We start from the raw sequence: 54,543 nt of genomic DNA on the forward strand, positions 1-54,543 counted from the left end.
CTGGTAAAACAGCACGAACCCAAGTCGACCACCCAGAATCACCCCAAGAATGATCCAGGTGATCAGATCCTCAAGCTGCTGGGGTTTCATCGGCGGCGTGTTATACGCCCAAAGCGCGGGGCGTTTCAGCGCCGCTGACCCCATCCTCCACGCGATCAGGATGCCTGCGATATAAGCCAGCGCGTACCAACGCAGGGCGAACTCCATCCCGAAGAGTGAGATCGAGAACAGTTCGGGCGACAGATCGGGGAAATTCAGAACAGCCTGCATGTGCGTCTCATTGCCCGTGCTTTGCAGGGCAAGTCAACCTTGAGCCTGACGCAAAGTTTACCCATATAGAGAACAACCGCGATTTCGGAGAAAAACCATGCAGACCCGCAACAAGATCCTCGATGATGTATCCCAACTGATGACCAACGCCATGGGCGTGGCAAAGGGCGCGCGGGAAGAGGCCGAGAATGCGATGAAGTCGATGATCGACCGCTGGCTGGCCGACCGCGATTTCGTCACCCGCGAAGAATTCGATGCCGTCCGCGCCATGGCGCAAAAGGCGCGCGAAGAAAACGCAGCCTTGGAACAGCGTATCGCCGCGCTGGAGGCAAAGCTGGACAAGTAACGTCTTAGCGCAGATTCGAAGATCAAGAGAATGCCGCGCAATCTGACGCCAGATTGTGCGGTGTTGTGCATTTTGCTGCCCTGCAGAAGTAAATCAAGACAAAGCTGTACTCGGCGCCAATATTTTGATCTCCGTTGCTGTTCGTCCACAACTTATTGCTGTTATCCCCAATAAATAGGGTTGCCAGATGGATGCGCGCGGCGCACCATATTTAGTACAGGCACATGGGGGAAGCCCGGCTTGTAGAGCAGGCAACTAGCGCTGGGGCGCTGCCAGCCCCGAATTGCTAGAGATAAGTGAGGTGGCATTATGGCCCTATCCGAGCAGTTTCTCGAAGAAGACCTTCATCCGATTGATATTGTTGAACACCTGGCCGAACATCACGACTGGGATTTTGATCGCATCGGCGATGATCAGATCGCCATGGCTGTCGAAGGACAGTGGCGCACCTATTCCATCACTCTGGCCTGGTCGAACTATGACGAAACCCTGCGCATGGTGTGCTCGTTCGAAATGGACCCGCCATCCGAGCGGGAAAGCGAGCTGTATGAGCTGCTGAACAAGATGAACGATCAGTGCTGGGCCGGGGCGTTTACCTATTGGGCAAACCAGAAACTGATGGTCTATCGCTATGGTCTGGTTCTGGCGGGTGGTCAGACGGCCAGCCCGGAACAGATCGACACGATGATCACCGCTGCGGTTCTGAGCGCAGAACGCTATTACCCGGCGATCCAACTGGTCACTTGGGGGAATCGCGATCCCGAAGATGCGATGCAAGTCGCCATTGCAGAGGCTTACGGCCGCGCGTAAAGCTTTGCCCCAAGCCAGATAATGGGGAGGGGCAATCATGGACATGTCGCGCATCGCTGAACAGGGGCTTGTGCTTCTGGGATGCGGAAAGATGGGATCGGCCATGCTGGCTGGCTGGCTAGAGCATGGCTTACCAGCGTCGTCAGTCTGGGTCGTGGATCCGTACCCCTCGGACTGGTTGAAAGCACAAGGCGTCAATATCAACACACCGTTGCCCGAAGCCCCAGCCGTGGTGCTTGTGGCCGTCAAACCGCAGATGATGGGCGAAGCATTGCCCGCGATCAAAGCGCTGGGCGGGGGCGGCAGCCTGTTCGTCTCGGTCGCTGCGGGGACGTCGATTTCCACATTTGAATCTGTGTTGGGCGCGGGCACGCCGATCGTACGAGCGATGCCGAATACGCCTGCAGCAATCCGGCAGGGCATCACGGCGCTGATCGGCAACGTACAGGCCTCCGAGGCCGACGTGACCCTGGCCGAAAACCTGCTATCCGCGATTGGTGAGACTGTCCGGCTGGCGGATGAGACGCAGATGGACGCAGTGACTGGTCTTAGCGGATCGGGTCCGGCCTATGTGTTCCACCTGATCGAAACGCTGGCCGCTGCGGGGCAGGCGCAGGGCTTGCCGCATGACCTAGCTATGAAGCTGGCCAAATCTACTGTTGCAGGGGCAGGCGCGCTAGCGATGACCGCCGACGAAGACCCCGCGCAGCTGCGAGTCAATGTGACCTCGCCCAATGGCACCACGCAGGCAGCGCTCGAGGTGCTGATGCACGAAGAACAGGGCTTCCCAGACCTGCTGCACCGCGCCGTCAAAGCCGCGACCGACCGATCCAAGGAGCTGTCCCGTGAGTGAGATTTCCTTCGACGATTTTCTCAAGGTCGACATCCGCGTGGGTGAAGTGATCCGCGCCGAGCCGTACCCCGAGGCCCGCAAGCCGGCGATCAAGATGTGGATCGACTTCGGCGATGAGATCGGCGAGCGAAAGACGTCGGCCCAGATCACCGCGCATTACGATCCGGCTACGCTGGTGGGCAAGCAAGTTATGGCCGTGGTGAATTTCCCGCCGCGCCAGATCGGCAAGTTCATGTCCGAGGTGCTGGTTTTGGGTCTGCCCGACGAAAATGGCGAGATCGTTCTGATCGGACCGGATGGAGAGGTTCCGACCGGCGGGAGGATGCACTGATGAAATTATTGATTACACGCCCCATGACCGACGCTGTAATGGAGCGCGCACGAACGGAGTTCGATGCGGAGATTCGCAAAGAAACGTCGCCACTGACACCGGATGAGATGCGGCGGGCTTTGACGGAATTCGACGTGGTAATGCCAACGCTTGGCGATCTTTTTTCGGCGCAGGTATTCGCGGATGTGTCCGATCCGCGCTGCAAACTGCTGGCCAATTTCGGCGTCGGCTACAACCATATTGACGTGGACGCGGCCAGCGCGTCAGGCATTGCGGTCACCAATACGCCGGGTGCCGTTACGGATGCCACAGCCGATATCGCCATGACTTTGTTGCTGACAACCGCGCGCCGTGTCGGGGAAGGAGAACGCATCGTCAGGGCTGGGGGCTGGCATGGCTGGCATCCCGCGCAAATGCTGGGCCACCACGTCACCGGCAAGCGGGTGGGTATCGTTGGCATGGGCCGGATCGGACAGGCCATTGCCCGGCGCTGTCACTTTGGGTTTTCCATGCAGGTTGCCTATCAGTCGCGTAGTGCGAAGGAATTGGAGTTCCCGGCAGAGTTCGTACCCGATCTATCCACTTTGGCCGCGTCGGTCGATTTTCTGGTGCTGGCCGTCCCCGGTGGAGCGGAAACTCAACATCTGATCAATGCGCCGGTACTTGAGGCGATGAACCCCAATGCCTTACTGATCAATATCGCGCGCGGAGAAGTCGTGGACGAGGCTGCCCTGATCGCAGCCCTTCAGTCCGGGCAGATCGCAGGGGCGGGGCTGGATGTATACGAATTCGAACCCAAGGTTCCTCAGGCGCTGATCGACATGGAGAACGTGACCCTGTGCCCGCATCTGGGTACCGCCACTGACGAGGTACGCACCGATATGGGTTACCTGGCGCTGGACAATGTTGCGGCCTTTATCGCAGGCCGGGCGCTGCTGACGCCGGTTTAACCGCCCATCGCCTCGCGCCAGTGTCGGCGGCAGAGCGAGACATAGGTTTCGTTCCCGCCGATCTGAACCTGTGCTCCTTCGGTGATCGTATTCCCGTGCGCGTCCTGACGGACGACCATTGTGGCCTTGCGCCCACATTCGCATATCGTTCGAACTTCGCGCATCTCATCCGCCAGGGCCAAGAGGGCTGCAGAGCCGGGAAACAGCTGTCCCTGAAAATCTACCCGTAACCCATAGGCAAGAACCGGTACGTTCAGATCATCCACGGCACTTGCCAGCTGCCAGACCTGATCGCGGGTCAGAAACTGTGCCTCGTCTACGAATACGCAGGCCACCTTACCCTGCGCCAGACGGTTCTCGATCATGTCGAACACGTTATCTTCTGCCCCGAACGTGTCGGCATCTGCAGATATGCCAATGCGCGAGGCGATCTTTCCCACGCCAGCGCGACCGTCAAGCTGTGCGGTCATAAGATAGGTGTCCATGCCGCGTTCACGATAGTTGTGCGAGGCCTGCAACAACACAGTCGATTTACCCGCGTTCATGGTTGAATAGTTGAAGTACAGTTTTGCCATGTGCCCGGGTCTAAAACGCCTGATCCGCATGGGCAAGTAACCAAATTCTATGAAATAAGCGACGTCGCCGTTGTCGTTGCAAGGGTCGAGCGAAAGCTCATTGGGGATGGATACCCCCACGTCAACAACAGCGACGCCGTCGGCCATCATGCGGCCAAAACAGAGCAAGACCAGAAAACCGCCTTGCAAACACTCATTACCGGCTGGAAACGCCGCCACTCACTCACAAAATCCCTGCATATCTGAGGGATAGTCAATTTATGGCATTTCAATTATGACTCGAGTATGGGAAATTTCCTTACCCTTTCCCCCATAGTCGCAGATGTCGTGGGAAAGCCAGGCAGTAAAGGTTGAAACATGGCAGATATCGGGGCTTATCTGAAAAAACATACCGAGGCGTTGGTAAAAGACGTCGGCATTGAATCGGCCTGTGAGATTACAGGCAAGTCCAAGGCAACATTGGGTCGGTACTACTCGGACAACGCGGAACATGCGGACCGTTTTATGCCAGTCGATGCGGTTGCTCGGCTCGAGGCGGTCTCGAACTTTCCGCATGTGACCTCGGCCCTGGCGGATCTTAAGAATATCACGCTGTCCTATGATGGCCGTAATACGGATACCCCCAGGACCGGAGGTGTGAATTCGGATGTCATTGCCCTAAGCCAACGGTTTGCAATGCTGATGACCGAATATCAGGCTGCTATTGAAGACGGCATCATCACCGTCAACGAGGCCAAGCGTCTGTTGAAGGAGACCAGTTTGTTGCAACAGGTCCTGATCGAGATGAAGCTGCATCTGGAAGAAGAAAGCGTGAGTTGATCGCCGGTTTTTCGTTAATTGAAATCGAAAAGCCGTTTAAGGTCGCCACCAAACGCGCCAGCCAATTCCTTTGCAGACTGATCGAATTCCGATTTCAGAAGGGGATCAGCACCCGCTTTCAAAAACGCTTCGATAACGCTCAGGTTTCGTTTCTTAACCGCGACGTGAAGGGGCGTTTCCGACATGTCGCCGACTGCGTTTACGTCAGCGCCAGCGGCAATCAACGTCAGGGCAGCGTAGGTGTCGTCGCGCCAAAGAACGGCGTGCAACGCGGTATCACCGTTTGACGCGCGGCTGTTCAAAGAAACCGGAGCTTCGCCGAGAGATTCCGGGAAAAGAACGTCCGAACAAGATGCCAGGATATCTTCCAGAGTCGCACGTGCTTTAGGTTTGGTTGCCATTTTGTGAACTCAGAATGATTGGTGTCGCTGACACAGCTAATGCGTGCAAAGGCAAGTTGACTTCAATCCATCACGCGAAAGGGTTCTGGAGCAAGTGAATTCTTGAGCTACGCGATGGATCGAGTTGACTATCCGTGCCGCCGCACGATTACCGAACCCACGGAATACCCCGCCCCGAATGAACAGATCAGACCGACTTCTCCATCCGCGAAATCATCAGAGTATTTCGAGAATGCGATGATCGACCCCGCTGAGGACGTGTTGGCGTAGTCCTGCAAGATATTGGGTTGTTCGCCGGGTTCGGGCTCGCGGCCTAGAACTTTTTTGCCTATGAAATCGTTCATCGTCTTGTTCGCCTGATGTAGCCACAGGCGTTTCAGGTCAGAGCTGTTTAGCCCTTCGGAGTCCATATGGTCGGCAATGTGTTTGCTGACCATCGGAAGCACTTCCTTGAAGACTTTACGGCCGTTCTGCATGAATTGCATGTCGCGGCGATCAACTACGCCATCGGGGCGCGAACGGCGCAGGTAGCCGTTGTTGTTGCGAATGTTGTTTGAAAACTCGGTCGCGCAACGGGTGGAGAGGATTTCGAAATAGGGACCGTTTGCGTCTTCTACACGCTCGATCAGGGTGGCGGTCGCTACGTCTCCGAAAATGAAATGGCAATCGCGGTCGCGCCACTCCAGATGGCCCGAACAAATCTCGGGATTGACCACCAGCGCGGATTTCACTGACCCAGACCTGATCATGTCAGCGGCCGCCTGAATACCGAAGGTGGCCGAGGAACAGGCGACATTCATGTCAAAGCCAAAGCCTTTGATCCCCAGCGCCTGCTGGATTTCGATCGCAATCGCCGGATAGGCCCGTTCGTGGTTCGAGGCGGCGCAGATCACCAGATCCACATCTTCGGGTGCGCGCCCGGCCTGGGCCAGCGCCTTTTTGCAAGCATCCACGGCCATCTCGGTCATGATGCCGGGTTCATCATCACTGCGCTGGCGCAGCAAGGGGTGCATCACGTCGGGGTCCAGCACGCCGGTCTTGTCCATCACATACCGGTTCTCGATGCCTGACGCTTTGAGAATGAACTCTTCCGATGAATGCTGCAGAGGTTCCACTTCACCCGAAGCAATCGCGTCGGCATTTTCTGCATTCACCTTGTCGGCGTATGCATTAAAGGCGGCAACAAGTTCCGCGTTGGTGATGACGTTGTCTGGCGTGAACACACCGGTGCCGGTGATTGCTGGCGTATACATTGTTGCCCCTGCGTTTTTCGGATTTGCCCAAAATGCAGTCAACGCAAGGTTAGTTCAAGAGAGATTGACCCAAGGGAATATCAAAGTTGCGGCGTCAATGCGCTTCAAATCTTGAATAGTTCATTTTTTGAAGTATATGACGCCCCGTGAACGGCAACGGATTCGGCACATGACATTCGACGACAGCGCACTGGTAAAGCGACTAAGCCCAGAAATGCAGGCCATGATGGGGGTCTATGCCCTCTATTGGAAGCTGGAAGAGAGCTTTGATTTGATGGAGGTAGAACTGACCCACCAAGAGTGTCACATGGTGATAAAACTGGACCAACCCAAACGTATGGGCGTTTTGGCGGCGGATATGCTGACGGTGCCATCCACAATCACGTCTACTGCTGATGCTTTGGAAACGGCAGGATACCTGACGCGAGAGCGCGATCCGGACGATCGTCGAGCTTGGCTGTTGGTGTTGTCCGACAAGGGGGTGGCGATGCGCCAGACTTTGGTGGCCGAGGCCGGGGCGCTGTTTCAGCGCGCATCCGGTTTGACGCCTGATGAAACGGCCGAATTCGCCCGGCTTGCCCGGAAAATCCGTGAAAACATTCTGAAAACGGGAATACCCGAGGGGTTGAAGAAATGAAATTGATCTCTGTTCTGGGCCTCGCCCTGACCATGCTGGCCACCACGGCCATGGCAGAAAGTGCTGCCAAGCCGGTCAAGCTGATGGTTGTGCAAGAAACCGCGCCCGGGTTTTCGCGGCAGTTCTTTGGCCGGGTCGCAGCGCGACAGACGGTTGATCTGGCTTTTCAGGTGGCGGGGCAAATCGTTGATATGCCGGTGACCGAAGGTTTCGTGATTCCCAAAGGCGAATTGATTGCGGAACTGGATCGTGAACCATTCCAGCGTCGCTACGACCGGGCTGTGCTGCAGAAAGATCAGGCGGACCGGACGCTGGCGCGCTTGTCCCGTCTGCGGGGAACTGCAGCAAGTCAAGTTGCGGTGGATGATGCCGAGACAGCGGCTCAGCTGGCGGATATTGCGGTGCGCGATGCGCTTTATGATCTAGAGCAGGCCACGCTAACAGCCCCCTTTGATGCTCTGGTTTCAAGCCGGGCAGTGGAATCCTTTACGACCGTCTCGGCGGGGACACCGATTGTGCGTATCCATGACATGTCCGAGCTGCGCATCGAAGTCGACGTGCCCGAGATTTTGTTCCAGCGGTCGGGCCAGCAGGATGACATCACCATCACGGCGAAATTCCCCGTCAGCGACGAAGTATTCCCTCTGCAAATTCGGGAATTCGACGCCGAGTCGTCGAGCGTCGGTCAGACTTTCCGCATTCAATTCGGCCTGACACCGCCAGAAGGTCTGCAGATTCTTCCGGGGTCATCGGTAACGGTGAATGTGCAGGTACAGGACCAACGTACAGGTATCGTTGTTCCGGCCACAGCGATTGTTGCGGATGCTGAAGGTGTTTTGGGTGTCTTTGTCTTTTCGCCCGTCGGCGCAGATGAAGGCAGTGTCAAATGGGTCCCCGTGACCATTGAACCCACGGCATCGGGTGACGTAAGCGTCCTGTCCGGGCTGGAGGATGGCGATGAAATCGTGGTTGCCGGAGGCGGAGCGCTGATCGACGGGCAAGCCGTACGCCGCTTTGCCGGCTTTGCGAACTAAGGGGCGGACGCATGAATATCGCACGCGCATCCATAGACCGGCCAATCTATACGTGGTTGATCATCCTGATCGCCTTGTTCGGCGGAATCTGGGGTTTTCTGTCGCTTGGGCGACTGGAGGACCCGGCCTTTACCATCAAGAATGCTGTCATCGCCACGCAGTATCCCGGTGCAACAGCCGAGCAGGTGGCTCTGGAGGTATCGGAGCCGCTGGAATCCGCCATTCAGCAGATGGGAGAGGTCAAAACCATCACCTCGCTCAACCAGCCGGGGTTTTCGCTGATCGAGGTTGAGATCAAGTCGACCTATGACGGTACCGAGCTGCCCGAAGTCTGGACCAAGCTGCGCGCCAAGGTACGGGACGCAGCCCGGGCGTTGCCGTCCGGGGTCGGCCAGCCATTGGTTAACGATGGATTCGGCGACGTGTTCGGCCTGTTCTATGCAGTCACTGCGAATGGCTTTTCGGACGCTGAAAAACACGAACTATCCACGTTTCTGCGGCGCGAATTGCTGACGGTCGAAGGGGTGGCCGATGTAGAAGTCATGGGCCTGCCGCAAGAGGCGATTTTCGTTGAACCGGACTTGGCAATCTCGGTCAATCAGAACGTGCCGCTGCAGGCAATCAACGATGCGATTGCCAATGCGGATTCAGTGAACGCATCAGGCTCTTTGCGGTCTGCAGATGACCGAACAACGGTCCTGACCGCCGAAGGCTCCGACACTGTTTCGGCCATTGCGGGTCTGTCCGTTGGGTCGCAGGGGCAGGTGATCAACCTGTTTGACATGTCAAATGTGTACCGCGGCCGCCAGACCGACCCGGATGTCATCATCCGCTTTAACGGGGAAGAAGCCTTTACGCTGGGCATCGCGGGGCTGTCGACCGAGAACATTGTCGAGGTTGGCAAGCGCGCAGACGAGAAATTCGCCGAACTTGACGGGCAAATCCCCTACGGTGTCGAAATCCTGCCGATCTATCAGCAGCACGTGGTCGTCGAGCAAGCCTCGAACGATTTTCTGTTGAACCTTGCGATGTCGGTGGCAATCGTCGTTCTTGTCCTGGCCTTGTTCATGGGTTGGCGGGCCGCGATTGTCGTCGGCTCGACGCTGTTGCTGACAGTTGTCGGGACGTTGCTGTTCATGGCGCTGTTTTCCATCGAGATGGAACGGATTTCCCTAGGGGCCCTGATTATTGCGATGGGTATGCTGGTCGACAACGCCATCGTGGTCGCCGAAGGAATGCAAATCGCAATGTTGCGGGGCAAAAACTCGCGCGATGCAGCAGACGAGGCCGCATCCAAAACCCAAATTCCGCTTTTGGGGGCGACCATCATCGGCATCATGGCTTTCGCCGGGATAGGCTTAAGCCCGGACGCGACCGGAGAGTTCATGTTCTCGCTGTTTGCCGTCATCGGAATATCACTTTTGCTGAGCTGGATTCTGGCCCTGACGGTTACTCCGATGCTGGGACATTACTTTTTCAAGCAGGGTAAAGCTGGTGCAATTGATGCCTATGGCGGAATCATGTTCCGCGTCTACGGAGCGATCCTAAGATGGGCATTGCGGTTCCGCTGGTTGGTGATTGCCATGCTGGTGTCTGTCACAGTGGCGTGCTTTGCCGGGTTCGGGCTGGTGAAACAGCAGTTCTTTCCCGACTCGAACACGCCGCTGTTCTTCGTCCATTACAACCTGCCGCAAGGAACGCCGATCGCGCGGACCGCTGAGGATATGGCGGTGTTCGAAGAGTGGCTGGCCAACCGGGATGATGTAGTGTCCGTCGCCACCTTTGTCGGGCAGGGCGCGACCCGTTTCCTGCTAACTTATGAGGCAGAGAAACCCAATCCAAGTTACGGCCACCTGATCATCCGTACCAGGACGCTGGAGGACATCCCCCCGCTGCGTGCCGAACTTGCGGAATTTGGGCAGGCGCAATTTCCTGAAGGAAAGTTTCGTACAAGACGACTGATCTTTGGTCCGGGCGGAGGCGATCCGATCCAGGCCCGCTTCTCGGGCAGTGACCCGGTTGTGCTGCGCCAGCTTGCGGATGAGGCTGTGTTGCGGATGCGGGATGCGTCGCAAAACGCGCTACACGTTCATCATGACTGGCGTGAAAAGTCGTTGGCCGTCCAGCCGATCTATGCGACCGAACGTGCGCAGACCGCGGGTGTTACACGCGAGGATATTGCCGCCACGCTACAGTTTTCGACCGATGGAATCACGGGCGGCGTTTTCCGCGAAAGGGATCGCCTGATCCCGATCATCCTGCGTCGACCGGCGGACGGAGATTATTCGATCGTGGACCAGGTCGTGTTCTCGGACCAATCCGAGCGCTTTGTTCCTATCGAACAGATGGTGGATGGGTTCGAATACAAGGCGTTGAACACGCTTGTGCACCGAAGGGACAGGGTTCTGACCATCACAGTTGGCGCGGATATTCCGGCGGGATTCACGGCGGCTCAGGTCCATTCCGAGGTCCGTGAGGCCATCGAAAGCATGGACCTTCCTGCAGGGTATCGGATGGAATGGGGTGGTGAGTTCGAAAATGCCGGCGAAGCGAATGAAAGCCTTGGGCGTCAACTGCCGCTGAGCTTGCTGATCATGGTGCTGATCTCGGTGCTGATCTTTAACGCGATCCGTCAGCCGATCATCATTTGGTTGCTTGTGCCTATGTCGGTCAATGGGGTGGTCTTGGGCTTGCTGGGCACCGGGTTGCCCTTCACGTTTACGGCGCTGCTTGGGCTGCTGAGTCTCTCGGGGATGTTGATCAAGAACGGAATCGTTCTGGTCGAAGAGATCGATCTGGTACGCGAAACCGGCAAAGGATTGCGCGAGTCGATCATTGAAGCCTCGGTCTCGCGTCTGCGTCCTGTGATGCTGGCAGCGATCACCACCATTCTTGGGATGGCGCCGCTGTTGACGGATGCATTCTTCAAATCGATGGCGGTGACGATCATGGGCGGACTGGCTTTTGCCACGATCCTGACCATGGTGGCGGCGCCGGTGTTCTACATGGTGTTCTTCCTGCCGGAATACCGGCGAAAGTCCACGCCGCAACCTGTTGTTTAAAAGAAAAACCCCCGGTCATCGACCGGGGGTTTTGCTTTGTTCTGGTGCCGGGTGCCGGGTGGCGGGGTTAGCCCTGAAGGGATTTGACCTCGACATCGCCCTCGGCTTGCGCCTTGATCGCCAAAGCGGCTGCATGGCTGGCGGCCGCTGTGGTGAAATAGGGGATCTTGTCATACAGCGCGATCGAGCGGATGGACTTACTATCCTCGACCGCTTGCGCGCCTTCGGTGGTGTTCATCAGCAGCTGTACCTGACCGTCCTTGAGCATATCGGCCACGTCGGGTCGGCCTTCATAGACCTTGTTCACCACGTCGCAGTCGACGCCTTGCTCTGCCAGCCAGGCTTGCGTGCCGCGCGTTGCAACCAGTGAGAAACCCTGTTCGGTCAGCACTTGCGCCGCCTCTAGCATTGCGGGTGTCTTGTCGGCATCCTTGATCGAGATAAATGCGCGGCCCTCAGACGGCAGAACCATACCAGCGCCCATCTGCGCCTTGAGGAAGGCACGCGGGAAGTCGCGGTCCCAGCCCATGACCTCGCCGGTCGAGCGCATTTCGGGGCCCAGAATGGTATCAACGCCGGGGAAGCGGGCGAAGGGCAGCACCGCCTCTTTCACCGAGAACCACGGCATGTCCGGGTCGGCCAACGTCATCTGGTCAGCAATCTTGGTGTCCTGACCTTCTTTGTACGCGGGGCGCATCGGGAAGGTCGAGAGCTTCTCACCAGCCATGATACGCGCCGCGATGGACGCAATCGCGCTGTCGGTCGCCTTGGCGACGAACGGCACGGTGCGTGAGGCGCGCGGGTTCACTTCGATCAGGTAGATCTCATCGTCCTTGATCGCGAACTGCACGTTCATCAGGCCCACGACGTTCAGCGCCTTGGCCAGTTTGAACGCCTGATCCTTGATCTGGTCGAGGATATCTTTGGACAGCGAGTAAGGCGGAAGTGAACAGGCCGAGTCGCCCGAATGCACACCGGCCTCTTCGATATGCTGCATAATGCCGGCCACATGCACATCAGCGCCGTCGCACAGCGCATCGACATCCAGTTCGACTGCGCCGGCCAGATAGCTGTCCAGCAGAACGGGGCTATCGCCCGAGACCACTACGGCCTCGTTAATATAACGTTTTAATTGCTCCATATCGCGCACGATCTCCATTGCGCGTCCGCCCAGCACGTAAGAAGGGCGGATCACCAGCGGGAAACCGATCTCGTCCGCGATCTCAAGCGCCTGTTCATCGGTCGAGGCGATGCCGTTCTTGGGCTGTTTCAAGCCCAATTCGTTGACCAGCGCTTGGAAGCGTTCGCGGTCTTCGGCAAGGTCGATGGCGTCGGGCGTGGTGCCAAGGATAGGAATGCCTTCGGCCTCAAGCGCGTTGGCCAGTTTCAGCGGGGTCTGACCGCCGAACTGAACGATCACACCGTGCAGCGTGCCGTTTTCCTGTTCCTTGGACAGGATTTCCATGACGTGTTCAAAGGTCACCGGCTCAAAGTACAGGCGGTCCGAGGTGTCATAGTCGGTGCTGACGGTCTCGGGGTTGCAGTTGACCATGATGGTCTCATAGCCCTGTTCGGTCAGCGCGAAACATGCGTGACAGCAGCAATAGTCGAACTCGATTCCCTGACCGATCCGGTTGGGACCACCGCCGAGGATGACAACCTTTTTACGGTCGCTTGGGCGGGCTTCGCATTCGACCTCGCCCATCATCGGGGCCTCATAGGTCGAGTACATATAGGGCGTCTGCGCCTCAAACTCGGCGGCGCAGGTGTCGATGCGTTTGAACACGGCGTGTACGCCCAGATTGCGCCGGGCGCGGCGGATATTGGCCTCGTCCCGGCCAGTCAGGTTGCCCAGACGCGCGTCGGTGAAGCCCAGCATTTTCAGCTTGCGGATGCCGTCCTCGGTGACGGGCAGGCCGTCTTTGCGCACCTGACGCTCGGCGTCGATGATCTCGCGGATGCGGGCAAGGAACCACGGGTCGAACTTGGTGACGCCGAATATCTCATCGTCGGTCAGACCATGGCGCATGGCCTGCGCGATGGTGCGCAGGCGATCCGGTGTCTGCTGGCTGATGGCCTTGATCACGGCGGCCTTGTCGTCAGCCTCATCCCACAAACCCACGTTGAGGCCGGGGATTTCAATCTCGTCAAAGCCGGTCAGGCCAGACTCCATCGAGGCCAGCGCCTTTTGCATCGATTCGTGGATAGTGCGGCCGATGGACATGGCCTCACCCACCGACTTCATCGCGGTGGTCAGGTATGGCTCGGAACCAGGGAATTTCTCGAACGCGAATTTCGGGATTTTGGTGACGACATAGTCGATGGTCGGCTCGAAAGACGCAGGCGTGACCTTGGTTATGTCATTGTCCAGCTCGTCCAGCGTGTAGCCCACGGCCAGTTTCGCGGCGATTTTCGCAATCGGGAAGCCGGTCGCCTTGGACGCCAGCGCAGACGAGCGCGACACGCGCGGGTTCATCTCGATCACGACCATGCGGCCATCGACGGGGTTGATCGCCCATTGCACGTTCGAGCCACCGGTCTCGACGCCGATCTCGCGCAGCACGGCAATCGAGTGGTTGCGCATGATCTGGTATTCTTTGTCGGTCAATGTCAGGGCAGGGGCCACGGTGATCGAGTCACCCGTGTGCACACCCATCGGATCGACGTTTTCGATGGAACAGACGATGATGGCATTGTCGGCGGTGTCACGCACCACCTCCATCTCATATTCTTTCCAGCCCAGCAGGCTTTCGTCGATCAGGATCTGACCCACGGGGGACGCATCCATGCCTGTGCGGCAGATATGAATGTAATCCTCGCGGTTATAGGCCACGCCGCCGCCGGTGCCGCCCAATGTAAAGGCGGGGCGGATGATGGCGGGCAGACCGACGGTCTCCAGTGTCTCAAGCGCCAGCGCTACGCCCGCGTCCAGATCTTTTTTGCCGTCCGCGTCCTTGGGGGCGGTTACAATCTCGGCTTTGGGGTTTTCGATGCCCAGCCTGTCCATCGCCTCGCGGAACAGTGCGCGGTCTTCGGCCATCTCGATGGCGTCACGCTTGGCACCGATCATCTCGACGCCGAACTTGTCCAGCACGCCCATCTCTTCCAGCGCCAGCGAAGTGTTCAGCCCGGTCTGTCCGCCCATGGTAGGAAGCAGGGCGTCGGGGCGCTCTTTCTCGATGATCTTGGCAACAACTTCGGGGGTGATCGGCTCGATATAGGTAGCGTCGGCCAGACCTGGGTCGGTCATGATCGTGGCGGGGTTCGAGTTCACCAGAATGACCCGGTAGCCTTCTTCGCGCAGCGCTTTACATGCCTGTGCGCCGGAATAGTCGAACTCGCATGCCTGACCGATGACAATGGGCCCCGCCCCGATGATCATGATCGACTTGATGTCGGTTCTTCTCGGCATGGCCACGTTCCTTCAATTGTTCGCGAGTCAGGGCACCCCCAAGCGCCCAAATTGTCCTGCGTTATAGGGACAGCGCGAAAAGGTTCAAGGGGTATCGGAAACAGGGGTGAAATTGCCGCTTTCCCCTCTTTCCCTCGGCACCGTATTCTCTATACCGCGCAGCACAGCAAATGAGGATGCAGGTGCGTATTCGTTTCGATCAGGGCCCGGCCGGGCAAGGGACCACTTTTGACTGGCCCACGCAGGTGATCTGCGCCGACCGCGCGGAGGACGTGCCCCACGCGTTGGAGGCGCTGGATTCCGCGCGCGCGGATGGTGCGTGGTTGGCCGGTTATGCCAGCTATGAGCTTGGTTATGCGCTGGAGTCGAGGTTGTCCGCGCGGATGCCCGAGGGCCGCCGCCTGCCATTGCTGTGCTTTGGCGTCTTTGACGCGCCAGCCCAAAGCGACCTGCCTGCGCCTGCGGGTGGAGTGACCGGTTTCGCGCCTCGCTGGGACGAAGCGCGTTATACGCGCGCCTTCAACCGAGTGCACGAGGCCATCGGCGCGGGCGATATCTATCAGGCAAACCTGACCTTTCCGATTGACCTGATGCTCGAAGGCGCCAGCGCTGCGCTTTATGCCGCACTGGCGGCAGGTCAGCCCGTGGGCCACGGCGCGCTTGTACAGCAGGACGGGTTGCCTGACTTGCTCAGCCGCTCGCCCGAGCTGTTTTTCCGTACCGATGGCGACCGTTTGATCGAAACGCGCCCGATGAAAGGTACCCAACCGCGCAGCGAAGACTTGGCCGAAGACGCCCGCCGCCGCGATTTCCTGTCGACCGATGCAAAGAACCGGGCCGAGAACCTGATGATCGTCGACCTGCTGCGCAACGATATCAGCCGTGTGGCGCTGCCCGGTTCGGTCAACGTGCCCGAACTGTTCAAGGTCGAAACCTACGCGACCGTGCATCAGATGATCTCGCTGGTGCAGGCGCAGCTGCATCTGGGGGCCGAGCTTTCGGACATTCTGATGGCGCTTTTCCCCTGCGGCTCGATCACCGGTGCGCCCAAAATCCGCGCGATGGAGATTCTGTCCGATCTCGAACCCTGGCCCCGCGACATCTATTGCGGTGCCATCGGCTGGGCCGCGCCGGATGGGCGGTCGGAATTTAACGTTGCCATCCGCACGCTGATGGTCGAGGGCGGCAAAGGCACACTGAATGTGGGCGGCGGCGTGGTCTGGGACAGCACCGCCCCATCCGAATATGAGGAGGCGCTATGGAAAGCCCGCTTCGCCCGCCAGATGATCCTGACTTCCGCCTGATCGAAACGCTGGCCTTCCGGCCGGGGCAGGGGTTTGTGCGCCGTGATCGCCATCTGGCCCGCATGGGTCGCTCCGCTGCGGCGCTAGGAGTGCCGTTTGATCGGGACCGAGCGATTGTCGCTTTGGAAGGTGTCGCGGGTCCATCCCCTCTGCGTTGTCGCCTGACGCTGGACGCAGCGGGCGCTGTAGAGGTGACGACCGGCGCACTGGCCGAGAACCCGCCGCTCTGGCGGGTGGCAATAGCGGATCAGCGTCTGCAGGCCTCGGATAAATGGTTGCAGCACAAGACAACGCAGCGCGCTTTGTACGATGACGCCCGCGCATCGCTGCCACCGGGGGTAGATGAGTTGCTGTTCCTGAACGAGCGCGATGAACTGTGTGAGGGCACGATCACCAACCTGTTTGTACACATGGCGGATGGCCGGCGATTGACACCTGCGTTGTTCAGCGGCGTCCTGCCTGGCATTCTGCGCGAAGAATTGCTGGATAATAAAGAGGTTACCGCGGCCCCGGTGACCTTGACCGATCTGCAAAACGCGGAAAAACTCTATGTCGGAAATTCTCTACGTGGTCTGATCCGGGCGGAGTTGGCAATACAGTGAGCAAACAAACCGATTGGGCCGAAAGTGCGGCACCGCTATTGCGGTTGCGGCTGGAGTTCTGTCTGTTTTTTGTTGCAGTACCGGTGTTGATCGCGGTGTTTTTCCCGCCGAACTGGATGTTTCCGTCGCTATTTACCTTTACGGCCATCGGCATCGTCCTGCTGCATTACACGCCGGGATTTGCGTGGGCAGAGCTTCGATACAACCCGTACAACTGGTCCTGGACCGAAGTCGCCATTTTCGCAATCTTGATGACCGGGCTCTGTGTGGCCGTGGTCATGATCGCCCGGCCCGAGGCGGCCTTTTTCCTGCTGCGCGAACGGCCGCAGATGCTGTTGGTGATCTGGATGTTCTATCCGATTGTCTCGGCCCTGCCGCAAGAGCTACTGTTTCGGTCGCTGTTCTTTCGCCGCTATCACGCGATCCTGCCCGGCGAACGCGCGGCCTATCTACTGAACGCCGCGCTGTTTTCACTGGCCCACCTGATGTACTGGAGCTGGATCGTCGCCATCATGACCTTTGCGGGCGGGCTGCTGTTTACCTGGGCCTATCGCAGGCGCGGTTCGTTTTTCTATGCGGTGCTGCTGCATGCGATTGCGGGCAATATCATCTTTGCGGTCGGTCTCGGCATCTATTTCTACTCGGGCAACGTGCAAAGGCCGTTTTGAGCGGGATACCTGCCTTGACTTTCGCGGCCCGACGGGGTGTATCGGCGCGACGAATTCTGCGCCCGAAGGGATATGATCCATGCACGCCTATCGCAGCCACACCTGCGCCGCTCTGACCGCCACCAATGTCGGTGAAACCGTCCGCCTGTCTGGCTGGGTGCATCGGGTCCGCGACCACGGTGGCGTGCTTTTCATCGACCTGCGCGATCACTTTGGTGTGACCCAAGTTCTGTGCGACGGCGACAGTGCCGCCTTTGCCGAGCTGGAAAAAGTACGCTCCGAATGGTGTATCCGCATCGACGGTACCGTCAAAGCGCGCGACCCGGAACTGGTGAACCCGAAACTGCCCACCGGTGAGGTTGAAGTCTACGTGCGCGAGCTAGAGGTGCTGGGCGCAGCCGACGAACTGCCGTTGATGGTGTTCGGTGATCAGGAATACCCTGAGGAAACCCGCCTGCGCTATCGCTATCTGGACCTGCGCCGCGAGGCGATGCAGCAGAACATGACCCTACGCTCGGACGTTGTTGCCTCGATGCGCCGCCGCATGTGGGATCAGGGCTTCCGCGAATATCAGACGCCGATCATCACGGCGTCCTCGCCCGAAGGCGCGCGTGACTTTCTGGTGCCCTCGCGCCTGCATCCGGGCAAGTTCTATGCGCTGCCGCAGGCCCCGCAGCAGTTCAAACAGCTGATCATGGTGTCGGGCTTCGACAAGTATTTCCAGATCGCGCCGTGCTTCCGCGATGAAGACCCGCGCGCTGACCGTTCGCCCACCGATTTCTACCAGCTGGACCTTGAGATGTCGTTTGTCGAACAGCAGGACGTGTTCGACACGATCCAGCCCGTTCTGACCGGTGTGTTCGAGGAATTCGGCGGTGGCCGCAAGGTCGATCAGGACTGGCCGCAGATTTCCTACAAGGACGCGGCGCTGTGGTACGGCTCCGACAAGCCCGACCTGCGGAACCCTATTAAAATGCAAGTGGTCTCCGACCACTTCCGCGGGTCTGGCTTCGCGATTTTCGCGAAGCTGTTGGAGCAGGACGGCACCGAAATCCGCGCCATCCCGGCGCCGACTGGTGGCAGCCGGAAATTCTGTGACCGCATGAACGCGTTTGCCCAGAAAGAGGGCCTGCCGGGGATGGGTTACATCTTCTGGCGCGATCAGGGCGAAGGGATGGAGGCTGCAGGTCCGCTGGCCAAGAACATCGGCCCCGAACGCACAGAAGCGATCCGTCAGCAGCTGGGTCTGGGTGTCGGCGATGCGGCGTTCTTCCTGGGCGGCAAGCCGAAAGCCTTTGAAAAGGTTGCGGGCAAGGCGCGTGATGTGATTGGTGAGGAACTTGGCCTGACCGAAAAAGACCGCTTTGCCTTTGCCTGGATCGTCGATTTCCCGATCTATGAGCAGGACGAAGAAACCGGCGCGATCGACTTTGAACATAACCCGTTCTCGATGCCGCAGGGCGGGATGGAGGCGCTGAACGGCAACCCTCTGGACGTGCGCGGCTATCAGTACGATCTGGCCTGCAACGGGTATGAGCTGGTCTCAGGTGCGATCAGGAACCACAAGCCCGAGATCATGTTGAAAGCTTTTGAGCTGGCAGGCTATGGTGCGGATGAGGTGAAATCTCGATTTGGTGCGTTGTTCAACGCCTTCCACTATGGCGCGCCGCCCCACGGTGGTTGTGCTGCAGGTATCGACCGGATCGTGATGTTGCTGGCGGATGAAGCCAACATCCGCGAAGTCATGATGTTCCCGATGAACCAGCGCGCCGAAGATTTGATGATGGACGCTCCGTCCGATCCAAGCTCGGATCAGTTGATGGAACTGGGACTGAGGATCATCCCGCAGGAATAACAAAAACCCGTCGCATCCTTTGCGGCGGGTTTTTTCTGTACGCCAAGCTATATCCGTCCGGTCTTTTCCAGCGGATCGCTGACCTCGTCGCGGGCTGCCCTAATATCGCGTGCTGCAAGTCTTGCCTGGCAATAAGCCCACAGGCAGACCAAACCTGCGGTTACAAAATAGGCGGTTGCCATCTCAGATGGCCTCGCGCTGTTCAAGTCGCGCCTGAACAATGCCGGCCACCTGAGCCGCAAGTGCCGTTACCGGAGTGCCACTCGCGCGTGACTCGGCAAGTTTGCTGGCAGCTTCAGCCAGAATCGTGTCTTCGGCATCGCGTGCAACGCCACGCAGGAATTGCGCCGCATAGTCCAAACTGCGGTGATCGTTCGGCCCGGCGAGAACATCAGCGATATGGGCCATATCGTCGTGATAGGCCATTGGATCCGGGTGTATAACTTCGTCCCGGACAGCGTGCAGACTGTGAGCGCGGCGGTCCGCGGGCAGACGCTCTAAAATCGACTTTTGAAAATAGGAAAGGGATTTTAGGGGTTTGGCCAGAAACCCATCGGCCCCTGCGGTTTGCGCATCCTTCTGTGCGTAGTCATCCCCGGACATACCCAGAATGGCACCGATCCGCGGCACAGCTTCGGTTAGTTCTGCGATCAAATCAGCGCCGGACCCGTCAGGCAGGCCCATATCGACCAGAATTACCGAGGGGCGATAAATCTGCAGGTGTCTTCGGGCCGATTTCAAGCAATCTGCGCGTCGAATACGCGCGCCAGAGTGCAAACACATCAGGCGTATCGCATCGCAGGCATAGCAGCTGTCTTCGACAACCAAAATCGTTTGACCCAGCAGCGGCCGCGTCGCCGTTGGCTGCGCGGGCGAGGTGAAGGGGTTCGAATCGTCCATGGCAGAACTCCTATTCAGCAGATGCCTTCAGGCTAGGAACTTCTGACTAACACGACGTTAACGGCAATTTGGCGCACTTGTTCTTTGCCCGGACACGCCCCATAACCGCTGCAACGCAGAGAACAGAGGAGAGTTCCATGATTGGTCGTCTGAACCACGTCGCCATCGCCGTGCCTGACCTAGAGGCCGCATCGGCTCAGTACCGCAACGCGCTGGGCGCCAAAGTCGGTGCACCGCAGGACGAGCCCGATCACGGGGTGACCGTTGTGTTCATCGAACTGCCAAACACCAAGATCGAACTGCTGTATCCGCTGGGCGATGACAGCCCGATCAACGGATTTCTGGAAAAGAATCCCGCTGGCGGCATCCACCATGTCTGCTATGAGGTCGAGGATATCATCGCGGCCCGTGATCATCTGAAGGAAACTGGCGCCCGCGTGCTGGGATCGGGCGAGCCCAAGATCGGGGCGCATGGCAAGCCGGTGCTGTTTCTGCACCCCAAGGACTTTAACGGCTGTCTGGTCGAGCTAGAACAGGTTTAACCAAAGCGAGGATGTCATGACCATTACTGCTGCACTCGTCCTGTTTGCCGTCATCTGGTTCATGACGTTGCTGATCGTGCTGCCGATCCGTATCAAGACGCAGGGGGATCTGAACGAGATCGTGCCGGGTACTCATGCGGGTGCGCCGGAAGTCCACCACATGAAAAAGAAGATGTGGATCACTACCGGAATTTCCGTGGTGCTGTGGGCGATTATTGCCGGGATCATCGTTTCCGGCGTGATCTCGGTCCGCGATTTCGACTGGCTGAACCAGTTGGAACCCAGGGGATAACTGTCAGGGCGTCGGCCCTGACAGTTTGTGATAGATGTGGGTGAATGTAGCCGCACCAATGATCGGAATCACAAGGTTCACTAGCGGTACTGACAGTGGGATGGCCATCAGTGTGCCGGCAAGCCAAATGGTTGACGTGTGTTTTGCGCGCAGCTTCCGCGCTTCTTCGCGCCCGATCCGGCGCATCGCGGCCAAAGTGAAATATTCCCGTCCGAGCAAGAAGCCATTCATGGCCCAAAAGATAAACGGAGCCAAAGGCGAAAAGATCACATACAGGATAAACGCCAGAAGGTTGGCCGCAATCAGCACGCCCATAAAGCTGAGCGCATCTCGGACACCGTCGCTAAACGGGATGCCGGGTACGGCGGGCAGCGTGGGATAATGCTTGTCTTCGACCGCCTGCGCGACCTCTTCGAGAAACATCGAAATGATGGCCGAGGCGACGGGCATCATCAAGAATACCGGCAGCACCAGAACGACAAAGATGCCCGAATAGTTCAGCACGTCGTTCAGCCATGAGACTGTACCGATCCAAGGCAACGAGATTTCACTGCTTGCCAACCAGTTAATCAACCAAATCGCCGCTGCGCAGCCCGCAATCAGAAGAATGATCGTTAACCCGACACCGCGCAAAAGGACCGAGCGGAACTTCGGGTCGCCGATCTGACCAAGCGCCGCGAAGAACGCGTTGAGGATCATCATTCGGACACCCATTCGGTCAGCGCGGCCACGTCGGGGCGAGGGCGTTCAGGCGGTGTGACAGATTCTGTGGCGATGTGGATAAAGCCTGCGATCCGTTCATTGTCCTTTAGACCCAAAGCTTCGCGGCAGAACTCGGGGTCATGCGATTGCCAGCCAGACAGCCAGTTTGCCCCCCAACCGGCCGCCAAAGCCGCGTTTAGCAAGCCAAGGCAAACCGTGCCTGCCGAATACGTTTGCTCGATTGAAGGCACCTTGTCAGACGGTTTTTGGACCTCAACCACAGCGACAGCCAACTGACCCATGTCGAATTGGCTGCGGGTCTTATTGATATCTTCCGGAGTTTTGCCCAAACGCTCGCCGCAGGTCTGTGTCAGGGCAGAAAGCCTGGGCATCGCGCCTTTCTCGATCACAATAAACCGCCACGGTTCCAGCTTGCCGTGATCGGGGCTGCGGGCGGCGGCTGTCAGCAAAGGCAACAGCTCTTCGCGGGTCGGGGCAGGGGCGACCAGCGTCTTTGCGGGCCGGGACCGGCGCGTTTGCAGAAACTCAAGGGCGGCCGGGTTCTTCAAGGACATATGTTAACTTCCTTCACATAGGCAGATTGTATCTGGTTGAGCATCTGGCAGGTTTCAAGAGCAAACGGCTGGACTGCGAGGATCATTTCCATCTCACGCCATAGGGTGCAAGGGTGTTTGGGGACAGGAGGTCCGCATGGCAAAGCCAAAACTGCGAAACGTGCCGGATTTAACCGGCATTGCTCTTCCGGGGGCAGAGATCAACGTGAAGGTAACACCCAAAGCTGCCTTGGACCGGATCACGCTTGATGGCGGTTTAATTCGCGTCTACGTTACCGCCCCGCCCGCCGAAGGTAAGGCCAACGACGCAGTGCGCCGGGTTCTTGCGATTGCGTTAGGCGTTCCGGCGACTTCACTGAAACTACGGCGGGGGCAGACATCACGGGATAAGCTGTTTGTCTATGACCCTTGATCCGGTGTCTCGTGGATTTGGTAAACCCCCTCGGGCAGGTCAAGGGCAGCAGCCAGATCGCGAACCTGCTCGGGCGATAGTGTGATTTTCTGCACTGTGTCGGTCCGTGGATCCAGTTGTTCCAGCGTGACGCATTCGGCAAAATTGTTGATGATTACGTCCTCCTGCAAAGGCTTTTGGCCCTCGTCCACCAGAGTAATCACTGTCGAGTCGAATTCATGCTCAATCGAAAACATGTGATCAGATTGCCGGGCGTTTAACGCCATTGCAACCCGTTCAAACGCATTCAACCAGTGGCGGTCTTATTCTGGGCACGCTATGGTCGAAAAAAGCGGCAGGACCGTTTAAAGGGATGATGAATGCGCCGTCTGATTGTTTTGATTTTACCTGTGGTGTTGGCAGCTTGCACAGCCAATACGCTGCGTGTTCAACCCGTTGAAGAATGGCAACAGGATTCTGCCGGTTTTGCGGTTCAGGCAACCGCTTTTCAGGAAATCAGCCGGAGGGTGGGCCGACAGGCTCGCAGTGAATGCTTGAAACGGGAGGGTGTCAGGAATTGCGACTTTACCATTGTTGTTGACCTGAACCCCAAAGCCCCCGCAAATGCCTTTCAAACGCTGGACGATAAGGATCAGCCGGTAATCATCTTTACAAGGGCCATGATTCAGTCGGCTGAGAATGCGGATGAATTGGCCTTTGTTATGGGGCATGAGGCCGCCCATCACATCCTGCGGCACATTCCCCGGCAATCGGTGAATGCACGCGAAAGTGCTGCCATTTTTGGTGAACTGGCCCGGCTTGGCGGGGCGCAAGGTGCAGATGTGGAAGAGGCGCAGAAGCTAGGTGCTCAGGTCGGGGCGCAAGTCTATATCAAGGACTTCGAGCTCGAGGCCGACGCGCTTGGTACCGTTATCACTTACAAGGCAGGTTATAACCCACTTGTTGGGGCCAAGTACTTCGATCGCATTCTAGACCCCGAAGACAGTTTTCTAAGCACTCATCCGCCCAATGCAAAACGGGTTCAGGTTGTGGTGGATACAGCGCGCCAGCTTGGGTTGACGCAATGACCGGGTTGAAATGCTTGGGGGTTGTTCTGACCGACCGGGGATCAAAATACGCCGTGTCGGGCGCTCCGGTCGCATCGCGGGCCGATGTGGAAGCCGTTTTGAAGACGCTGAAATCGGATAAGAGTTATGCCAAGGCAACGCACAACACTTGGGCTGCGACACTGCCGACGGGTGCGTTAAAGGCGGATGACGGTGAAGCCGGGGCTGCCATGGTTATTCTGCGGATGATGGAACGTGCGGCTCTGGACGGGCACGTTATCATCGTAACGCGTTGGTATGGTGGTAAAAAACTGGGCGGAGACCGGTTCCGCCGCGTTCAGGATGCAACACGAGCCTATCTGGACCAGATCGTTGCAGAGTGTTGACCTGAGTCAAGGGCGTCGCAGCAGCTTTCGGATACTCTGATCAAAACGTGTCAGGGAAAGGATGCCGAATGCCCAGCCGAGAAACGTTGAAGCAGCACGCAAGTCTGGTTGATCGAATGGCAACGCGGGTCGGTATCGACCTTGAAGATGCGGCGATCCGGGGGGATGTGTCGATCGATCAGATATCAGAGGCGGTGCTGCGCTGCGCGGAATGCGGAAATCCCGGACACTGCAAAACCCTAATGGAGCAAGACGCGACATTGCCGTCGGCACCAGAATATTGCCGCAATAAGGATCTGTTTTCTCAACTGGTCTCGTCGGTGGCTATGTCATGCAAAAATTAGGGAACGTTATGACTCATCTGCGGCTGGTGCTGCGTATGGGAAAGGCGACAGGCACAGATGTGACTTCGGCTCATCGACAAGGGCGTCTTAGTCAGCAGGATTGGGCAAGAATGGTGAGATCCTGTCAGGGATGCAATTGGGCCGAACGATGCCCAGACTGGCTGTCTGATGCCCAAAATGCGGTATGCGCGCCGCAGACCTGCCCAAACCGAGAGCGGTTTGCAGAACTAAAGGTGCAACAAATGCAGGAGACCCAATAATGCGGGACGTTCTAGGCGAAGTGGAGATGCATTTCTGGCTTACGCGGTCTATGGCCAGATGTATCGACTTATCGCTGTCGGAGGCAATGGCAGAGGGCAGGCTCAGTGCAGATGATTACGCGACTATGGTGACGCGATGCAGGGCCTCGAAATGCAGCGGTCAATGCGCCGGATGGCTTGCGGACCAGCAAGCAGGGGCCGACAAGGCCCCCGGCTTTTGCGCCAATGCCGAGACTTTGAACGCCTTGAAGGCTTAGAGCTTTGAATGGGATCCGTCGCAAAGCGGCGGATTAGCGCTGTGTTTGCATCCGCAAAAAAACACCTTCTTGGTGCTTTCAGCGGTGTATTTGACTGGCTCAATACCGCTGCCCTTGTGAGACCCATCGCAAAACGGCTGGCGCTTCGACTGTCCGCACGCACACCAGAAGTAGTTTTTGCCCTCGGTCACCTCGACCGGGTATGGGGCTTTCTGAGCGATAATTGGCTCATCTGACATTTGGCTGCTCCTTTTCTTGGCGTGTGTTGTCCGATGGTTCTAGTTCAAATCCTTTGAAACTCTAGCAACGGTCGGATATTCCGCCACAACGGCGTAGAATTGCTGGCCTCACATTTTTGTGATCGGATTTGTTGCAAATTTGCCAGCGAAGTCGTATTTTGAGACTGGCCCCGAATTTCTGGGGAATATCAGGAAATTAATAAAGGAATGACGGACATGAAATTGAAATTCGCTACAGTTGGCGCGTTTGCATTGATCTTGGGCGCGTGTTCGCAACAGGAAGAACCGGCACCGGTTTATATCACTCCTGAATACGACAAGGTTGGAAACCCAAGCTGCCCTGCGGGTACTCAGCTGGCAACGACCGAAGCAGGTCAGACAGTTTGTGACCCCGTCGCACAATAACCATATCGCGGGCGACCTTCGCAGGGTCGCCCGTTTCCGGAAACGTGCCGCCCTTTGGGCGGTTTTTTCTTGCCTGCAGCCCCCGGATTGAGGTTTTGTCCGCTCTACTGTTATGCAGAGGGCGCATGAAAAACTTTCTGATCCGATTAAAACACCGCACAGTCTGGAGTTGGCAAGGACTGGCCGCCACGTGGCGCGACGAGTATTCGTTTCGTGTTTGGGGCTGGGCTAATCTCATTTCTGCTGGGCTTGCGGTTGCTTTGCCTCTTACAGGCAGTCTGCGCGCGCTAATCATCGTGCTGGGCATATTGGTTATGGTCGCCGAGCTGTTCAACACGGCGATCGAACGGGCTGTGGATCACACATCCACCGACCACAGCATATTGGCTGGTCAAGCCAAGGACGCCGCCAGCGCGGCGGTTGCGCTGACAGCCGTTGCCGCCGGGGTTGTATGGGTTATTGGCCTGATCACACTGATCTGACGCGGGCTATTTGATTCGATATCTTGCAAACCCGCGATGGAATTTATGATGTCGAAACCCATGGCGTCGCGGCGTATAGTATTTATAGTATTTCTTTTTGTGCCGCTTGAACGACGAGCGATGGTGCTTTTTTACCGGTTTCGCGTGATGTAATTTTGCTTTTGCAGCAGGTTTATGCACTTTCGGCGCGATAAAATGCCGATGTACCCGCGCTTTTCCGCGATGCGAAATGCCGAAGGATTTCACCCCGGAAAGCGTAACTTTGGCCGAACTGCCATGTCGGTGGTCAGCGGCGGCAGGGGCCGCAATCAGTTGAGCGGCAAGCACCGCCACTGCTAATTTCGCCGCGAAGGGACGCAGTGTAGTCATGATAACCCTCCTTCTTGCGTGTTGAGGTCTCATGTCTATGTGGGGCGCCGAGTGGTTGATCTCCAATAAACTCGGCTCACGCTTCGACTATAATCAGTGACCGATCAGGCCAGTTTGCCCCAGAGATCGTATTCCCCCGCTTCATCCACTTCGACCGAGACAATATCGCCGGGTTTGAGATCCGCGAACTCTTCATCAATGAACAAATTGCCATCGATCTCGGGCGCGTCGGCCTTGGTGCGGCAGGTGGCGGCCTCGTCATCGACCTCATCCACGATCACGTCCAGCGTTTGTCCAACCTTTGCGGCAAGCTTTGCCTCGGATATCGCTTGCGCCTTTTCCATGAAGCGTTCCCAGCGGTCCTGTTTGACCTCGGCCGGGACATGATCAGGCAGATCGTTCGAGCGCGCCCCGTCCACGTTTTCGTACTGAAAGCAGCCAACGCGATCCAGCTGCGCCTCGTCCATCCAATCCAGCAAAGTCTGGAACTCGGCCTCGGTCTCACCGGGATAGCCGACGATAAAGGTCGAGCGCAGGGTGATATCGGGGCAGGTCGCGCGCCACGCGGCGATTTCGTCTAGCGTTTTGGCCGCCGCCGCCGGGCGTGCCATACGTTTCAGAACGTCTGGATGGGCGTGTTGGAATGGAATATCCAGATAAGGCAGCACGTTGCAGCCCGCATCTGCCATCAGCGGGATCAACTCGCGCACATGCGGATAGGGATAGACGTAGTGCAGGCGTACCCAGGCATCGAATTGCCCCAGCTCGCGCGCCAGATCGGTGATGTGGCTGCGGACCTCGCGATCTTTCCACGGGTTCACGTCATATTTGCGGTCCAACCCATAGGCCGACGTGTCCTGAGAGATCACCAGCAGCTCGCGCACGCCATTGTCGACCAGCTTTTCGGCCTCGCGCAGCACCGCGTGGGCCGGGCGGCTGGCCAGCTTACCGCGCATGTCGGGGATAATGCAGAACTTGCACTTGTGGTTACAGCCCTCGGATATTTTCAGATAGCTGTAATGGCGCGGGGTCAATTGCACGCTGGCGGCGGGCAGCAGGTCTACGAACGGATCGGGATCTGGTGGAACCGCCTGATGCACGGCGTCCAGCACCTGTTCATACTGATGTGGCCCGGTGACGGCCATGATGCGCGGATGATGCTCGCGGATGTAATCCGGCTCGGCACCCAGACAGCCCGTGACGATAACCTTGCCGTTTTCGACCAGAGCTTCTCCGATTGCGTCCAGTGATTCTGCTTTGGCGCTGTCAAGGAACCCGCAGGTGTTCACGATCACGGCATCCGCCCCTGAATAGTCCGGAGAAATACCGTACCCTTCCGCCCGCAGACGGGTCAGGATGCGTTCACTGTCCACCAAAGCCTTGGGGCAACCCAGCGACACCATACCAATGGTCGGCTGGTTCGCGCGGGGCGCTTCGGTGATCCGGGCGGCAGGCGCCAGGTCGGGGCGGAGGTTCGGCGGGTTTGTACTCATGGCGCGGCATATAGTGGGGAACGCTTCCCCTTGCAAATGCACTGAAGGCCAAGAATGATCATTTCCAAACAAGCCGAAGGGCGGAGAGCAGAAAAATGAAATGGCTATTGCGCATTGTTTTCCTTTTTATAGCGGTGCTTGGGCTGGTAATCGGCGCTTTGCTACTGATGCCAAGTGACAAGTTGGCATCCATACTGGCTGAGCAGGTCAAAGCGGAAACCGGGCGCGATCTGAACCTGTCGGGCGATGTCCGTTTATCGTTCTGGCCTGTCTTGGGAATGGAAACCGGCCCCGTTGCCTTTGGCAACGCGCCTTGGGCAGGCTCCGATCCGATGCTGAGCGCCCAAAGCCTGGCCGTGGGCGTTGACGCGGCGGCGCTGATGGGGGGCGATTTGCGGATCAAACGGATCATTGCCGAAAACCCGACACTGCGACTGGAATTGTTGGATGGGCGCGGGAACTGGGAGTTCACTTCGGCAACCCCGACTGAGGGCACCACCAGCGCAGCGGCGACCCCAGCGCAAGGGCAGCAAGGCGCGGTGACGTTGGACCGTCTGCAGTTAACGAACGCGCGGCTTGTCTATGTCGAGAATGGTTCCACTCGGTATGATTTCGACAATGTCGATCTGGCCGCAAGTTGGCCGGACCCAAGTGCGCCTATGACCCTCGAAGCCCAAATGAAGGTGCCGGGTGGCGCTGTGGACGTCGATCTGACGATTCCTGACCTTCCCACCTATGCTTCGGGTGTCGCGACGCCTTTGACCGTGACGTTGACCGCACCTGGTGGAGAGGTTCGATTTGACGGCCGCGTTAATCTCGCTGGTGAGATGGACGGCAATTTCCACGTCAGAACGCAAAACACCGAGCGGATGCTGGCAGCCTTCGGTCAAGCTGGCGTTGGCGTACCACTGGGGTTGGGGACGACGGCAGACATATCGGGGCATATGACTTACACGCAGGACGGTCGCATTTCTGTTCGCGATATGGTTGCTCAACTGGACGAAAACCGAGTGACCGGCGAGGCGGATATTCTGATCTCGGATCCTCCACAAATCACGGCGCGGCTGGACGCTGGTGACTTGGACCTGTCGAAATACAACACGGCCCCGGCAGGCCCGTCAGGCGGAACAAGCACAGCTCCGGTTAATGACACAGGGTGGTCCACCGATCCCATCGACGCATCGGCTTTGGCACTGGCGAACGGGAAAATTCGGCTGAAGGCCAGCTCGATCGCGGTTCCGGGACTGACCCTGGGCCCCAGTGATCTGACGCTGAACCTTGATCGGTCGCGCGCAGTTTTGCAGATGAATCCGGCCAGCTTGTTTTCAGGTCAGTTGACCGGGCAGGTCGTAGCCAATAACCGAAGCGGATTGTCGGTCGGCGGTGACCTCAAGGCCGAGGGCATCGACATCGAACAGGCTTTGACTGCGCTTGCGGGTGTCGATCGTCTGTCAGGGACTGGGACAGGTTCGTTCAAGTTCCTCGGTGTCGGCCAAACCGAAGATCAGATCATGCGGTCGCTCAGCGGCGGTGGGCGGCTGGATGTTGGTGCCGGGGTCATCAGCGGATTTGATCTGGACCGTCTGATGGGCCGCAGCTCGGAAACGGGTGGGACAACTGTCTTCAACAGCCTTTCGGCAAGTTTCACTTTGGATCAAGGCGTGCTTAGGAACGACGACTTGTTGATGTCACTCAAGAATTTCCGTGCGGATGGTGAGGGGCGTGTGGGCATTGGCGCGCGTGACATTGATTATCTTTTCACCCCTACAGCATTGCGGGCTAATGCAGGTCAGGGGCTTTCGGTACCCGTTCGCATTGTCGGCCCCTGGAGCAATCCATCGATCCAACCTGACTTAAGCAAAGTGCTTGAAGCGGCTGCAGAGGGCAAAGTCAAAGAGTTGGAGGATGATGCCAAACAAAAAGTTCTGGAAAAGGTTGGCGATGAGCTTGGAGTTACGGTGACCGACACGGAAAGCATCGAAGATGCGGTAAAAAACAAACTGCAGGAAGAGGCTGCAAAAGGGTTATTGAAACTCTTGGGCGCAGATTGAGAGGGCAGGGGGCGTAAAGTGCACCCCTTGCCGGTTCAGATGGTTTGGTCGTAGTCGCCGACGCCAGGTTCCGTTCGAATAACGGCGTCGATATCAGCGAAAATCGCACGCATCTCTTTTTCGCTTTCGCTGCTTTCGCATACGACAACCAGATTGGGCGTGTTGGACGATGCGCGAACCAATCCCCAGCTGCCATTGTCCAGAATGACACGGGCTCCGTTGACAGTGACCACCTCTTTTATGTTGCGCCCTGCGAAAGTCTCGCCAGCTTCGGATTTGGCGACCAGCTTGTCGACCAGACGCTTTAGGATGTCGTATTTTTCGGTATCCGCCGCGTAGGGTGACATGGTCGGGGTCGACCAAGTCTTTGGGAGGGCCTTGCGTAGATCAGACATGCTTTTGTCGGGGTTTCGATCCATAAGCTTGCAGATCTCAACCGCCACGCGCATCCCGCAATCATAACCACGCCCGATGGGTTCAGCCAAGAAGTAGTGGCCCGACTTTTCGAAACCAGCTAGCGCATTGATTTCCTTAACCCGCCGTTTCATATGGCTGTGGCCCGTCTTCCAGTAATCCGCTTTGACGCCGTGGGCCTGCAACTCGGGGTCACTGGCAAACAGGCCGGTGGATTTCACATCGGCCACAAAGGTGGAATTCGGGTACAGCTTGGCCAGATCGCGAGCCATGATCACTCCGACCTTGTCGGCAAATATCTCCTCGCCCTCGTCATCAACAACGCCGCAACGATCGCCATCACCGTCAAACCCGAGCGCCATGTCGGCACCGCTGGATTTCACGCTGTCGGCCATGTCGTGCAACATCTCCATGGCTTCGGGGTTGGGGTTGTAGTTGGGAAAGGTATAATCCAGCCGGTTATGACTGGGTACAACCTCGACCCCCATCCGTTCAAAGACCTCGGGTGCGAAGGCCGACGCAGTTCCATTGCCCGTCGCGCAGACGACTTTCAGCGGGCGGGACATTTTGAAATCGCCGACCAGATCGTCGATATACGCCTCTTTCACCCCGTCGACAAATTCATACGAACCGCCTTCGTGCGGCTGACCTTCGCCGTTCAGAACGATGTCGCGCAGCTCGGACATTTCATCGGGACCATGGGTCAACGGACGCTCAAACCCCATTTTGACCCCTGTCCAGCCGTTCGGGTTGTGGCTGGCCGTGACCATCGCAACCGCAGGCACATCCAGATGGAACTGCGCGAAGTAAGCCATCGGGCTAAGTGCCGGGCCGATATCCTTGACCTGTATCCCCGCCTGCATCAGCCCCAGGATCAGTGCGTTCTTAATCGCAAGAGAGTAGTCTCGATAGTCGTTGCCAACCGCGATCACCGGCGCGATTCCGCGGCGACGCATCTGTGTTCCAAGACCCAGACCCAGCGCTGTCATGCCCGGCAAGTTGATCTCTTCGGGGTATTTCCAACGCGCGTCGTATTCACGAAAACCCGTTGGCTTGATCATTGCGTCGCGCAGAAATGTCCAGGTATTCGGGGTCACCTCGGGGAGTGGTTTGGTCATCAAGAATCTCGGTTGTTAAATCTGAATCGGATTGGCTTTGGCAAGCGTATCAAATCGCATCAATGTATCAATCAGTTGAGGCATCTGATCCAGGTAAATCATATTCGGGCCATCACATGGCGCATTGTCCGGATCCTGATGCGTTTCCATAAAGACGCCAGCAACGCCAACAGCAACGGCCGAACGCGCCATAACAGGCGCAAATTCGCGCTGGCCACCTGATGCGCCGCCCAAACCGCCGGGTTGAGCCACAGTGTGCGTGGCGTCCATGATCACCGGATACCCGGTTCGCGCCATTTCCGGTAGCGATTGCATATCGACCACCAGACGGTTGTAGCCAAAGCTGACGCCACGCTCGGTCAACATGATGTTGTGGTTGTCGGTGCTTTCGATCTTGGTAGCAACATTTTGCATGTCCCAAGGGGCCAGGAACTGTCCTTTCTTGACGTTCACCACCGCGCCTGTTGCGCCTGCCGCCTTAAGCAAGGCAGTCTGGCGACACAGAAACGCAGGGATCTGAAGGATATCGCACACCTCGGCCACTGGGGCGCATTGTTCTTTCTCATGTACATCGGTAGTAACTGGCACCCCGATGCTGTCCTTGACCGATTGCAGAACGGACAACCCCTTTTCCAACCCCAAAGCAGGGGCGGCATTTATCGAGGTGCGGTTGGCCTTGTCGAACGAGCCCTTGAACACGTATTGCGCGCCCGCGGCATCGCACGCCTCTTTCATTTTACCGGCGATCATTTGGGCATGATCGGCGCTTTCAAGCTGGCAGGGGCCGGCAATGATTGTCAGAGGCAGATCATTGCCGACCGTGAGATCGGAGATTTTTACATGTTTCATGTGTCTTACGAGGATACCTGTTCACGAAGGACCGACGCGGTAAGCGAGATCAACAGGTAGATACCAGCAAACAACAGGAATGCCAAAATCGTATTTTCGAATTTGCGCGGGTAAGTGGGGTCCTGACTGGGCACAGGATTAACCGAGACTGTCAGATATCTAACCTTACGGTTTGCCTCGGTCCGGGTGGTTTCCATTTGCTGCATGGCGTTTTGCAGCATCATATCCCGGGCAATCAAATCGGCCTGAGCCATTTGAAGGCGCACGCTAAGCTGGGCAAGCGAATTTTCGCCTGCCGAGACATCCAGCATCTGTGCATTAAGCTCATCCAGGACTTGTTCAAGACGACGGATATCTGCACGCGCGCCATCGACCTTGGCTTGGTTGGGCCGCAGGTTGTCCAGCAAAGCAGCCAATTGCAGTTCTTTGTCTTGAATCTCGGTTTCCAGCGCGTTGATGCGCCCGCGAAGACCAGCGATCACGTTTTCAGGGTCCAGCAAAGCACCTTGCAACTGCAACTCGATCAAGTCTTCCTGCGCTTTTCGGCGCTCGGCCTGGGCCATCTCGAATCCGGCGCGGGCCTCGCGCATCTGGTCTTCACGTTTCAACTCGGTCAGTCCGTTGATCGTTTCTTCAGCATAGGACAACAAGCGCTCGGACAGACCGACGGCAAGCTCGGCCGATGGGGCGGCAACCTCCATCCGTATGATCCCGTCGCTTGGGTCATATCCGATCGTTATCATCCGTTTGAACAGCTTGTAGGTTTCTTCCAGACTGGCATCAGGCGACAGGCGCTGAATTGGATCAATCCACTCTTGTTTGAAGATTTCGGCGAAGCCCATGTCCCGATCCAACCGAAGAAGGGCATCTTTGGATTCCAGGAACTCCTGCGTCGCCACCGAGTCTTGCGCTGTGGCATATTGCGTACCGGCCAAAAACCCACGGAACGATGCGCCTCCGCCATCGGCCTGAAGAATCGAGAAAGCAGAATCGCTGGCATACATTGGGGTCGCGTAGCGATAGAAATAGGTGCCCACGATTAGCGTCGGAAGCAGAACAAATGCAGCGAGGCGCGCGAACAATGCCATCAGCTTGCGCCTGCGTCTGCGGGCAATGTCCCTTTGGATCTCCTTGATCTCAATCTCGCGACGCTCTGCCGGGTTCATTTCGGGACCAGGCAGGGTTTGAGCGGCTTCAGAAAACGTTTGGGGCAGTTGGATGGTGATTTTGTCCTTGGTCTCACCCTCAGTGCGTTTCTTTTCAGCGGCCAGATCTAAAAGGTTAGCCCGTTCAAACGGGTCGATACCTTTTTTCCGCAAAAGACGTACGGCATCATAATCCGAGGTCGCGGCAAGCCCGTTTTTCTGAACAAGACGTCGTGCCACCCTAAGCTGCCGTCCGGTCAGCTCTTCGCGTTTGATCTCGTCGATTTCAGTAGCAGTCTGCGACTCGTTTGCGGCGGCCGGAGCCTTCGTTGCCTTGCGAATACGCGAGATCGCCTCAGCGCGCGCTTCAGGGTCGCCAGAGCCTTTGCGTTTGCGGCGCAGGTTGTAGATGCTAGCCTTGGGTTTGGTAGTCATATAGCTGCTTAGCCTCTTCCAAGGTGTCAAACATGTAAAGCTGACCGTCCACGAGAACGGCAGCCTGACGGGCGAATTTTTCCAGCACTGCAGGGCTGTGGGATACGATGACCAACGTGGTCGTGCGCAACCTTTCCCTCAGAATGTCACCAGCTTTCCTGTTGAATTCGACATCCGTGGTGGCGGGCATGCCTTCGTCAATCAGATACATGTCGAAATCAAGTGCCAGCATCAAGGCAAAGGTGAAACGGGCCTTCATGCCCGATGAATACGTGGCCATTGGCTGGTCAAAATACTCGCCCAGATTGCACAGCCATTTACAATAGGCTTCGACGTAGTCGGGATCCATGCCATAGATTTTCGCGATATATCGCGCGTTTTCCAGTGCCGAAAGCTTGTTCGCAACGCCACCAGTGAACCCCATCGGAAACGAAATCCGGCAGGACTTGCGGATCACGCCCTCATCCGGTTTCTCTAACCCGGCCATCATGTTGATCAGTGTTGTTTTGCCGGTGCCGTTCGGAGCAAGCACGCCCAGAGATTTCCCAAGCTCAACCCGGAACGACACCCGGTCCAGGATCACCTTGCGGCGCGTCCCGGTCCAGAAAGACTTACTGACGTTCTCAAACTCAAGCATACTGGGCCTGCTACATATGTCTTTTTATTGCACCGACCAAGCCGGTGATGCCGCGTTCACGCGTGCTGCATTATGTCGAAAAATGCGGGGGGTGATCAATGCGTTCGCTTGCATGCTGTTGCTATTGTGACTTTTCCATCTGTTGGCGTCCAAAGGCGCGCTGTCTATCTTTTGATCTAACCGTCACTCATTTTGATGCAGGAAACCTTGCGATCTGATGAATACACTCGAGAAAGACATCGCAGCCTGCAGGATCTGCGCCGATAGGTTTGCCGACACGCACACTGCGCACGAACCTAGACCGGTGGTCTGGTTCCGCAAAGGAACTTCGGTTTTGATTGCAGGGCAGGCACCCGGCGCACGCGTTCACGAATCCGGTCGCCCTTTTACCGACCCCTCGGGAGATCGCCTGCGGGATTGGTTGGGGCTTGATGAACTGACATTCTATGACCGCTCAAAGGTGTCGATTGTGCCAATGGCATTCTGCTTTCCCGGATATGATGTGCGCAAAGCCGATCTGCCTCCACCGCCGATCTGCGGGCAAACCTGGCATGACCGGGTGATGCAAGCGCTGGGCGAAATGCCGTTAACGGTTCTGGTCGGGGGCCATGCGCATAAATATCACCTTGGCACCAAAACCTCGGTGACGGAAACGGTGCGCAACTGGCGGGACCATGCGCCGCGCGTCTTTGCCTTGCCTCATCCGTCTTGGCGGAATACGGCATGGATGAAGAAAAACCCCTGGTTCGAGGCTGACCTTCTGCCGGTCTTGCGTGCGCGGGTGCAAGAGGTTCTGAATGACTGACACAACAGCTCTAGATGCCGCCCATTCCGCGATGGAGGCTGCCCCACTGGACGATGCTGCCCGGCTGCGCTTTTTTGAACGACTGGCGGATAGCGAGTTGTTTCTTTTGCTGACCGAAGAGGCGAAAGGCAAAAACATCTCGCCTGAATTGTTTGATGTGGCTGACGGCCGGTTTGTTCTGGCCTTCGATCGGGAAGATCGGCTTGCCCGATTCGCGGAACGCCCGGTGCCTTATGTTGCTTTGTCGGGGCGGATTTTGTCCAACATGCTGGCCGGTCAGGGGATTGGTCTGGGTCTGAACCTTGAGGTCGCGCCATCGTCCATGCTGATCCCGTCCGAGGCCCTTGGATGGTTGGCCACGACTTTGCAGCACACGCCAGAGGAAGTGCAGCAACACCTGTCCGAGTTCCTGCCCCCCGTTGGGTTGCCCGACGATCTGTTAACGGCCCTGGACGCCAAATTGGCAACGGCCGTTGGTCTGGCGCAGGCGGCATATCTGGTCGGCACAAAGACGTCTGAGGGTGGCACAGGTCATCTGCTGGGTTTTGTCGGAGCGGTGAGCGGGGCTGAGGCTGCGCTGGCCAAAGCTGCGTCCGAAGCGTTGACCTTTTCGGGTATCGAAGCTGGGGCCATGGATGTCGGCTTTTTTGCAGCGCACGACCCGGCGGCCGCGGCGTTGGCCCGCGTTGGGCTAAGGTTCGATTTGCCCCAGCCGGAGACGTCCGAATATGCGCAGATCACACCGGGCAGCGACCCGGAGAAACCACCAATTCTGCGATAATAAGGCCCCGCAAATTAAGCTGCGAGGCCCATGCGTTACTCCGCTGCAGGTTCCAGTTTGTCCTGAGTGCGGGTCTCAAAGTCGCTGGCCTCGTGGCGTTCGTGAAGCTGCATGTGCTTTTCACCGAAGGGACGGTTGACCATGCGGCCGCGCAGTACTGCGGGGCGTTCGTCGACTGCTTTGGCCCAACGCATAACGTTCTTATAGGATTCAACGTCCAGGAACTCGGCGGCGTCATACAGACGTCCCAGAACCAACTGACCGTACCAGGGCCAGATGGCCATGTCGGCGATGCTGTAGTCGTCGCCTGCAATATAGGCATTTTCCGCCAGTTGCTTGTCCAGAACGTCTAACTGGCGCTTGGTTTCCATGGCAAACCGGTTGATCGGGTATTCCCATTTCTCGGGCGCATACGCATAGAAATGGCCGAACCCGCCGCCCAGATAAGGTGCGCTGCCCATCTGCCAGAACACCCAGTTCATCACCTCAGTCCGTCCGGGACCGGATTTCGGCAAAAAGGCGTCGAATTTCTCGGCCAAATGGAACAGGATCGAGGCGCTTTCGAACACGCGCACAGGTTCATCCCCCGACCGATCCCAAAGCGCGGGTATCTTTGAGTTCGGGTTTGCCCCGACAAAGCCCGAACCGAATTGATCGCCCTCGCCGATATTGATCAGCCAAGCGTTATACTCGGCCTCTTCATGGCCAAGGGCCAACAGTTCTTCCAGCATCACCGTGACTTTGACACCGTTTGGCGTTGCCAGCGAATACAACTGGAACGGATGGCGCCCTACGGGCAGGTCTTTGTCGTGCGTCGCGCCGGAAATGGGGCGGTTGATATTGGCGAATTGTCCGCCATTCTGACTGTCCCAAGTCCAAACCTTTGGCGGGGTATAGGTCGTTTGCTCGCTCATTTCTTGCCTTCCTCAGCAAATCTGGTGTGCATTGTCTGTCCGCAGCAACAGCTAATATTGCAAAGCGCCGAGTCCAACCCCGCATCTGTGGTTCATTTTGTAACATTCGGCGCCAATACTCTCACGTTTCTTCATCGGACGTCACAGCGCCGCGAGCAGGACTGCTCTGAGCCCTGAAATCGCTTATTGTCTGGTCAGACCCGGAATGCGGGTGACCTTGAAACCTGAGGACAAGAGGATTGACCTATATGAAACGTTTTGCCCTGACCCTTGCAGCAACGCTGGCATTTGCTGTTCCGGCATTCGCTGGTGATCAGTATGTTGATGGAACCGGTTATGCTGTTTCAGGCTATGATGTTGTGGCCTATCGCAGCCTGGATCAGTCACCGGTTGGTAAGGCGCAGCCGGCGGGCGTTCGTGGGCGTTCCGACATCACCGCTGAATACAATGGCGCAACCTGGGCATTCTCAACCGAAGAAAACCGAGACAAGTTTTTGGAAAACCCCGCGTACTACGCGCCGCAGTATGATGGCCATTGCGCCTATGGTGTGTCACGCGGCGGCAAAGTTCCGGCCAACCCGAACCTGTGGCGCATCGTTGATGACAAGCTGTACCTGAACATCACGGACGTGGTTGTTGGTTTCTTCGAGGAAGATATCCCGGGTAACATCAATCTGGCGGAAGGTAACTGGCCGGGTATCGAGCCTGCGAAAGCTTCGACTGCAGTTATCCCGAAATTTACTTCGGACGCTCCGATTTCCAACTAAATGGAATCTTACAAACGAAAACCCGGCTGACATCAGCCGGGTTTTTGCATTTCAGGTCTCAGCTTGCCAGTTCAAAGACATCCTGCATGGCCTGATCCGCATCGAACCGAATGCGAACACTTTTGGCGCCAGGAAACTTTCGGGCCATGATCGCGTCAGGGACAACGACTTCGCCGGCACCTGCGTTCTTGGATTGGAAATTCAGAACTTCAGTTTCCGTTTTGCGAAACCCGACCAGAACAGATGTCGGCAAAGCAACGCGGTTCGCACCTTTGCAAACCGGAGATTTCACGAAGTATATCAGGTTACGACCAAAACACTCGATAGCGCTGGGGATGTGGTCCGAGTCAGCAACGATTTGGTCGCCATCGTCAGTTGGCGCAATGTTGCCAGAATGGGCCAACGCCCGAGCAAGAAGATCACGACACGCGCTGACTTCGGTGTCTTTCAACCGGATCACGCGTTTGCGCAGCTTGGGCCTTTTGGGCTTGCCATGCATCCGGTTCTTGGTGGTCAGCCCCTCTTGCCGCAAAAGATCATAAGCGTCTTTGGCGCGGACAAAATCCGAGCAATCATTGTCAGCGCGGTCAGGATGTGCGCTGAAGGCAATCTTGCGCCAAGCGTTGCGGATGTCGTCGGAACTGGCAGTGTGGTCCAGCCCAAGCGCATACAAAGCATCTGTCCGCGCCTTGATCTTTTCAACTGCTTCCATACCCAAATCACTCACTAAACAACAACATGCCCTAGTGTTGTGACGGTCGCAATTTTGTCAAATTTGGTGAGTTTTTAGGGGGTATGTGGGAACAATTTCGAGTTAACTATTTTGATTGTTCCCACTATTGCGTCTGATTGGCCGGGTATCGTCCGGCCTTTCGCTAGGCCACGTTCTGCAACGAGGGCTTTGGTGTGATCCCAAGGGCAAAGCAGACATCGCGCGTCAGTTCTGGCCGGTTCAGTGTATAAAAATGCAGTTTGTCCACACCGCCTTCTATAAGGTCCGAGCACAGCTCGGTGCACAATGCAGTAGCCAGCAAATCCTCGCGGTCATCCCGGAGGGCCTTGTCAAATGCCTGCTCGATCCAGCCGGGAATGCGTGTGCCACAACGTTTGGCAAAGTTGCGCGCGCCTTTCCAGTTCTCGATTGGCAGGATGCCCGGCACGATGGGCTTGTCGATCCCGGCCTTTTCGCAGGCGTCGCGGAAGCGGAAAAAAGTCTCGGCCTCAAAGAAGAACTGCGTCAGCGCTTCGTCTGCGCCAGCGTCCAGCTTGGCTTTCAACCAGTCGACATCGGTGCGGGCGCATTGCGCTTCGGGGTGGATGTCTGGGTAGGCGCCCACGCGGATATTGAACGCGCCGGTGTCTGAAAGCGCTTCGATCAGTTCGACCGAATTGGCGAACCCGTCTGGGTGAGGGACGAACCGGTCCTGTCCTTTGGGGGGGTCGCCACGCAGTGCAACGATGTCTTTCACACCTGCCTTGGCGAAGGAATCCGCTATTTGCAGGGTCTCATCGCGGGTCGCATCGACGCACGTCAAATGTGCGGCCACCGGAAGGCCGGAAGAATTGTGCAAAGTCGCCACCGCATCGCGGGTCAATTCCCGCGTGGTGCCACCAGCACCATAGGTGACTGACACAAAGCGCGGGTCCAGCGGAGCCAGCGTTTGCACGGTGTCCCACAGGCGGAACGAGGCCTCGAGCGTTTGGGGCGGGAAGAATTCGAATGAAATCTCAGGTTGTGTCATCTCGGCCTCGTAAATACTGGTTGCAGGCCTTGTGCCATGACCTGCATTGTGAGACAAACTCATATTCCTCAAGAACAACATGAGTTCCATTGAATGCACATCGAATTCCGGCACCTGCGCACGATCAAGGCGATCCATGAATGCGGCGGCCTGGCCCGCGCGGCGGATCAGCTGAACATCACCCAATCGGCGTTGAGTCATCAGATCAAAGGGCTTGAGGATCAGGCCGGGGTTGAGCTGTTCCTGCGCCGCTCCAAGCCCATGAAGCTGTCGGCGGCGGGGTTGCGCCTGTTGCGGCTGGCCGAACAGATACTACCGCAGGTCGAAGCGACGCAGCACGAATTTTCTTCCCTGCGCGACGGGCGCACGGGCCGGATGCATATCGCGATCGAGTGCCATGCCTGTTTCGAATGGCTGTTTCCGGTGTTGGAGGCTTTCCGTAAATCCTGGGGCGATGTGGATGTCGATATCCGCCCCGGTCTGGCCTTTGACGCGTTGCCCGCGCTGCAGAAGGAAGAGGTCGATCTGGTCGTGTCCTCGGACCCCGAAGACCTGCCGGGGGTCGAGTTCATCAAGCTGTTCGACTATGACGCGGTGTTTGTTGCGGCCTCGGCCCACCCATTGGCACAAAAGGATTTCATCGAAGCCGAGGATTTCCGCGGCCAGACTCTGATCACCTATCCGGTCGAACGCACGCGTTTGGACGTGTTCAGCCAGTTGCTGATCCCAGCGCGGGTGGAACCGGCGGCCATCCGGCAGGTGGAGCTGACAGCAGTTATCCTTTTGCTGGTCGCTTCGAACCGGGGGATTTCGGTCCTACCCGACTGGGTGGTGCGCGAAGTCAAGTATAACTCGGACTATGTGACCCGGCCACTGACCAAGGACGGGATCACCCGCAGTCTGTATGCGGCGGTGCGGTCCGAGGACCTTGAAAAACCCTATGTGCAGGAACTGATCGAACTGGCCGGGACCGAGGCGCGCAAGCTGCAATCGCAATAGGCGCGAAACGCGGGGCTGCTATGCGCATCAAGCCTCTTGGCAAGGGCGCATTGCATCAGTATACGCGCGGTTTGACCGAACAGGAGCCTTGGGACAATGGTAGGCAGTGCTAACCTCAACATCATGATCAAAGCCGCGCGCAAGGCGGGGCGGTCTCTGGTCAAGGATTTCCGCGAAGTCGAGAACCTGCAGGTCTCGATGAAAGGTGCGGGTGACTTTGTCTCCAAGGCCGACATCGCCGCCGAGGCGATCCTGAAAGAGGAATTACTGGGCGCGCGCCCGACCTATGGCTGGCTGGGTGAAGAAGGCGGCGGGCAGGCGGGTGAAGACCCAACGCGCCGCTGGATTGTCGACCCGCTGGACGGCACCACGAACTTTCTGCACGGGCTGCCGCATTGGGCGATTTCGATCGCTCTGGAACACAAGAGCAAGATCGTTTCGGGCGTGATCTATGACCCTGCCAAGGACGAGATGTTCTTTGCCGAAAAGGGCGAAGGCGCGTGGATGAACGACACCCGCATCCGCGTTTCGGGCCGTCACCGTATGATCGAATCGATCTTTGCGACCGGTTTGCCTTTTGGTGGCCGTTCCGACCTGCCTGCTACCTTGCAGGATCTGGCTCGTATCATGCCCACCTGCGCTGGCGTGCGCCGTTGGGGATCGGCAGCGCTGGATTTGGCTTATGTCGCTGCAGGGCGTTACGAAGGCTATTGGGAGCGTCGACTGAACGCGTGGGACGTGGCAGCCGGGATCATCATCGTGAAAGAGGCTGGCGGATTTGTGCAAGCCATCAATCCAGAAGGCAGTGTCTTGGAGGATGGTGAGGTTATCTGTTCGAATGAGCCGATCTTTGAACAGTTCTCGAAGGTGATCCGGGGCTGATTTTCTTAAGCCAGTGCCGAACAAGCGCGCCCCGTACGAGGCGCGCTTTTTTTTATAACGCAATGCGTTGGGCTAACCCGCAGTCTTCAGCAAGCCGTGCGGCGACGGATGCGACCGCCAGGTCCTGCAGGCCGACGCCTGTTCCATCGAACAAGGTGATCTGATCCGCCGAAACCCGGCCAGGATGAACGCCATTGATCACAGCGCCGATGGGCGTAATAGCCTTCTCTGTAAGAGCCCCGTTGCCAACGGCGTGCTGCGCTTCACCAATCGAGACGGATTGCGCCACCTCATCCGTAAAGACCGAGGCCGCAGAGACCAGTGCCGGGTCGACTTCTTGCTTTCCTTTGGTGTCGGTGCCCATACAGGCCAGATGGGTGCCGGGTTCGATCCACTCCTTCATCAGCAAGGGCTCGAAAGCCGAGGTGATGGTGATGATCACGTCCGCCTGTGCGCCCAACTCCTGTGGGCTGACGCTTTCGAATTCCAACCCGATCTCGTCAGCGACGGAGGCCAATCGAGGCAGCATGTCCGGATGTGGATTCCACGCCACGACCTTTTCGAACGCGCGTTGCTCGGCGGCTGCGCGCAGTTGAAAGGTGGATTGATGGCCAGCCCCGACCATGCCCAGAACCTTGGCGTCCTTACGGGCCAGATGAGCGATGGACACAGCAGATGACGCCGCAGTGCGCACCGCCGTCAGATAGTTGCCGCCAACCAGTGCCGACAGCCGACCCGTGTCCGGGTCGAACAGGAACACTGTGGATTGATGGTTGGTCAGGCCGCGATCTGTATTCCCTGGCCAATACCCACCGGACTTCACGCCCAGCACTTGCCCTTCGCGGTCGAACCCTGACTTGAACCCATAAATCGCATCTGCGTGGCCCAAAGCCTCGCGGATCACGGGAAAGTTTCGCGCCCCGCCGCTGGCCATGGCGCCGAAGACGGCCTCGACAGCATCAAATGCTTGTTGACGGCCCACGAGTTGGGCACATAAATCCTCGGTCACGATCAGCGGTCCGTCTTGAGTAATCATGGCATCCCTCATCGCTTAATACGCCTTTCCGCGCGCCGACACTGGCCACAACGCTTCGACTTTGCCGCCGCGTACGCCGACATACCAGTCATGGACATTGCAAGTGGGGTCGCAGTGACCAGGCACCAGCCGTAGCTTGTCATTGACTTTCAAAACCCCGTCCGGGTCGCCAATCACGCCATGTTCGTCCGAACATTTGAGGTATTCCACGTCGTCACGCCCATATACGAAGGGCAGGCCGCTATCGACAGACTGGGCTTTTAGACCCGCATCGCAGACCGCAATATCAGGTTTGGAATGGCTCATGACACTGGTCAGAATGAACAGCGCGTTCTCCCATTCACCTTGGTCAATCCGGTTGCCGTCCTTGTCCAGAATGCGTCCGTAATCAGCATCCATGAACGCGTAAGACCCGCATTGCAATTCATTGTAAACGCCTGACTCGCTTTCAAAATAGTACGACCCAGTTCCCCCGCCCGAGACCAGTTCGCAGTCTATCCCTTCCGCTTTCAAACCGTCGACCGCGTCTTTGACCATCGCGATGGCGACGTCCAGTTTTTCCTTGCGGGCTTCATAACTGTCCATGTGCTGCATCGCACCCTGATAGGCCTGTATTCCTGTGAACTTAAGATTTGCGGCGGCGTGAACCGCTTGGGCGATTTCAACGACTGCTGCGGTCGAGGTCACGCCGCAACGTCCTGCGCCGCAGTCGATTTCGACAAAAACCTCCAACTCGGCGCCGTGCCGCGTGGCTGCCGACGACAGCTCGGCGACGTTGTCCACGTCATCTACGCAGACGATTGTGCGCGCACCCAGTTTGGGCAGACGCGCCAAGCGATCGATCTTGGCTGGGTCGCGCACCTGATTGGATACGAGGATGTCTTTGATACCACCACGGGCAAAGACTTCGGCCTCGGACACTTTCTGACAGCACACGCCGACCGCGCCACCCAGTTCTTCTTGTAGCTTGGCTACGTCCACGGACTTGTGCATTTTGCCATGCACCCTATGCCGCATCCCGTGCGCTTCGGCGTAGTCACCCATCTTCTTGATATTTCGTTCAAGCGCATCAAGGTCCAGGATCAGGCTTGGCGTCTGGATATCGCGTTCGTCCATCCCAATGGCGGCAGGGATGTCGAAGCCGATCTCGAGATCGTCAAATTTCGCGGATTTGTTCATATTCTCTCTCCTCATCCTTGCAGCCATGGCAACTTGTCTAGATCGACGTTCCCGCCTGTTATGATCACGCCTACACGTTTGCCGCGGAACACGTCTTGGTTCTTCAAGATGACCGCCAATGGCACTGCCGAAGATGGTTCCATCACCACCCGAAGGTGCTTCCACGTCAATTTCATAGCGGCGATGATCTCGTCGTCAGAGGCTGTGAAAATGTCCGTCACATGGTTCGAGACAAAGTGCCATGTGTTCTCTTTCAAGGGCACCAGCAAGCCGTCAGCGACGGTATTGGGTGCGTCGTCGGCAATTATGTACCCAGCCTTGAAGGACCGAAACGCATCATCCGCCTGCTCGGGTTCGGCCGCGTAAATCTCTGTGCCGGATGCAAGGTTCGAGACGGTCAGGCAGGTGCCCGAAACCATGCCGCCGCCGCCAATCGGAGCGATAACGGCGTCAACGCCGCCGGTTTGATCCAGCAATTCAGCCGAGCAAGTGGCTTGCCCTGCGATCACACGCGGATCGTTGTAGGGGTGGATGAACTCACCTCTTGTCCGGGCCTGAACCTCGGCAAAGGTAGCCTCGCGCGATGAGGTTGAAGGATCGCATTCCGTGATGGTACCGCCATACCTGCGTACCGCGTCTTTCTTGGCCTGAGGCGCGGTGCGGGGCATAACGACGTTGCACGGGATACCCCGGCGACCAGCAGCGTATGAGAGCGACAACGCGTGGTTGCCGCTGGAATGGGTGCACACCCCCTTGACGGCCTCTTCATCGCTGAGGCTGAAGACCGCGTTGCAAGCACCGCGCACTTTGAAAGCACCTGCCTCCTGAAAGTTCTCGCATTTAAAGAACAACTGCGCGCCGGTCAGGTCATTCAGGTAGTCCGACGTCATCAGTGGTGTGCGTCTGATATGAGGTGCGATCCGCCGTTGCGCCGCGCGCATGTCCGCGATCGTCAAGTTGGCGGCTTGTGAATGGTCCAACATCTCAACCCTCCTTATGCGGCTGCCTTGGCGTGGTCCGGTGACCCTTTGCGATAGAAATCCTGTGCGGCGGCGACTCCGCTGCCCAAGTTGATCGGATAGTGCAGATCGGCCATCGCCATCTCAATCGTCGACAGGCCGGACAGGACCATCGCATCCGTCAGGCTACCCAAATGACCAATGCGAAACGCCTTACCGTCAAGCTGGCCCAGGCCGATGCCGAATGACACCCCGTATGCGTTGAACGCATGATCTGTTAGCGCATTGCTGTTGATACCATCCGGTACATAGATCGCGCTGACAGTGTCGGAATAAAGCTCAGGCGACTCGGCAACCAGTTGCAGGCCCCAGGCATCAACGGCGCGCCGAACGCCTTCAGCAAGACGGGTGTGGCGGGCATAGACATTCTCAAGCCCTTCCTCGAACAACATTTTCAGGCTTTCTCGCATCCCGTAGATCAGTTGCAGCGGTGGGGTATAAGGAAAGCCGCCAGACGAATTGGCTTGCATCATGTCGCGAAAATCGAAGTACGTGCGCGGCAGCGTCGCCGTTGCCGAAGCCGCCAGAGCCTTGGGGCTGACACAAAGGATCGCCATGCCGGTTGCCAGCATGAACCCTTTTTGCGACCCGGAAACTGCGATATCTACACCCCATTCATCAAACTCGAACGGCATAGAAGCTAGGGAACTAACACAATCCACGAATAGCATCGCGGGATGATCGGCTGCGTCTATTGCGCGCCGAACTGCACTGATGTCCGACCGAACGCCGGTTGCGGTTTCGTTATGGGTCACCAGAACTGCACGGATTTGGTGTGCATTGTCCTTGGACAGGGCGGTTTCAAACTGCTCGGCAGGGGCACCGCTGCCCCAAGGGCAGTCGATCACCTGAACGTCCAGTCCATGCCGTTGGCATAGGTCGATCCAACGGTGACTGAATAAGCCGTACCGCGCCACCAGCACCTTGCCACCGGGGTTGAGCGTGTTGGTCACCGCAGCTTCCCACCCGCCAGTTCCGCTGGCGGGGTAGGTGACGACCTGACCAGAGGTGGTGCCAAAAACTTTCTTTGTGTCTTCAAGAACGGGGGCAAAGGTTTCGATGAAATCAGGCGCGCGGTGGTCCTGAGTCTGGACCTGCATTGCAAGACGCAGCCTGTCCGGGATGTTAGTTGGGCCGGGAATGAAAACAGGGTTTTGGTTGGACATGACGTGTTCCTCCGCATTTGAAGTCAGTGTCCGGGAATGCTCGGCGCCATGCAATTTTCTTGAAAAATATTTTCATTTTTGCGATTTTAATACTAAGACGCTGATTTGATTTGAGTTTCTTTTTTTCATTTCTTGGGGAAGAAAAACGGGCCAAAAAAATTTGACGTCGCAAACCGGAGAAAATGGGATGGAATCCTCAAAAAGACAGCGCGGTAGACCGAAGTCCTTGTTCAAGGAAAGCACGGCCGGGACGATGCAGTCGCTGGATCGCGCTCTAGGTGTTTTGACCGAAACTGCCCGGCTGGAGCGCGCAGCATTAAGCGATCTGGCACGTGAGACTGGTGTACCTACGGCCACCACCCACCGCATTCTGATGACTTTGCAGAAACACGGGTTCGTGGCCTTCGACGAAGAACGACAGGAGTGGATGATCGGGATTGAGGCTTATCGGACCGGGGCCTCGTTCCTGCGACGTAATAGTGTGATCGAGATTGGGCGGCCAGTCCTGCGCAGATTGATGCAGGACAGCGGAGAAACGGCCAATCTGGCGGTCCCGGACGGGGCGCAGGTGGTGTTTGTCGGTCAGGTTGAAACAGCAAACCCGATCCGGGCGTTTTTCCCACCGGGCGCGCGGACGCCGATGTACGCCTCGGGGACGGGCAAGGCGATTCTGGCCGCGATGGGAAAGGCCGCGCTGACCAGATTGATGACCGGGGCCAAACCGGAACGCTTCACGCCTCATACTTTAATAGACGACACCCGGTTGCAGGCAGACTTGGATCAAACCCGCGCGCGGGGATGGTCATTAGACCGGGAGGAGCGATATCAGGGAATGTCCTGCATCGGAGCAGCCATATTCAACGACCGGGGCGAGCCTTGTGCAGGTATCTCGGTGTCTGGTCCAACGGTCCGGTTCAACGCTGAACGCGCGCCGGAACTGGGGGCGCTGGTTCAGGCCGCCGCGCAAGAGGTAACGCGGCAAAGCGGTGGTCACTTACCGGCGCGGGATGCGGGGAATGCGGGATTGTGACAGCTTGTATTCGTGCTCGGGGTGGGGCGGGTGGCCGTGGGTGCGGTTCCAATAAGACATCGCGCCGCGCCTTAGCCACAAGGGAACGCACAGGATCAGACCGACTAGGAACCCGCCGGTATGTGCCCAATAGGCGACACCGCCCTTGTCAGGATCGCTTGCCAGGCTGCCGAGGAACTGCATTCCCAACCACACCCCCAACATGACAAAGGCCGGGATAGTAAATACGCGGAAATAGACGACTAGGATCAACAGGATGTCGACCCGGGCTTTGGGGAACATCAGAAGATACCCGCCCATGACGCCAGCAATGGCACCAGACGCGCCAATCGTGGGGATCACTGAGTCAGGAGCCGTCACGACGTGGATCAACCCCGCTCCGATACCGGCCAGCACATAAAACAGCAGAAAGGGTAGATGCCCCATTTCGTCTTCAAGGTTGTCTCCGAAAATCCACAGAAACAGCATGTTGCCCGCCAGATGCATCCAACCGCCATGCAAAAACATTGAGGTCACAAGCGTTTCCAGCGCAAATCCGTCCGTGATACGGGCCGGGATTACCGCATAATCGAAGTAAAGTTGATTGAGTAACCGTGCGTTATCCATGATCCCCACATAGCTGAGGAAGATCACGATATTCGCTGCCATCAGCAGATAGACGACGTAAGGCGTGCGCCCCGAGGCGTTATGGTCACGGATTGGAAACATGGCGCGACGCTGGGCTTTTCGCGGCCCAGCGTCAAGGTCCGGTTACGCCGCACCCCCAAGCAGGGCGGCGTTGCCTCCTGCGGCGGTTGTGTCGACGCAAACGTGACGTTCACTCAGCACACGCGCGCGGTCGGGCAGGCCGGGAATCAGAGGCAGGATCGGGCCATGGCGACGGGCCAGATGCTGTTCGATCTGCCGCGCGGTGGCCTCATCGCCCCACCACAATACGCCTGAGATGTTCGCGATGTTCTCCAGTCGGTGCAAGTCGATCATGCCGGACGCACGGATCGCGGTGCCGCCAAGGGCCTCAACCGCTTGGGCCTGCGCCTGAACGGTATCTGTACCCGGACCCATGCACAGCAGAGGCGCGCGTGGTAATTCGCTGAGCCGGTTGGATTCGCCGGTGGGGCCGGGCAGCGACCGAGTGTGCAGCGGGGCCGGCCGGCCTGTGGGGTCGGGCAGGTCGCTGGCGGTGTTGTCCCATGTGGCTTCCACCTTTTGCCGGTCCGGCGCACTGAACCTCGCCATATAGTTTGGCCCGCCCGCCTTGGGCCCCGTGCCCGACAGCCCCTCGCCGCCGAAGGGTTGCGAGCCGACAATGGCGCCGATCTGATTGCGATTGACGTAGATATTTCCCGCGTGAACGGCCTCGGTGATGTGCTGCACGCGGTCGTCGATGCGGGTGTGCAGGCCGAATGTCAGGCCATAGCCCGTGGCGTTGATGTCTACGATGACCTGATCCAGATCTGAGGCCTTGAACCGCGCCACATGCAGCACGGGGCCGAATATTTCGCGCCCAAGTGCCGTAATGCCGGTGATTTCAATCAGGGTAGGGGCGATGAAAGTGCCCTCGGGCGGGGTTCTCAGTTCCTTCAGCACCCGACCTTCACTGCGAGCCTGTGCGATGTGGTCGGCGATGCCTTGCCGCGCGTCGCGGTCAATCACCGGGCCGCAATCGGTTGCGATCAGCCACGGATCGCCCGCCACCAGTGCCTCCATCGCGCCGGTCAGCATGGTCAGCAGATCGTCGGCGATATCCTCTTGCACATAGAGGCACCGCAGGGCCGAGCACCGCTGACCCGCCGACTGAAACGCGCTTTCGATGATGGATTGCACGGCTTGTTCGGGCAGGGCGGTGCTGTCGACGATCATCGCATTCAGACCGCCGGTTTCCGCGATCAGAGGCGTGCCGGGTTGCAGATGATCCGACATCGCCGCGCGGATTTTCAGCGCCGTGCCGGTCGAGCCGGTGAAGGCCACGCCCGACACGCGTGCATCGGATGTCAGCGCGGCCCCTACGTGCGGGCCACCCGGCAGCAATTGCAGCGCATCGCGCGGCACACCCGCCTCGTGCAGCAATTGCACGGCCCGATGTGCGATCAGAGGCGTCTGTGGTGCCGGTTTGGCCAGAACGGCATTGCCGGTGGCCAAAGCGGCCGAAATTTGCCCGGTGAAAATCGCCAGTGGGAAGTTCCACGGGCTGATACAGGTGAAAATACCCGCGGGGTCGGCATTGGGGATATTGGCGGCGTAATAGCGCAGGAAATCCACGGCCTCGCGCAGTTCTGCCACTGCGTCGGGCAGAGACTTCCCGGCCTCGCGCGCCAGCAGGGCGAACAGTTCGCCGAAATGCGCCTCGTAAAGATCAGCGGCTGCGTTCAGCACCTGCGCGCGCTGGGCGGCTGGGGCTTGCCACGGTGCGGCAGAGGCCAGCGCCAGTTCCACATCTGCGGTACTGGCCGGGGCGACCGCTCCGGGGCGGTCTTGTGGCTGGGCGGGGTTGGTGACGGGCTGATCGCCTTCGGGGCGGGCATCGTCCGACAGCAGGGGCTGCGCGTACCAGTGATGTGCACGAAAGGCATCGCGCGCGGCGTCGATCCGATCCAGCGTTGGCGTGTGGTGCAGGTCGAACCCGCGCGAATTGGGGCGCTCGGGCTGGAACAGGTCGGGGCCGGTGGGCAGGGGGCGGGCGGCGTCGATGATAGTGACAAAGGGATCGGCGGCGACCACTTCGGGCGGCACGTCCTCATCCACGATCTGGTTCACGAAGGAGGAATTCGCGCCATTTTCCAACAGCCGCCGCACCAAATAGGCCAGCAGGTCACGATGTGCGCCCACTGGCGCATAGATGCGGCAACGGGTGGCGTTCTGGTCCTTGACCAGCCCGTGCAGCGTCTCACCCATGCCGTGCAAGCGCTGGAATTCGAAGGGCTGTCCATCGGCCATATGCTGGATCGCGCTGACCGTATGGGCGTTATGGGTTGCGAACTGCGGATATATCCGATCGGTCATGCTCAGCAATTTGCGCGCATTGGCGATATAGGAAATATCGGTCGCCGCCTTGCGAGTGAAGACGGGAAAGCCATCGACGCCTTCGACCTGCGCGCGCTTGACCTCTGTATCCCAATAGGCGCCTTTCACCAGCCGCACCATCAGCTTGCGGTCGTGGCGTTGCGCCATGTCGTAGAGCGTATCCAGAACCACCCTGGCGCGGGGGCCATAGGCCTGCACCACGATCCCGAACCCGTCCCACCCGGCAAGGGCGGGTTCGGACATCACCGCTTCGATCACTTGCAGAGACAAAGACAGACGGTCGGCCTCCTCGGCGTCCACGTTCAGGCCCATCCCGGCGGCTTTGGCCAGCAGGCACAAGGCGCGCAGGCGGGGCACAAGCTCATCCATCACGCGCTGTTCCTGCGCCAGCTCATAGCGCGGGTGCAGGGCGGACAGCTTGACCGAGATCCCCGGATTGGCGCGAATGTCATCATGCGTGCAGGCATCGGCAATGGCCGCAATCGCGCGCGAATAAGATAGGTGATAGCGGGCGGCGTCAGCCTCGGTCCGGGCGGCCTCGCCCAGCATGTCATAGGAATAGGTATAGCCCTTGGCCTCCATCCCCTGAGCGCGGTCCATGGCGGATTGGATCGTCTCGCCCAGAACGAACTGACGGCCCATTTCCTTCATCGCGCGGCCCACTGCGGTGCGGATCACCGGCTCACCCAGCCGTTTGATCGCCCCGCGCAGGGCGCTGACTGGTGAGGCTTTGCCTTCGTCCAGAACCTTACCCGTAAGCATCAAAGCCCAGGTGGAAGCATTGACCAGCGAGGACGAGGATTGCCCCAGATGCTTGCCCCAGTCCGAAGGCGCGATTTTATCCTCGATCAGCGCGTCAATCGTATCGGCATCGGGCACCCGCAGCAGTGCCTCGGCCAGACACATCAGCGCGACGCCTTCATCGGTGGACAGGCCATACTCGGCCAGAAAGACCTCCATCATCCCCGGCGAGGTGCTGGCACGGATGTCGCGCACCAGTTGGGCTGCGGCCGTACAGATGGCGGCACGATCCGTGCCGCTCAGATCGGCCTGCGCGATCAGGCTGTCCAGAACGGCCGACGGGTCGGCATAGGTTTGGGCGTCAATATGGGTGCGCAGGCTGTGTGACATGAATCCTCCGGTGCTTTGGTTAAATATAGGGTCGCTTTAGGAGGTCGATTTCCTTAAATTTCGCTAAGTACAGTTAGTTGACCTGATTTGAGGGGTAAATGCGATGCAAATGGACTTTCCGGGGTTGGATCGGTTCGACCGCGCCATTCTGGCGATTCTGTCCGAGGATGGGCGCATCTCGGTCGCGGATCTTGCGCGGCGGATCGGGCTGTCGAAATCGCCCACTCAAGCACGTGTGAAGAAACTTGAGGCAGACGGGATCATCACCGGATACCGCGCCCTGCTGGATCCGATCCGCCTTGGACTGGATCATGTGGCCTTTGTAGAAGTGCGCCTGACCGACACCCGAGAAAAGGCACTGGCCGAGTTCAATGCCGCTGTACGGAAGGTGGGCGAGATCGAGCAAGCCCATATGATCGCGTCGAATTTCGACTATCTGCTGAAAATCCGCACCGGGTCGATGTCGGAATACCGCGCGGTTCTGGCCGAGAAAATCTCATCCTTGCCGCATGTGGCCAGCACCTCGACCTTTGTGGCGATGGAGGCCGTGAAGGAAACCGGCGTCTCGGGCGGGATCGATGCAGTGGGTTGACGAACGTGTATGGCGCGTCACCATTGAGACATGAAACAGATCGTTACAGCTTTTGCATTTCTGGTCTCGGGCACGATTGCGGCCCAGTCCGAGGGGTGCCCCGCTGCGCCGGACCACTCTGACGGAGTTGCCGGGATCATCACGCAAATCCAGCAAGCCGAGAATGAGCGCGCCGCGCAAATCCTTTCAAACCAGCTGTGGGAATTTTGGGCCGACGCACCGGACGACAGCGCACAGGCCGTGCTGGATCGTGGGATGACCCGCCGCAGCCAATGGGATCTGCTGGGCGCGATCGAGGATTTCGACAAACTGGTCGAATATTGTCCCTCTTACGCTGAAGGCTATAACCAGCGCGCCTTTGCGCATTTTCTGCGACAGGACTATCAGGCGGCGCTGCCTGATCTGGACCGTGCGATCGAACTGTCGCCCAACCATGTGGCTGCGATCAGCGGTAAGGCGCTGACCTTGTTGGGCTTAAAGCGGGTTGATGAAGCGCGTGAGACTTTGCAACAGGCGTTGAGGCTGAACCCGTGGTTGTCCGAACGTCATTTGCTGGACGCCGGGGGGCCACTTGCCCCGAAGGGCGAAGACATCTGAAGATCAACGCCCCCGAAAAGAACTCCGGGGGCGTTGGTGCGTTAGTTAGCCGACAAGACCGTTATCAGCGCGCTTGATCGCGATGACAGACGAGCGTGGCGTACCACCATCAGGCCAGTTGCTGCCGGGGTGCTGGATGCCAACAAACATGGTACGCAGGTCTGTGGACCACGCCAGACCGGTCACCTCACAGCCGTTCGGGCCGGTCATGAAGCGTGCAATTTCACCGGTCACGGGATCACCAACCAGCATCTGGTTGTTGCCGTTGCCTGCGAAATCTTCCTCGTTGTCGTCATTCCCGTCTGTCTGGATCCAGATCAGACCGGTCGAATCGATCACCATACCGTCGGGCGAGTTGAACAGGTTGCCCTCGTTCACGTTGGGCGAACCGGCGCGGTCATCGGAATGCACGGTGGGGTTGCCTGCCATGACGTACAGGTCCCAATCGAACGCTTGGGCGGCGTGGTCGTCATTGGCCGGACGCCAGCGCACGATCTGACCATACTTGTTGGCTTCACGCGGGTTGGCCGCGTTGACCGAGGTATCATCACCACCGGCGTTTGGCTTGACGCCCCGGTTCTTGTTGTTGGTCAGGCAGCAATAGGCTTCGACCGCAACCGGGCTGGAGGCGACCCATTCGGGGCGGTCCATGGTGGTGCCGCCCGCTTTGGAGGCCGCCATGCGGGTAAAGATGCGAATCTCGGCATCATCCATTCCGGTGGTTTCCGGGGTCAGAGCCAGCCATTCACCCTTCATGTCGTCGTTGAACTTGGCGACATAAAGCGTACCGTCGTTCAGCAGGCTCTCGGTTTCACCACCGGGCTGATAGGTGCCGTTCGAGACGAATTTGTACAGGTATTCGCCACGTTCATCGTCGCCCATGTAGACAACCACGCGACCGTCGGCAGCCAGGGTGACTTCGGCGTTTTCGTGCTTGAAGCGACCCAGACCGGTGTGCTTGACAGGCGTGCTGTCAGGTTTGGTCGGGTCGATTTCAACGATCCAGCCCGCACGGTGCGGCTCGTTGGGGTTTTTCGATGTGTCGAAACGGGGATCAAAGAACTCGTAACCGTTCCAGCTTTCGGCCTTGATACCGTAGCGCGCCATACCGTCCGCGACCTTCTGGTCATAGGCGGCATTTTCATCCGATGAGCCGAAGTAGCCATTGAAGTTCTCTTCGCAGGTCAGATAGGTGCCCCAGGGCGTCTTGCCCGCACCACAGTTATTCATGGTGCCCAGCGAGGTGGTGCCGGTCGGGTCAGCCTCAGTTTTCAGCAGGTCATGACCGGCTGCGGGGCCAACGATTTTCATCGGAGTGTTGTGATGAATACGGCGGTTGAAGGGGCTGTCTTTGACAACCGACCAGCCGTCAGGGCCTTCGGTGATTTCCATGACTGTCACGCCTTGGATGTTCTGCAGCTTCAGAACATCGTCTGCGTTTGCCGGAACACCTTCCGCAGCGGCCGGCAGGTTGATCTTGCGGTTGGGGTATTCGTGGTTGATCGCGATCAGTTCATGACCCTGGAACGAGAAGGTTTCCATCCCGTCAGTGTTCTCACCAAAGATACGGTCGGATTTTTCGACCGGACCGCCATCGGTGATGTCATAGCCATCGGCATCCGAGAACAGCGGATCGCCCCAGCGCATCATGACTTTCCATTCGTACCCTTCGGGGACGTGAACGGTGCCGTCGGTCTGGGCTGCGATCGGGGTAAAGGCAAAGCGCGACGCGTCAGCGGCCTGCGCCGAGGTCGAGCTGAGCAGACCTGTGCCCATTGCGGCAGCGCCTGATCCAAAGGCCACCACACCGGCCAGAAAACCACGGCGGGAAATGGCGCTTTCGACCACGCGGTCAAAGTCGTTCTCCTCGGGGCGGGGGAAGTGCAGCTCGTCCCAGTCGTCTGCGGAAAGTGTGGTGTTGTCGACGTCTTTCATGGATGGCTCCTGGCTAAAATGAAAGTTGATGAACGGGATTAAGAGGTCTTTGTGACAGGTTCTTAACAGCGCCATTAAAGCCGCTGTATTTCGACCTGAAAATAGATTCATTTTTGTTGCGCTAAATCGCGCCGAAGCCCTGCCTGCGCGACGCAGACAGGGTTTTACAATCATCAAAATTGATTGATCACATCGCCGTGATAGGGTTAACGCAGCCGCTGCCCATCGGCATTGAACCGATACGCTTTTTCGGGCGCGAACCCAAGGCGCAGGTCTTGGCCTTCGGATATTGCATGTTGCCCGAACAAGCGCGCCGTCACCGAATGGTTCTGAACGGTCGCAATGACGTTGGTATCACCGCCCAGCTTTTCGACATGGCTGACCTGCGCTGACAGAGGGCCGTCGTCAGACA

The 54,543-nt window shown here is 58.0% G+C and carries 60 protein-coding genes (2 of these 60 only partly in view); 32 read left to right on the forward strand and 28 right to left on the reverse strand.

Features of this window, described 5'->3' with window-relative positions:
- On the reverse strand, positions 1-270 hold the 5' end (the start) of the coding sequence (lgt, locus tag ACR0DX_RS07450; RefSeq protein WP_480845652.1) for a prolipoprotein diacylglyceryl transferase. 618 nt of this gene lie to the left of the window's left edge; 270 of the gene's 888 nt are visible here — the first part of the coding sequence; it begins with the start codon at positions 268-270; the stop codon falls past the left edge of the window.
- Positions 271-367: 97 nt separating this feature from the next.
- Between lgt and ACR0DX_RS07455 the strand changes: the two genes are divergently transcribed.
- From ACR0DX_RS07455 to ACR0DX_RS07475, 5 genes are all read left to right on the forward strand, one after another.
- Positions 368-616, forward strand: a complete 249-nt coding sequence (locus ACR0DX_RS07455) for an accessory factor UbiK family protein (RefSeq protein ID WP_480845654.1) — start codon at positions 368-370, stop codon at positions 614-616.
- Between the two features lie 309 nt (positions 617-925).
- Complete coding sequence (locus ACR0DX_RS07460; protein ID WP_170352361.1) at positions 926-1,426, forward strand: type III secretion system chaperone family protein; 501 nt, start codon at positions 926-928, stop codon at positions 1,424-1,426.
- Positions 1,427-1,463: 37 nt separating this feature from the next.
- A complete protein-coding gene (gene proC, locus ACR0DX_RS07465) occupies positions 1,464-2,279 on the forward strand; it encodes a pyrroline-5-carboxylate reductase (RefSeq protein ID WP_480845657.1) in 816 nt (271 codons plus the stop codon).
- The gene (locus ACR0DX_RS07470; protein ID WP_170352363.1) at positions 2,272-2,610 is read left to right on the forward strand and encodes a tRNA-binding protein; all 339 of its coding nucleotides are present in this window, start codon (positions 2,272-2,274) and stop codon (positions 2,608-2,610) included. The genes proC and ACR0DX_RS07470 overlap by 8 nt, the downstream gene beginning before the upstream one ends.
- Positions 2,610-3,560: a 2-hydroxyacid dehydrogenase gene (locus tag ACR0DX_RS07475; protein ID WP_170352364.1), complete on the forward strand. Its 951-nt coding sequence runs from the start codon at positions 2,610-2,612 to the stop codon at positions 3,558-3,560. The genes ACR0DX_RS07470 and ACR0DX_RS07475 overlap by 1 nt, the downstream gene beginning before the upstream one ends.
- On the opposite strand, the gene ACR0DX_RS07480 is transcribed toward ACR0DX_RS07475, so the two are convergent.
- Entirely contained in the window at positions 3,557-4,135 is a 579-nt protein-coding gene (locus ACR0DX_RS07480; protein WP_170352365.1) for a thymidine kinase, read from the reverse strand. The genes ACR0DX_RS07475 and ACR0DX_RS07480 overlap by 4 nt on opposite strands.
- Before the next feature lie 357 nt (positions 4,136-4,492).
- Here ACR0DX_RS07480 and ACR0DX_RS07485 point away from each other — a divergent pair, with 357 nt between their 5' ends.
- Positions 4,493-4,954, forward strand: coding sequence for a hypothetical protein (locus ACR0DX_RS07485; protein ID WP_068336404.1), 462 nt, complete (start codon positions 4,493-4,495; stop codon positions 4,952-4,954).
- Between the two features lie 14 nt (positions 4,955-4,968).
- Here ACR0DX_RS07485 and ACR0DX_RS07490 read toward each other — a convergent pair whose 3' ends face one another.
- The gene (locus ACR0DX_RS07490; RefSeq protein ID WP_480845660.1) at positions 4,969-5,355 is read right to left on the reverse strand and encodes an ankyrin repeat domain-containing protein; all 387 of its coding nucleotides are present in this window, start codon (positions 5,353-5,355) and stop codon (positions 4,969-4,971) included.
- Between the two features lie 128 nt (positions 5,356-5,483).
- A complete protein-coding gene (locus ACR0DX_RS07495) occupies positions 5,484-6,608 on the reverse strand; it encodes a beta-ketoacyl-ACP synthase III (protein WP_170352366.1) in 1,125 nt (374 codons plus the stop codon).
- A gap of 169 nt (positions 6,609-6,777) precedes the next feature.
- Between ACR0DX_RS07495 and ACR0DX_RS07500 the strand changes: the two genes are divergently transcribed.
- Genes ACR0DX_RS07500 through ACR0DX_RS07510 form a run of 3 tightly spaced genes read left to right on the forward strand, consistent with a single transcriptional unit; the run spans position 6,778 to position 11,341 of the window.
- A complete protein-coding gene (locus ACR0DX_RS07500; protein WP_170352367.1) occupies positions 6,778-7,245 on the forward strand; it encodes a MarR family transcriptional regulator in 468 nt (155 codons plus the stop codon).
- Positions 7,242-8,279, forward strand: coding sequence for an efflux RND transporter periplasmic adaptor subunit (locus ACR0DX_RS07505; protein WP_170352368.1), 1,038 nt, complete (start codon positions 7,242-7,244; stop codon positions 8,277-8,279). The genes ACR0DX_RS07500 and ACR0DX_RS07505 overlap by 4 nt, the downstream gene beginning before the upstream one ends.
- An 11-nt stretch (positions 8,280-8,290) precedes the next feature.
- Positions 8,291-11,341 carry an efflux RND transporter permease subunit gene (locus ACR0DX_RS07510; RefSeq protein WP_170352369.1) on the forward strand — a complete coding sequence of 1,017 codons (3,051 nt, stop codon included), beginning with the start codon at positions 8,291-8,293 and terminating at the stop codon, positions 11,339-11,341.
- A gap of 67 nt (positions 11,342-11,408) precedes the next feature.
- On the opposite strand, the gene carB is transcribed toward ACR0DX_RS07510, so the two are convergent.
- Positions 11,409-14,753 carry a carbamoyl-phosphate synthase large subunit gene (gene carB, locus ACR0DX_RS07515; RefSeq protein ID WP_170352370.1) on the reverse strand — a complete coding sequence of 1,115 codons (3,345 nt, stop codon included), beginning with the start codon at positions 14,751-14,753 and terminating at the stop codon, positions 11,409-11,411.
- Between the two features lie 176 nt (positions 14,754-14,929).
- Between carB and ACR0DX_RS07520 the strand changes: the two genes are divergently transcribed.
- The 4 genes from ACR0DX_RS07520 to aspS all read left to right on the forward strand — a co-directional run bounded on the left by ACR0DX_RS07520 (position 14,930) and on the right by aspS (position 19,182).
- Positions 14,930-16,057, forward strand: a complete 1,128-nt coding sequence (locus ACR0DX_RS07520; RefSeq protein WP_170353115.1) for an aminodeoxychorismate synthase component I — start codon at positions 14,930-14,932, stop codon at positions 16,055-16,057.
- A complete protein-coding gene (locus tag ACR0DX_RS07525; protein WP_170352371.1) occupies positions 16,012-16,659 on the forward strand; it encodes an aminotransferase class IV family protein in 648 nt (215 codons plus the stop codon). Before ACR0DX_RS07520 ends, ACR0DX_RS07525 begins: the two co-directional genes overlap by 46 nt.
- The gene (locus ACR0DX_RS07530) at positions 16,656-17,327 is read left to right on the forward strand and encodes a CPBP family intramembrane glutamic endopeptidase (RefSeq protein WP_170352372.1); all 672 of its coding nucleotides are present in this window, start codon (positions 16,656-16,658) and stop codon (positions 17,325-17,327) included. The genes ACR0DX_RS07525 and ACR0DX_RS07530 overlap by 4 nt, the downstream gene beginning before the upstream one ends.
- Positions 17,328-17,406: 79 nt before the next feature.
- Positions 17,407-19,182, forward strand: a complete 1,776-nt coding sequence (gene aspS, locus ACR0DX_RS07535; protein ID WP_170352373.1) for an aspartate--tRNA ligase — start codon at positions 17,407-17,409, stop codon at positions 19,180-19,182.
- Positions 19,183-19,229: 47 nt separating this feature from the next.
- Here the strand turns inward: aspS and ACR0DX_RS07540 are convergent, their stop codons facing one another.
- Together ACR0DX_RS07540 and ACR0DX_RS07545 are read right to left on the reverse strand one after the other, a co-directional pair.
- Positions 19,230-19,364, reverse strand: a complete 135-nt coding sequence (locus ACR0DX_RS07540; protein WP_480845665.1) for a hypothetical protein — start codon at positions 19,362-19,364, stop codon at positions 19,230-19,232.
- Position 19,365: 1 nt separating this feature from the next.
- Entirely contained in the window at positions 19,366-20,082 is a 717-nt protein-coding gene (locus ACR0DX_RS07545) for a response regulator (RefSeq protein WP_170352374.1), read from the reverse strand.
- A gap of 137 nt (positions 20,083-20,219) precedes the next feature.
- Here ACR0DX_RS07545 and mce point away from each other — a divergent pair, with 137 nt between their 5' ends.
- Together mce and ACR0DX_RS07555 are read left to right on the forward strand one after the other, a co-directional pair.
- Positions 20,220-20,624, forward strand: a complete 405-nt coding sequence (gene mce, locus ACR0DX_RS07550; RefSeq protein ID WP_170352375.1) for a methylmalonyl-CoA epimerase — start codon at positions 20,220-20,222, stop codon at positions 20,622-20,624.
- Positions 20,625-20,640: 16 nt separating this feature from the next.
- Complete coding sequence (locus ACR0DX_RS07555; protein WP_170352376.1) at positions 20,641-20,916, forward strand: DUF1467 family protein; 276 nt, start codon at positions 20,641-20,643, stop codon at positions 20,914-20,916.
- A 3-nt stretch (positions 20,917-20,919) separates the two neighbouring features.
- Here ACR0DX_RS07555 and ACR0DX_RS07560 read toward each other — a convergent pair whose 3' ends face one another.
- Together ACR0DX_RS07560 and ACR0DX_RS07565 are read right to left on the reverse strand one after the other, a co-directional pair.
- On the reverse strand, positions 20,920-21,615 hold the full coding sequence (locus ACR0DX_RS07560) for an EI24 domain-containing protein (RefSeq protein WP_170724353.1): 696 nt from the start codon (positions 21,613-21,615) through the stop codon (positions 20,920-20,922).
- Positions 21,615-22,193, reverse strand: coding sequence for a nitroreductase family protein (locus ACR0DX_RS07565; protein ID WP_170352377.1), 579 nt, complete (start codon positions 22,191-22,193; stop codon positions 21,615-21,617). The genes ACR0DX_RS07560 and ACR0DX_RS07565 overlap by 1 nt, the downstream gene beginning before the upstream one ends.
- A 136-nt stretch (positions 22,194-22,329) precedes the next feature.
- On the opposite strand from ACR0DX_RS07565, the gene ACR0DX_RS07570 reads away from it, so the two are divergent.
- A complete protein-coding gene (locus tag ACR0DX_RS07570) occupies positions 22,330-22,605 on the forward strand; it encodes a DUF167 domain-containing protein (protein WP_170352378.1) in 276 nt (91 codons plus the stop codon).
- On the opposite strand, the gene ACR0DX_RS07575 is transcribed toward ACR0DX_RS07570, so the two are convergent.
- Positions 22,593-22,841 carry a hypothetical protein gene (locus tag ACR0DX_RS07575; RefSeq protein WP_170352379.1) on the reverse strand — a complete coding sequence of 83 codons (249 nt, stop codon included), beginning with the start codon at positions 22,839-22,841 and terminating at the stop codon, positions 22,593-22,595. The genes ACR0DX_RS07570 and ACR0DX_RS07575 overlap by 13 nt on opposite strands.
- A 123-nt stretch (positions 22,842-22,964) precedes the next feature.
- Between ACR0DX_RS07575 and ACR0DX_RS07580 the strand changes: the two genes are divergently transcribed.
- The 5 genes from ACR0DX_RS07580 (at position 22,965) to ACR0DX_RS07600 (ending at position 24,898) form a co-directional block, all read left to right on the forward strand.
- Positions 22,965-23,672 (forward strand): M48 family metallopeptidase, encoded by a 708-nt coding sequence (locus ACR0DX_RS07580; RefSeq protein ID WP_480845670.1) that lies wholly within the window; start codon positions 22,965-22,967, stop codon positions 23,670-23,672.
- A complete protein-coding gene (locus ACR0DX_RS07585) occupies positions 23,669-24,037 on the forward strand; it encodes a YigZ family protein (RefSeq protein ID WP_170352381.1) in 369 nt (122 codons plus the stop codon). The genes ACR0DX_RS07580 and ACR0DX_RS07585 overlap by 4 nt, the downstream gene beginning before the upstream one ends.
- Positions 24,038-24,105: 68 nt before the next feature.
- The gene (locus ACR0DX_RS07590; protein ID WP_170352382.1) at positions 24,106-24,381 is read left to right on the forward strand and encodes a DUF6455 family protein; all 276 of its coding nucleotides are present in this window, start codon (positions 24,106-24,108) and stop codon (positions 24,379-24,381) included.
- Between the two features lie 35 nt (positions 24,382-24,416).
- Positions 24,417-24,641 (forward strand): DUF6455 family protein, encoded by a 225-nt coding sequence (locus tag ACR0DX_RS07595; RefSeq protein ID WP_353393907.1) that lies wholly within the window; start codon positions 24,417-24,419, stop codon positions 24,639-24,641.
- Positions 24,641-24,898, forward strand: coding sequence for a DUF6455 family protein (locus tag ACR0DX_RS07600; protein ID WP_170352383.1), 258 nt, complete (start codon positions 24,641-24,643; stop codon positions 24,896-24,898). The genes ACR0DX_RS07595 and ACR0DX_RS07600 overlap by 1 nt, the downstream gene beginning before the upstream one ends.
- Here the strand turns inward: ACR0DX_RS07600 and ACR0DX_RS07605 are convergent.
- Complete coding sequence (locus ACR0DX_RS07605) at positions 24,895-25,137, reverse strand: CDGSH iron-sulfur domain-containing protein (RefSeq protein WP_170352384.1); 243 nt, start codon at positions 25,135-25,137, stop codon at positions 24,895-24,897. The genes ACR0DX_RS07600 and ACR0DX_RS07605 overlap by 4 nt on opposite strands.
- Positions 25,138-25,353: 216 nt before the next feature.
- Between ACR0DX_RS07605 and ACR0DX_RS07610 the strand changes: the two genes are divergently transcribed.
- Together ACR0DX_RS07610 and ACR0DX_RS07615 are read left to right on the forward strand one after the other, a co-directional pair.
- On the forward strand, positions 25,354-25,542 hold the full coding sequence (locus tag ACR0DX_RS07610; RefSeq protein WP_170352385.1) for a hypothetical protein: 189 nt from the start codon (positions 25,354-25,356) through the stop codon (positions 25,540-25,542).
- A 125-nt stretch (positions 25,543-25,667) separates the two neighbouring features.
- A complete protein-coding gene (locus tag ACR0DX_RS07615) occupies positions 25,668-26,024 on the forward strand; it encodes a diacylglycerol kinase (protein ID WP_170352386.1) in 357 nt (118 codons plus the stop codon).
- A gap of 6 nt (positions 26,025-26,030) precedes the next feature.
- On the opposite strand, the gene ACR0DX_RS07620 is transcribed toward ACR0DX_RS07615, so the two are convergent.
- Together ACR0DX_RS07620 and rimO are read right to left on the reverse strand one after the other, a co-directional pair.
- Positions 26,031-26,393, reverse strand: a complete 363-nt coding sequence (locus tag ACR0DX_RS07620; RefSeq protein WP_480845674.1) for a hypothetical protein — start codon at positions 26,391-26,393, stop codon at positions 26,031-26,033.
- Positions 26,394-26,497: 104 nt separating this feature from the next.
- A complete protein-coding gene (gene rimO, locus ACR0DX_RS07625) occupies positions 26,498-27,886 on the reverse strand; it encodes a 30S ribosomal protein S12 methylthiotransferase RimO (RefSeq protein WP_170352388.1) in 1,389 nt (462 codons plus the stop codon).
- A 95-nt stretch (positions 27,887-27,981) separates the two neighbouring features.
- Between rimO and ACR0DX_RS07630 the strand changes: the two genes are divergently transcribed.
- Complete coding sequence (locus ACR0DX_RS07630; protein WP_170724352.1) at positions 27,982-29,937, forward strand: AsmA family protein; 1,956 nt, start codon at positions 27,982-27,984, stop codon at positions 29,935-29,937.
- Between the two features lie 35 nt (positions 29,938-29,972).
- Here the strand turns inward: ACR0DX_RS07630 and ACR0DX_RS07635 are convergent, their stop codons facing one another.
- The 4 genes from ACR0DX_RS07635 to ACR0DX_RS07650 are packed head-to-tail and all read right to left on the reverse strand — an operon-like array spanning position 29,973 to position 34,535.
- Complete coding sequence (locus ACR0DX_RS07635; protein WP_170352390.1) at positions 29,973-31,469, reverse strand: phosphomannomutase/phosphoglucomutase; 1,497 nt, start codon at positions 31,467-31,469, stop codon at positions 29,973-29,975.
- Between the two features lie 15 nt (positions 31,470-31,484).
- Complete coding sequence (gene kdsA / locus ACR0DX_RS07640) at positions 31,485-32,318, reverse strand: 3-deoxy-8-phosphooctulonate synthase (protein ID WP_170352391.1); 834 nt, start codon at positions 32,316-32,318, stop codon at positions 31,485-31,487.
- Between the two features lie 5 nt (positions 32,319-32,323).
- A complete protein-coding gene (locus ACR0DX_RS07645) occupies positions 32,324-33,898 on the reverse strand; it encodes a capsule biosynthesis protein (RefSeq protein ID WP_170352392.1) in 1,575 nt (524 codons plus the stop codon).
- Positions 33,876-34,535 (reverse strand): ABC transporter ATP-binding protein, encoded by a 660-nt coding sequence (locus ACR0DX_RS07650; RefSeq protein ID WP_170352393.1) that lies wholly within the window; start codon positions 34,533-34,535, stop codon positions 33,876-33,878. The genes ACR0DX_RS07645 and ACR0DX_RS07650 overlap by 23 nt, the downstream gene beginning before the upstream one ends.
- A gap of 217 nt (positions 34,536-34,752) precedes the next feature.
- On the opposite strand from ACR0DX_RS07650, the gene ACR0DX_RS07655 reads away from it, so the two are divergent.
- Together ACR0DX_RS07655 and ACR0DX_RS07660 are read left to right on the forward strand one after the other, a co-directional pair.
- Positions 34,753-35,340 (forward strand): uracil-DNA glycosylase family protein, encoded by a 588-nt coding sequence (locus ACR0DX_RS07655; protein ID WP_170352394.1) that lies wholly within the window; start codon positions 34,753-34,755, stop codon positions 35,338-35,340.
- Positions 35,333-36,121: an SseB family protein gene (locus tag ACR0DX_RS07660; protein ID WP_170352395.1), complete on the forward strand. Its 789-nt coding sequence runs from the start codon at positions 35,333-35,335 to the stop codon at positions 36,119-36,121. Before ACR0DX_RS07655 ends, ACR0DX_RS07660 begins: the two co-directional genes overlap by 8 nt.
- A 35-nt stretch (positions 36,122-36,156) precedes the next feature.
- Here ACR0DX_RS07660 and yghU read toward each other — a convergent pair whose 3' ends face one another.
- Positions 36,157-37,035, reverse strand: a complete 879-nt coding sequence (yghU, locus tag ACR0DX_RS07665) for a glutathione-dependent disulfide-bond oxidoreductase (RefSeq protein WP_170352396.1) — start codon at positions 37,033-37,035, stop codon at positions 36,157-36,159.
- Positions 37,036-37,283: 248 nt separating this feature from the next.
- Between yghU and ACR0DX_RS07670 the strand changes: the two genes are divergently transcribed.
- On the forward strand, positions 37,284-37,802 hold the full coding sequence (locus tag ACR0DX_RS07670; RefSeq protein WP_170352397.1) for a YHS domain-containing (seleno)protein: 519 nt from the start codon (positions 37,284-37,286) through the stop codon (positions 37,800-37,802).
- A 58-nt stretch (positions 37,803-37,860) separates the two neighbouring features.
- On the opposite strand, the gene ACR0DX_RS07675 is transcribed toward ACR0DX_RS07670, so the two are convergent.
- Together ACR0DX_RS07675 and metF are read right to left on the reverse strand one after the other, a co-directional pair.
- Positions 37,861-38,514, reverse strand: a complete 654-nt coding sequence (locus ACR0DX_RS07675) for a J domain-containing protein (RefSeq protein ID WP_170352398.1) — start codon at positions 38,512-38,514, stop codon at positions 37,861-37,863.
- A 163-nt stretch (positions 38,515-38,677) separates the two neighbouring features.
- A complete protein-coding gene (metF, locus tag ACR0DX_RS07680) occupies positions 38,678-39,544 on the reverse strand; it encodes a methylenetetrahydrofolate reductase [NAD(P)H] (RefSeq protein WP_170352399.1) in 867 nt (288 codons plus the stop codon).
- A 93-nt stretch (positions 39,545-39,637) separates the two neighbouring features.
- Here metF and ACR0DX_RS07685 point away from each other — a divergent pair, with 93 nt between their 5' ends.
- Both ACR0DX_RS07685 and ACR0DX_RS07690 read left to right on the forward strand, forming a co-directional pair.
- A complete protein-coding gene (locus ACR0DX_RS07685) occupies positions 39,638-40,543 on the forward strand; it encodes a LysR family transcriptional regulator (RefSeq protein WP_170352400.1) in 906 nt (301 codons plus the stop codon).
- Between the two features lie 96 nt (positions 40,544-40,639).
- A complete protein-coding gene (locus ACR0DX_RS07690) occupies positions 40,640-41,425 on the forward strand; it encodes an inositol monophosphatase family protein (protein ID WP_170352401.1) in 786 nt (261 codons plus the stop codon).
- A gap of 52 nt (positions 41,426-41,477) precedes the next feature.
- Here the strand turns inward: ACR0DX_RS07690 and bhcD are convergent, their stop codons facing one another.
- The 4 genes from bhcD to bhcA are packed head-to-tail and all read right to left on the reverse strand — an operon-like array spanning position 41,478 to position 45,825.
- The gene (gene bhcD / locus ACR0DX_RS07695; RefSeq protein WP_480845681.1) at positions 41,478-42,461 is read right to left on the reverse strand and encodes an iminosuccinate reductase BhcD; all 984 of its coding nucleotides are present in this window, start codon (positions 42,459-42,461) and stop codon (positions 41,478-41,480) included.
- Positions 42,462-42,476: 15 nt separating this feature from the next.
- Positions 42,477-43,640 carry a 3-hydroxy-D-aspartate aldolase BhcC gene (gene bhcC / locus ACR0DX_RS07700; RefSeq protein ID WP_170352403.1) on the reverse strand — a complete coding sequence of 388 codons (1,164 nt, stop codon included), beginning with the start codon at positions 43,638-43,640 and terminating at the stop codon, positions 42,477-42,479.
- 11 nt (positions 43,641-43,651) lie between these two features.
- On the reverse strand, positions 43,652-44,623 hold the full coding sequence (bhcB, locus tag ACR0DX_RS07705; RefSeq protein ID WP_170352404.1) for a beta-hydroxyaspartate dehydratase BhcB: 972 nt from the start codon (positions 44,621-44,623) through the stop codon (positions 43,652-43,654).
- An 11-nt stretch (positions 44,624-44,634) separates the two neighbouring features.
- Positions 44,635-45,825: an L-aspartate--glyoxylate aminotransferase BhcA gene (gene bhcA / locus ACR0DX_RS07710; RefSeq protein WP_480845684.1), complete on the reverse strand. Its 1,191-nt coding sequence runs from the start codon at positions 45,823-45,825 to the stop codon at positions 44,635-44,637.
- A gap of 187 nt (positions 45,826-46,012) precedes the next feature.
- Between bhcA and bhcR the strand changes: the two genes are divergently transcribed.
- Positions 46,013-46,855, forward strand: coding sequence for an HTH-type transcriptional regulator BhcR (gene bhcR / locus ACR0DX_RS07715; RefSeq protein ID WP_170352406.1), 843 nt, complete (start codon positions 46,013-46,015; stop codon positions 46,853-46,855).
- On the opposite strand, the gene ACR0DX_RS07720 is transcribed toward bhcR, so the two are convergent.
- Both ACR0DX_RS07720 and putA read right to left on the reverse strand, forming a co-directional pair.
- Entirely contained in the window at positions 46,820-47,563 is a 744-nt protein-coding gene (locus ACR0DX_RS07720) for a rhomboid family intramembrane serine protease (RefSeq protein ID WP_170352407.1), read from the reverse strand. The two genes, bhcR and ACR0DX_RS07720, sit on opposite strands and share 36 nt — an antisense overlap.
- 42 nt (positions 47,564-47,605) lie before the next feature.
- On the reverse strand, positions 47,606-51,007 hold the full coding sequence (gene putA / locus ACR0DX_RS07725; RefSeq protein ID WP_170352408.1) for a bifunctional proline dehydrogenase/L-glutamate gamma-semialdehyde dehydrogenase PutA: 3,402 nt from the start codon (positions 51,005-51,007) through the stop codon (positions 47,606-47,608).
- 103 nt (positions 51,008-51,110) lie between these two features.
- Between putA and ACR0DX_RS07730 the strand changes: the two genes are divergently transcribed.
- Positions 51,111-51,599, forward strand: a complete 489-nt coding sequence (locus ACR0DX_RS07730) for a winged helix-turn-helix transcriptional regulator (protein WP_170352409.1) — start codon at positions 51,111-51,113, stop codon at positions 51,597-51,599.
- Between the two features lie 30 nt (positions 51,600-51,629).
- A complete protein-coding gene (locus ACR0DX_RS07735; RefSeq protein ID WP_170352410.1) occupies positions 51,630-52,196 on the forward strand; it encodes a tetratricopeptide repeat protein in 567 nt (188 codons plus the stop codon).
- Between the two features lie 45 nt (positions 52,197-52,241).
- Here the strand turns inward: ACR0DX_RS07735 and ACR0DX_RS07740 are convergent, their stop codons facing one another.
- Together ACR0DX_RS07740 and ACR0DX_RS07745 are read right to left on the reverse strand one after the other, a co-directional pair.
- A complete protein-coding gene (locus tag ACR0DX_RS07740; RefSeq protein ID WP_170352411.1) occupies positions 52,242-54,131 on the reverse strand; it encodes a PhoX family protein in 1,890 nt (629 codons plus the stop codon).
- 206 nt (positions 54,132-54,337) lie between these two features.
- A protein-coding gene (locus ACR0DX_RS07745; RefSeq protein WP_170352412.1) for an ABC transporter ATP-binding protein crosses the window boundary here: on the reverse strand, positions 54,338-54,543 show its 3' end. Its footprint extends 787 nt past the window's final position; 206 of the gene's 993 nt are visible here — the last part of the coding sequence; the start codon falls outside the window, past its right edge; the stop codon is at positions 54,338-54,340.

It is taken from the genome of Ruegeria sp. D3, from assembly GCF_056534465.1.

Bases quoted from the DNA above. Each gene is read 5' to 3' on its own strand.
- metF (WP_170352399.1), bottom strand. From the start codon at position 39,544: ATGACACAACCTGAGATTTCATTCGAATTCTTCCCGCCCCAAACGCTC.
- ACR0DX_RS07675 (WP_170352398.1), bottom strand. From the start codon at position 38,514: ATGGAAGCAGTTGAAAAGATCAAGGCGCGGACAGATGCTTTGTATGCG.
- ACR0DX_RS07570 (WP_170352378.1), top strand. From the start codon at position 22,330: ATGGCAAAGCCAAAACTGCGAAACGTGCCGGATTTAACCGGCATTGCT.
- ACR0DX_RS07555 (WP_170352376.1), top strand. From the start codon at position 20,641: ATGACCATTACTGCTGCACTCGTCCTGTTTGCCGTCATCTGGTTCATG.
- ACR0DX_RS07615 (WP_170352386.1), top strand. From the start codon at position 25,668: ATGAAAAACTTTCTGATCCGATTAAAACACCGCACAGTCTGGAGTTGG.
- ACR0DX_RS07690 (WP_170352401.1), top strand. From the start codon at position 40,640: ATGGTAGGCAGTGCTAACCTCAACATCATGATCAAAGCCGCGCGCAAG.
- ACR0DX_RS07730 (WP_170352409.1), top strand. From the start codon at position 51,111: ATGCAAATGGACTTTCCGGGGTTGGATCGGTTCGACCGCGCCATTCTG.
- ACR0DX_RS07735 (WP_170352410.1), top strand. From the start codon at position 51,630: ATGAAACAGATCGTTACAGCTTTTGCATTTCTGGTCTCGGGCACGATT.
- ACR0DX_RS07600 (WP_170352383.1), top strand. From the start codon at position 24,641: ATGCGGGACGTTCTAGGCGAAGTGGAGATGCATTTCTGGCTTACGCGG.
- ACR0DX_RS07495 (WP_170352366.1), bottom strand. From the start codon at position 6,608: ATGTATACGCCAGCAATCACCGGCACCGGTGTGTTCACGCCAGACAAC.
- ACR0DX_RS07660 (WP_170352395.1), top strand. From the start codon at position 35,333: ATGACTGACACAACAGCTCTAGATGCCGCCCATTCCGCGATGGAGGCT.
- ACR0DX_RS07670 (WP_170352397.1), top strand. From the start codon at position 37,284: ATGAAACGTTTTGCCCTGACCCTTGCAGCAACGCTGGCATTTGCTGTT.
- ACR0DX_RS07685 (WP_170352400.1), top strand. From the start codon at position 39,638: ATGCACATCGAATTCCGGCACCTGCGCACGATCAAGGCGATCCATGAA.
- ACR0DX_RS07740 (WP_170352411.1), bottom strand. From the start codon at position 54,131: ATGAAAGACGTCGACAACACCACACTTTCCGCAGACGACTGGGACGAG.
- aspS (WP_170352373.1), top strand. From the start codon at position 17,407: ATGCACGCCTATCGCAGCCACACCTGCGCCGCTCTGACCGCCACCAAT.
- ACR0DX_RS07475 (WP_170352364.1), top strand. From the start codon at position 2,610: ATGAAATTATTGATTACACGCCCCATGACCGACGCTGTAATGGAGCGC.
- ACR0DX_RS07590 (WP_170352382.1), top strand. From the start codon at position 24,106: ATGCCCAGCCGAGAAACGTTGAAGCAGCACGCAAGTCTGGTTGATCGA.
- bhcB (WP_170352404.1), bottom strand. From the start codon at position 44,623: ATGTTGGACCATTCACAAGCCGCCAACTTGACGATCGCGGACATGCGC.
- bhcR (WP_170352406.1), top strand. From the start codon at position 46,013: ATGGAATCCTCAAAAAGACAGCGCGGTAGACCGAAGTCCTTGTTCAAG.
- ACR0DX_RS07595 (WP_353393907.1), top strand. From the start codon at position 24,417: ATGGGAAAGGCGACAGGCACAGATGTGACTTCGGCTCATCGACAAGGG.
- ACR0DX_RS07650 (WP_170352393.1), bottom strand. From the start codon at position 34,535: ATGCTTGAGTTTGAGAACGTCAGTAAGTCTTTCTGGACCGGGACGCGC.
- proC (WP_480845657.1), top strand. From the start codon at position 1,464: ATGGACATGTCGCGCATCGCTGAACAGGGGCTTGTGCTTCTGGGATGC.
- ACR0DX_RS07645 (WP_170352392.1), bottom strand. From the start codon at position 33,898: ATGACTACCAAACCCAAGGCTAGCATCTACAACCTGCGCCGCAAACGC.
- bhcD (WP_480845681.1), bottom strand. From the start codon at position 42,461: ATGATTACTCAAGACGGACCGCTGATCGTGACCGAGGATTTATGTGCC.
- ACR0DX_RS07620 (WP_480845674.1), bottom strand. From the start codon at position 26,393: ATGACTACACTGCGTCCCTTCGCGGCGAAATTAGCAGTGGCGGTGCTT.
- ACR0DX_RS07455 (WP_480845654.1), top strand. From the start codon at position 368: ATGCAGACCCGCAACAAGATCCTCGATGATGTATCCCAACTGATGACC.
- ACR0DX_RS07655 (WP_170352394.1), top strand. From the start codon at position 34,753: ATGAATACACTCGAGAAAGACATCGCAGCCTGCAGGATCTGCGCCGAT.
- ACR0DX_RS07545 (WP_170352374.1), bottom strand. From the start codon at position 20,082: ATGGACGATTCGAACCCCTTCACCTCGCCCGCGCAGCCAACGGCGACG.
- ACR0DX_RS07520 (WP_170353115.1), top strand. From the start codon at position 14,930: ATGCAGGTGCGTATTCGTTTCGATCAGGGCCCGGCCGGGCAAGGGACC.
- ACR0DX_RS07480 (WP_170352365.1), bottom strand. From the start codon at position 4,135: ATGGCAAAACTGTACTTCAACTATTCAACCATGAACGCGGGTAAATCG.
- bhcC (WP_170352403.1), bottom strand. From the start codon at position 43,640: ATGAACAAATCCGCGAAATTTGACGATCTCGAGATCGGCTTCGACATC.
- ACR0DX_RS07575 (WP_170352379.1), bottom strand. From the start codon at position 22,841: ATGTTTTCGATTGAGCATGAATTCGACTCGACAGTGATTACTCTGGTG.
- ACR0DX_RS07525 (WP_170352371.1), top strand. From the start codon at position 16,012: ATGGAAAGCCCGCTTCGCCCGCCAGATGATCCTGACTTCCGCCTGATC.
- kdsA (WP_170352391.1), bottom strand. From the start codon at position 32,318: ATGAAACATGTAAAAATCTCCGATCTCACGGTCGGCAATGATCTGCCT.
- ACR0DX_RS07720 (WP_170352407.1), bottom strand. From the start codon at position 47,563: ATGTTTCCAATCCGTGACCATAACGCCTCGGGGCGCACGCCTTACGTC.
- yghU (WP_170352396.1), bottom strand. From the start codon at position 37,035: ATGAGCGAGCAAACGACCTATACCCCGCCAAAGGTTTGGACTTGGGAC.
- ACR0DX_RS07560 (WP_170724353.1), bottom strand. From the start codon at position 21,615: ATGATCCTCAACGCGTTCTTCGCGGCGCTTGGTCAGATCGGCGACCCG.
- ACR0DX_RS07635 (WP_170352390.1), bottom strand. From the start codon at position 31,469: ATGACCAAACCACTCCCCGAGGTGACCCCGAATACCTGGACATTTCTG.
- ACR0DX_RS07610 (WP_170352385.1), top strand. From the start codon at position 25,354: ATGAAATTGAAATTCGCTACAGTTGGCGCGTTTGCATTGATCTTGGGC.
- ACR0DX_RS07540 (WP_480845665.1), bottom strand. From the start codon at position 19,364: ATGGCAACCGCCTATTTTGTAACCGCAGGTTTGGTCTGCCTGTGGGCT.
- ACR0DX_RS07630 (WP_170724352.1), top strand. From the start codon at position 27,982: ATGAAATGGCTATTGCGCATTGTTTTCCTTTTTATAGCGGTGCTTGGG.
- ACR0DX_RS07580 (WP_480845670.1), top strand. From the start codon at position 22,965: ATGCGCCGTCTGATTGTTTTGATTTTACCTGTGGTGTTGGCAGCTTGC.
- ACR0DX_RS07505 (WP_170352368.1), top strand. From the start codon at position 7,242: ATGAAATTGATCTCTGTTCTGGGCCTCGCCCTGACCATGCTGGCCACC.
- mce (WP_170352375.1), top strand. From the start codon at position 20,220: ATGATTGGTCGTCTGAACCACGTCGCCATCGCCGTGCCTGACCTAGAG.
- rimO (WP_170352388.1), bottom strand. From the start codon at position 27,886: ATGAGTACAAACCCGCCGAACCTCCGCCCCGACCTGGCGCCTGCCGCC.
- ACR0DX_RS07485 (WP_068336404.1), top strand. From the start codon at position 4,493: ATGGCAGATATCGGGGCTTATCTGAAAAAACATACCGAGGCGTTGGTA.
- ACR0DX_RS07510 (WP_170352369.1), top strand. From the start codon at position 8,291: ATGAATATCGCACGCGCATCCATAGACCGGCCAATCTATACGTGGTTG.
- ACR0DX_RS07460 (WP_170352361.1), top strand. From the start codon at position 926: ATGGCCCTATCCGAGCAGTTTCTCGAAGAAGACCTTCATCCGATTGAT.
- ACR0DX_RS07565 (WP_170352377.1), bottom strand. From the start codon at position 22,193: ATGTCCTTGAAGAACCCGGCCGCCCTTGAGTTTCTGCAAACGCGCCGG.
- ACR0DX_RS07585 (WP_170352381.1), top strand. From the start codon at position 23,669: ATGACCGGGTTGAAATGCTTGGGGGTTGTTCTGACCGACCGGGGATCA.
- ACR0DX_RS07605 (WP_170352384.1), bottom strand. From the start codon at position 25,137: ATGTCAGATGAGCCAATTATCGCTCAGAAAGCCCCATACCCGGTCGAG.
- bhcA (WP_480845684.1), bottom strand. From the start codon at position 45,825: ATGTCCAACCAAAACCCTGTTTTCATTCCCGGCCCAACTAACATCCCG.
- ACR0DX_RS07500 (WP_170352367.1), top strand. From the start codon at position 6,778: ATGACATTCGACGACAGCGCACTGGTAAAGCGACTAAGCCCAGAAATG.
- putA (WP_170352408.1), bottom strand. From the start codon at position 51,007: ATGTCACACAGCCTGCGCACCCATATTGACGCCCAAACCTATGCCGAC.
- ACR0DX_RS07490 (WP_480845660.1), bottom strand. From the start codon at position 5,355: ATGGCAACCAAACCTAAAGCACGTGCGACTCTGGAAGATATCCTGGCA.
- carB (WP_170352370.1), bottom strand. From the start codon at position 14,753: ATGCCGAGAAGAACCGACATCAAGTCGATCATGATCATCGGGGCGGGG.